This window comes from Micromonospora sp. NPDC048835 (assembly GCF_040649995.1).
Taxonomy (GTDB): Bacteria; Actinomycetota; Actinomycetes; order Mycobacteriales; family Micromonosporaceae; genus Micromonospora.
Map to the genome: position 1 here is coordinate 1 of NZ_JBEZGM010000021.1, position 57,671 is coordinate 57,671.

The window sequence follows — 57,671 nt, forward strand, 5'->3', positions numbered from 1 at the left end:
CCCACCCCCACCCCACCCCCACCCCCCGCGCTCGTGTGTTGACCGAGAGGTTTCGGTCACGGGAAGCCGGATTCTTGACGCAAACCTCTTGATCAACCGGCTTGGGCCGGGCCGGTGGCCCGGGGGAGGGGTTGGGTTGGGGTTGGGGGAGGGGTCAGGGGAGGGGGAGGAGGAGGCAGGTGCTGGTGGCGTGGGCTATCAGGCGGGCGGTGGCGTCGGTGAGGCGGGCCTCGGCCAGGGCCGTCCGGCGGCCACGTTGCAGCACCGTGCCCTCGCAGCGCAGGGTGCCGCTGTCGACGGTGACCGGGCGGAGGAACTTCACGTTGAGGTCCAGCGAGGTGTAGCCCACCCCGGCGGGGAGCGTGGTGTGCACCGCGCAGGCGGCCGCGGTGTCGAGCAGGGTGGAGAGCACGCCACCGTGGACGCTGCCGAGCGGGTTGTAGTGGAACTCCTGCGGGGTCAGCTCGACGACGACCCGGCCCTCGTCGGCTTCCATCCGGGCCATGTCGAGGAGCTGCATGACCGGCGGCGCGGCCAGTTCACCGGCGATCATCGCCCGGAGCATGTCCAGGCCGCTGCGTCGACCGATCTGGGCGGCGTTCACCGATGGGTCGGCCCAGGTGAAGGTACGGCTGCGCACTGGTTCCTGCGTCTGCGTCATGGACGCAGCCTGGCAGCAGGTTGCTGAGTCTGTCAATGAGACCTAGCCTGGTCGGATGCGACCCGCGGCTCTGGACTGGTCAGTGGAGAACTGCACCATCGCCCGTGCGATGGAGGTCCTCGGTGAGCGGTGGACGCTCGTGGTCCTCCGCGAGGTCTTCACCGGCGTACGCCGCTTCGACGACATGCGGGTACGCACCGGCATCCCCCGTCAGGTGCTGACCAACCGGCTCGCCACCCTGGTGGAGCAGGGCGTGCTGAGTCGCGAGCCGTACCGGGAGCCCGGCAGCCGGCTGCGCCACGAGTACCGGCTCACGGAGAAGGGCCTGGATCTGTGGCCGGTGCTTGTCGCCGTCCTCGGTTGGGGCGACAGGTACCTCGCCGACGCGGAAGGCCCACCCCTGCGCGTCACACACCGCGACTGCGGCGCCGAGGTGCACGCCGAACTGCGCTGCGCCGACGGGCACGACGTGGTCGGACCGCGCGACGTGGTGCCCAGTCCGGGCCCCGGCGCCCGTCGCCGCACCCCTTGACGCAAGGCACCCCCCGAAGCGCAAAGCCCGCCGCCGCGCCGCGCCGCGCCGCAACGCCCGCCGCCGCGCCGCGCCGCAAGACATCGATGATCGTACGCGCCAAAACGCTGATCCGCTGTCGTTGGGTGTGACGGTGCCTGTTCACCAGCGTGTCGAGGGTGTTGCGGCCGTGCGGCCGGCCAAGATCGGCAAATTCGGGCGAATCCAAGCCTTGTCAATGATCTTAAGTATGTGAATACTTCTGTCTCATCCGGCCAGTTTCCCCAGATCGGCCGGGTTGCCCTCGGGTCAGCCGCCCCCGGCAAGACCCGCTCCCCCGCCCAGGAGGTTGTTACATGCGACCCACGAGGTCCTCACTCCGTGTTGCGGCTACAGTCGCCGTTTCCGGATCCCTGGTCGTCGGCTCGCTTGTCGGCGCGCCCGCTCAGGCCGCGCCCGCTGCGTCCCCCGACGCCGCCGCCGCGATCTCGGCGGAACTCGGCGACCGCTCCGCCGGCTCGTACATCGACGCCAGCGGCAAGTCCGTCGTCACGGTGACCGACGCGGCCGCCGCGAGCAAGGCGAGCAAGGCCGGCGCCGTCGTCCGGTACGTCACCCGCGGCGCCGCCGAGCTCAACCGGGCCACGGCCGACCTGGAGCGTTCCGCCAAGATCCCGGGCACCGCCTGGTGGAGCGACCCGGTCACCAACCAGGTCGTCGTCTCCGTCGACAGCACCGTCACCGGGGCCAAGCTGGAGCGGGTCAAGGCCGCCGCCGCGCGGGCCAACGGCGCGGTCCGGGTCGAGGCCGAGGCGGGCGTGCTGAGCACCCGGATCTCCGGTGGCCAGGCCATCTACGCCGGCGGGGGTGGGCGCTGCTCGCTCGGCTTCAACGTGCGCAGTGGCAGCACCTACTCGTTCCTGACGGCCGGGCACTGCACCAACATCTCGGCCAGCTGGTACTCGAACTCCGCCCAGACCGCGCTGCTCGGCAGCCGTACCGGCACCAGCTTCCCGGGTAACGACTACGGCATCGTGCGGCACAACAACTCGGCCAACGCGGCCGGCAACGTCTCGCTCTACAACGGCAGCTTCCGCGACATCACCGCCGCCGGCAACGCCTCCGTCGGTCAGGCGGTGCAGCGCTCCGGCAGCACCACCGGCCTGCGCAGCGGCTCGGTGACCGCGACCAACGCCACGGTGAACTACGCCGAGGGTTCGGTCTCCGGTCTGATCCGTACCAACGTCTGCGCCGAGCCGGGCGACAGCGGCGGCTCGCTGTTCGCCAACACCACCGCCCTGGGCCTGACCTCCGGCGGCAGTGGCAACTGCCGCACCGGCGGTACGACCTTCTTCCAGCCGGTCACCGAGGCGCTGAGCCGCTACGGCGTCAGCGTCTTCTGATCCACGCACCGTTCGCGGGCCGCCGGGACAACCCGGCGGCCCGCGTCGCGTACGGCGACTCAGGGCAGCCGGTCGGGGCCGGGCCCGCTCGGTGGTCCGAGTGGATCCGGAGGTACGACGCCGATGGTCGGCAGGTCCGGGCCGACGCGTACGGTGCCGCCGGTGGACCAGGCGAGGTGCGCCCGTCGGGCGGAGACGACGGCCAGCAGCGGCCAGAGCGACACCGCCACCGCCGTCACCCGCTCGGCCAGCCCGGTGCGGGACCCACTCGTCACCTCGAACGCGCACCAGCCGAAGAGCGCCAACAGCACCAGCGTGGCGCTCAGGCCCACCGCCCGGCGGAACGCCCAGGGCGGCTCCGGTCGGCCGGGGTGCTCGGTGGCGTGACCACGCGGCAGCCGCAGTGCCGAGCCGGCCGGCCAGAGCGCCAGCGCCAGGACGGCCACCGTCGCCGCGATGCCGTGGCTGAGTGAGCCGCCGACCGGCGGTCGGGGAAACGCGACGAGCGCGATGGTGGCCACCCCACCGATGGCGAGCAGGAATCGGCTGGGTAGCCCGGCCGCGTGCAGGACGGCGGCGACCGACAGGTAGCAGCAGCCGAGCAGCACCAGGGCCACCACCATGATCCAGGCGTCGGTGGCGTCCTGCCCCGCCAACTCGCTGATGGTGTCCCGGACCGGGTCGTACCCGACGGGCTGTCGGGCCTGGGCGACCGTCCAACCGCCCACCAGCAGCACGGGTGCCGCCGCCGCCGTGGCGACGGCCCAGTTCGGTACGGCGCGCATTTCGTCACGTTAACCGGGGAGACGGCCGGTTGAGTCGGGTTCGCCAGGTGCGGCCGACCCGACGGGTGCCCGGAGGTGGGGCGGCAACCCCTGACAGAATGCGGGTGAGGACTGTTCCACGATGAGGAGTTGCCAGCCGTGATCCGTACCCACAATGCCGGAAGCCTGCGCGCCGCGGACGCCGGCTCGACGGTGACGCTCGCCGGCTGGGTGGCCCGCCGCCGCGACCACGGCGGGGTCATCTTCGTCGACCTGCGCGACGGTTCCGGTGTTGTCCAGGTGGTGTTCCGCGAGGAGGATGCGCACGCGCTGCGCAACGAGTTCTGCGTGAAGGTCGTCGGCGAGGTGACCCGCCGCCCGGCCGGCAACGAGAACCCGGAGCTGCCCACCGGCGAGGTCGAGGTGACCGTCGTCGAGTTGGAGGTGCTCTCCGAGGCGGCCCCGCTGCCGCTGCCGGTGGACGACCAGATCGAGGCCGGCGACGACATTCGACTCCGGTACCGCTACCTGGACCTGCGGCGCAGCGGCCCGGCGAACGCGCTGCGGCTGCGCTCGCGCGCCAGCCACCTCGCCCGGGGCGTGCTGCACGAGCGGGACTTCCTGGAGATCGAGACCCCGACGCTGACCCGCTCGACGCCGGAGGGCGCCCGCGACTTCCTGGTGCCGGTGCGCCTTCAGCCCGGTAGCTGGTACGCGCTGCCGCAGTCGCCGCAGCTGTTCAAGCAGCTGCTGATGGTCGGCGGCATGGAGCGGTACTACCAGATCGCCCGCTGCTACCGCGACGAGGACTTCCGGGCCGACCGGCAGCCGGAGTTCACCCAGCTCGACATCGAGATGTCGTTCGTGACCGAGGACGACGTGATCGACCTCGGCGAGGCGATCGTCTCCTCGCTCTGGAAGGACCTGGCCGGGCACGAGATCACCCGCCCGATCCCGCGGATCACCTGGCACGACGCGATGGCCCGGTACGGCTCGGACAAGCCGGACCTGCGCTACGGCGTCGAGCTGACCGAGCTGACCGAGTACCTGCGCGGCACCGAGTTCCGGGTCTTCGCCGGGGCGATCGACGCGGGCGGCTACGTCGGCGCGGTGGTGATGCCGGGCGGCGCGGCGCAGAGCCGCAAGGAGTTGGACGGCTGGCAGGACTGGGCCAAGGCGCGGGGCGCCCGTGGCCTGGCGTACGTGGTGCTGGACGCCGAGACCGGCGAGGCGCGCGGCCCGGTGGCGAAGAACCTGTCCGCCGAGCACCTGGGTGGGCTCGCCGACGCGGTCGGTGCCAAGCCGGGTGACGCGGTCTTCTTCGCCGCGAGCGCCACCACCCGCGAGGCGCAGGAGCTGCTCGGGGCGGCCCGCGTCGAGATCGCCAAGCGGTCCGGGCTGATCGACGAGAGCGCCTGGGCGTTCTGCTGGGTGGTCGACGCGCCGATGTTCGAGCGCACGGACGAGGGCGGCTGGACCGCCGTGCACCACCCGTTCACCTCGCCGAACGCCGAGTGGGTCGACCGGTTCGAGGAGGCTCCGGACCGGGCCCTGGCGTACGCGTACGACATCGTCTGCAACGGCAACGAGATCGGCGGCGGGTCGATCCGTATCCACCGCGGTGACGTGCAGAAGCGGGTCTTCGACCTGCTCGGCATCACCCCCGAGGAGGCGCAGGACAAGTTCGGCTTCCTGCTGGAGGCGTTCAAGTACGGCGCCCCGCCGCACGGCGGCATCGCCTTCGGCTGGGACCGGGTGTGCATGCTGCTCGCCGGCGCGGACTCGATCCGTGAGGTCATCGCCTTCCCGAAGACCCGGGGTGGGTTCGACCCGCTGACCAGCGCCCCCACCCCGATCACCGCCCAGCAGCGCACCGAGGCCGGCATCGACGCCAAGCCCAAGCCCGCCGCCACGGCCCACACCGGCACGGCCGGCCCCGCAGCCCCGGTAGCAGACCCAGTCTGACTCTTACCACCTCCCGCCCTCCCGACCCTTGCCTGGTTGATCAAGAGGTTTGCGTCATCATCGCCCCACGAGATGACGCAAACCTCTTGATCATCTGTGGGGGAGTGGGTTCTGGTGCGGCTGCTTGTTGTCGGGGGCAGCGGGTTTTTGGGGCGCGAGGTGTGTCGGCGGGGGGTCGACGCCGGATTTTCGGTGGTGGGGACGTTCCACTCCGGTGAGATCGGGGTGCCGGGAGTCGCGGCGCGACGACTGGACGTGACCGATCGGGCCGCCGTGCTCGCGCTCGTCGCCGAGGTGCGGCCGGACGCCGTGGTCGGCACCCCCTATCGGTACGGGGACTGGGCGGTCACCGCAGACGGGGCCGCGTACGTGGCGCTCGCCGCCGCCGGGGCGGGTGCCCGGCTGGTGCACGTGTCCAGCGACGCGCTGCACGCCGGACGGCCGGTGCCGTACGCCGACGACGAACCACCGACGCCGGTGCACGCGTACGGGGCCGCGAAGGCCGCCGCCGAGACCGCCGTGCGGGCTGTCGACCCGGGCGCGGCGGTGGTGCGGACCTCCCTGATCGTGGGGGAGGGCAGCAAGCAGATCCAGCTCTGCCGGGACGCGCTCGCCGGCCGGGCCATCCTGTTCAGCGACGAGCTGCGCTGCCCGGTCGACGTCACCGACCTGGCCGACGCGGTACTGGAGCTGGTCGTGTCGTCGTACGCCGGTCTGCTCAACGTGGCCGGCCCGGACGCGGTCAGCCGTGCCGAGCTGGGCCTGCTCGTCGCCGAGCACGACGGCCTGGACGCGGCGGGGTTGAAGACCAGCACAAGCGCGGCCACCGGTCTGGTCCGCCCTCTCGACGTGCGCCTCGACTCCGCCCGAGCCACCGCCCTTCTGCGCACGCGCCTGCGGGGCGTACATGAGGTTCTCGCCCGCTGATTGCTGCACACTTTCTATGCACAAGAGTTGTGCATAGAAAGTGTGCAGAGATAGTGTGCAGTCATGGCGAACGACGAAGCGACAGTGCGGCCCGCCCCGCGTGAGGTGCGCATCGACAAGCGGCAGGTCCGGGTGCTGGCCCATCCGCTGCGGATGCGGCTGGTCGGCGCCCTGCGGGTGAAGGGGCCCGCCACCGCCACCACCCTCGCCGAACTGCTGGGCACCAACACCGGCGCGACCAGCTACCACCTGCGCCAGCTCGCCGACGTCGGGCTGGTCGTCGAGGATCCCGACCGGGGCAGTGGTCGGCAGCGCTGGTGGCAGGCGGCGCACGACGTCACCAACTGGGAGCCGACCGACTTCGACGACGACCCCGACGCCCGGGCCGCGATCGAGTGGATCCAGGGGGACCAGGTGCGTCTCCTCGCCGAGACCGCCGACCGCTGGTTCGCGACCCAGCACGAGTGGTCGCCGGCCTGGCGGGACGCCTTCGGCATGAGCGACATCTTCATGACCATCCCTGCGGCCCGGCTCGAGGAACTTCAGGCGGAGGTGTGGCAGGTGCTGGAGCGGTACCACCGCGAGGCAGACGCCTCCGGCTCTGTCGACCCGGAGGCCCGCCCGGTGCAGGTCTTCCTGGCCAGTTACCCACTCCGCGAGGGCCTGTCATGAGCGCGCTGACCGTACGCCAGGTTCGGGGTCGATACCTCACGCTGTACGGCCTGCGCTGGCTGCCCACGGGTCTGATGATCCCGGTGATGATCCTGCTGATGCAGGAGCGCGGCCTGTCGCTGCCGCAGATCGGCCTGGTCGGCACGGCGCAGGGGCTGCTGGTGCTGGCGCTGGAGTTGCCCACCGGCGGCCTCGCCGATGCCCTCGGCCGTCGACCCGTGCTGCTCGCCGCCGGTGTGCTCAACCTCGTCTCCCTCGCGCTGTTCGCGGTGGCCGACTCGTTCGTGCTGTTCTTCGTGGTCTGGGCGCTGCAGGGCGTCTACCGGGCGTTGGACAGTGGCCCGTTGGAGTCCTGGTACGTCGACGCCACCCTGGCCGCCGACCCGGAGGCCGAGTACGAGCGCGGTCTCGGGTACGCGGGAACCGTCGTCGGCGGGGCGATCGGCGCCGGCGCGTTGCTCAGCGGCGGCCTCATCGCGCTCGGCCCGATCGGGCCGGTCACCGCGCTGACGGTGCCCGTGCTCGCGGCGATCCTGGCGCAGGTGATCGCCCTGGTGGCGTTGGTCGTGCTGCTTGTCGAGGAGCGGCCGGCCACCGGGTTCGCGGCCCTGCGGACCTCGGTGGTCCAGGCGCCCCGGATGATCGGCGAGGCGGTCGGGCTGCTGCGCCGCTCCCGGGTGTTGCTGGCCCTGGTGGCGGTGGAGCTGTTCTGGGGCTTCGGCATGGTCACCTTCGAGTCGCTGCTGCCGGTCCGGCTGGCCGAGGTGATCGGCAACCCGGAACGCGCCGCCGCGCTGCTCGGGCCGGCGAACTCGGCCGCCTGGCTCGCCTCGGCCGCCGGCGCGGCGCTGACCCCGCTGCTGTTGCGCTGGTTCGGCGCCGCTCCGGGCGCTGCCCTGCTGCGCATCCTGCAGGGCGTGACGGTGGTCGGGATGGGGCTGTTCGCCGGGCCGGTCGGCGTGCTGGTGGCGTACCTGGCCTGCTACGCCGTGCACGGCGCGTCCAACCCGCTGCACAGTGGGTTGTTGCACCGGCAGGTCGACGGCCCGTACCGGACCAGTGTTCTCTCGCTGAACTCGATGATGGGGCAGCCTTCGGCCGCGCTCGGCGGGGTGGTGCTCACCGCGCTCGCCGCCGCCACCAGCATCAGCACCGCGATGGTGGTCGGCGCGGTGGTGCTGGCTGTCGCCGCCCCGCTCTACCTGCCCGCCTGGCTGGCCGGCCGTCGGGCCGCCCCGGCCGTCGAGCCGACAGCGGTCCCGGTACCCGTCGCCGACCGCTGAGGTGGGGGCCCCTTGTGCGCAAGGGGCCCCCACCCGCCGGTCAGGCGAGGCGGATCGAGCTGAGCGGGAGGGTGTTGGTGAAACCGAGCCGACGGTAGAGCCGCGCCGCACCGACATTGTGCGTGTAGACGCCGAGCCCCACCATGCCGTTGCGGCTCAGCAAGGCCCGGGTCATCCCCGCGGTGAGGGCCGCGCCGAGCCCCCGACCTCGGTGGTCGGGGGCGACGGTCAGACCGGCGAGGAAGCCGATGTCACCCTGGCTGCGGTCCGCGCCGCACGCCACCAACCGGTCGCCGTCCCGGACGCCGTACCAGTCGACCACCCGTGGGTCGCCCGGGCGGGAGGTGCTGCTGGGGAACGACTCTTCCACGAGCGCCGCCAGCGCCGGCTGGTCGGCGTCGGTGAGGCGTACCACCGACCGCTCGTCCGGCTGCGTCGGCGGCGACGTGTCGGTCCAGTGGAAATCCCAGTCGCTGTGCTCGGCCACCGCCAGCCGGCCGGCCAGCAGGGCGCGGTCGTGGCGGGGCAGGTGCAGCCGCTGGCCGGGCTGGAGCACCCCGTCGGCGGCGAGCGCGACACAGATCTCCAGCACCGCCTCGGCCGGGCCGATCGCGCAGCCGGCCGGTCCGTGCTCGGGTGCGACCAGCCACAGCACGGCACCGTCCCGTCGGTACCCGCGTACCGGCACGGGCCGCCCGAGCGCGTGCCGGGCGAACGGGTGACGGCCGACAGCGCCCAGGATGGCGTCCCGGTCCGGAAGCAACTGACCTTCGATGATCATGGGCTCAGCCTAGGAGCCGGGGGTGCGACGTCCGCGCGGAGTCGCCCTGATCCACGGTGGAGATTGACGAGTCGACCGTTTGGGTACATCACGCGCCGACCTACTGGGAACCCCCACCGGAGGACCGACATGCTCGCCATTCTCGCGGCCATCGTCTTTGGCTTCGCCCTGCTTCTCGACCTGCTCGACACCAACTTCGGAGCGCCCGACCTGTTCAACTGGAACACCCTCGTACTCATCGGGTTGCTCCTGCTCTCGCTCTACCTGGCCGGCGTGGGCAGCGGCCCGCGCGGTGGTGGCGGTGGCCGCTGGTACCGGGGCCGGCGCCCCGGGCGTGGCTGACCGGAACCGATCACCGGTGGCGGGCCTGCGGCGCGATTCCGGCGTCGTGGGCCCGGCCCGGTACTGTCTTCGTGATGGAGTCCGACGCCCTCTTCTCCCTCGGTGCACCGGCCGGGTCGCGCAGCGCGCCCGACGGTCCCGCCGGTGTCGACGGCTTCACCACGGTGGCCGACGACTCACCCCTGCCCGTCCGGATGCGCCCCGCCACCCTCGATGAGTTGGTCGGGCAGGAGCACCTGCTCGCCCCCGGCGCACCCCTGCGGCAGTTGGTCTCCGGCGGGGCTCCGCTGTCGGTGATCCTCTGGGGCCCGCCGGGCAGCGGCAAGACCACCATCGCGCACCTGGTGGCCGGCGCGACCGACCGCCGCTTCGTCGCCATGTCGGCGCTCTCCGCCGGTGTGAAGGACGTGCGAGCGGTGATCGAGACGGCTCGTCGCCAGCGCCGTTCCGGCGGCCCGCAGACCGTGCTCTTCATCGACGAGGTGCACCGCTTCAGCAAGACCCAACAGGACTCGCTGCTCGCCGCCGTCGAGGACCGTACGGTCACCCTGCTTGCGGCGACCACCGAGAACCCGTACTTCTCGGTCATCTCACCGTTGCTGTCGCGGTGCGTGCTGCTCACCCTGCAACCGCTCGACGACGAGGCGGTGCGGGGCCTGCTGCGCCGCGCGGTCGCCGACAAGCGTGGCCTGGACGGGGCACTGGCCCTGACCACCGAGGCCGAGGACCACCTGGTCCGGTTGGCCGCCGGCGACGTCCGTAAGGCGCTCACCGCGCTGGAGGCGGCGGCGGCCTCCGCCGTGGCCCTCGGTGGTGGACGGATCGACCTCGCGACCGCCGAGCAGGCGGTCGACGTGGCGGCGGTGCGCTACGACCGCGACGGCGACGCCCACTACGACGTGGTCAGCGCGTTCATCAAGAGCATGCGCGGCTCGGACGTGGACGCGGCGGTGCACTGGCTGGCCCGCATGCTCGTCGCCGGCGAGGACGCCCGGTTCATCGCCCGTCGGCTGGTCATCTTCGCGAGCGAGGACGTGGGCATGGCCGACCCCTCGGCGCTCAGCGTCGCGACCGCAGCCGCGCACGCGGTCGAGTACGTCGGGCTGCCCGAAGCGCAGCTCAACCTCGCTCAGGCGGTGATCCACCTCGCCACCGCGCCCAAGTCGAACTCGGCCACCACCGCCATCGGCGCCGCGATGGCCGACGTCCGGGCCGGTCGCGGTGGCCCGGTGCCGCGGGGGTTGCGCGACGCGCACTACGCGGGCGCACGCGGGTTGGGCCACGGCACCGGCTACCGCTACCCGCACGACGACCAGCGCGGCGTGGTCACCCAGCAGTACGTCCCGGACGACCTGGTGGGCACCGACTACTACCAGCCCAGCCCGCACGGCGCGGAGCGGTCGGTGGCCAGCCGGCTGCCACTGCTGCGCCGGATCGTGCGGGGTCTGCCGGCCCCGGCCGCCCGCCCGCAGACGCCGACATCCGAGCCGTCCGTAACGGCGCAGACCGCGCCAGCGCTAATCCCGGGGGTCGCCCGTCCGACGACGGGCACCGGTGCCCCCGGCACGATGCAGCAGGACAGCGGCACCAACGCCGCAGGAGAGGGTCAACAGTGAAGTCGCGTGGTGGGGACCGGCCGGACGAGGGCCCGGACGAGCGGCGCGATCCCCGCGCCAAGACCCGCCGTTGGGGTCGCGGTCGGGCGGCTGAGCCCGAGCCGGAGGAGCCGGTAGCCGGCGAGGAGTTCGGCTGGATCGACGACCTGCGCTCGGCCAAGCAGCAACGCACCGAGCTGGGCCCGGACGGCGCACCTGCGGAGCCGAGCCGGCCCCGCGGGGGCATGCCACCGGCAGACCCGACCGGGCCGCCGCCTCCGGCCGCCCCCCGTACGCCGGCAGAGCCCGCCGGTCCGCGCGGCAGTGGACCGGAGTCCTCGGCGCCGCCGGCCGGCCGCCGCCCCGATGACCGGCCGCCCGCCGCCGGCCCCGGCGTGGTCGGGCAGCCGCCGCGCCGTGGCGTACCGCCGGTGCCCGCTGCCCGCGCCGCCGTACCACCCCAGCCGCCCACCGCCCGCCCGGGTGCCGGTGATCCGGTCGGCCCGCAGGGGCCTCGACCGGCACCGGACGCGCCAGGCGACCCGGCCCGTCCTCGCGGTGCCGCGACCCCTCCCGGCCCACCCGTCGGCCCTCCGATCGCGGGCCCCCCCGTCGGCCGTCGTCCGGACACCGCCGCCTCGGCGGTCCGTCGTCCGGACGGCGCTGTCGCGCCCGGACGTCACCACGACGCCGCACCCGGCGGGCCTGCCGACGCGATGCCGTCGGTGCGCCGTCCGGACGCGGGCCCGCCGGTGCGACGGCCCGGCCCGGAGCAGCCGGGGGAGCCCGGCCGTGCCCGTCCACCCGCCGAGGGCCCGCCGGCCGGTCGACGGGCCGCCGGCCCGACACCCGACCAGGCGCCGGTCGTCGCCGCCCCCGGGCCGACCCGCTTCGACGGCGCGCCGACCGGCGTCGTGCCGCCGCCCGCGGACGGCCTGCGGCCCGACCCCGCCATCGATCGTGACCCGCGTACCGCCCGGCGTCGCCCGGGGCCGGCCGACCCCGGCGCCCCCGAGCCCACCGGGCGGCGTGCCGCGAGTCCGCGTGCGGCAGCGGGCGGGCGTCGCCGCGCCGCGGAGCCCGACGAGCCGGTGGTGCCCCGCTCGGGCAACGCGCCTCCCGTGCCCCGCTCGGGCAACGCACCCCCCGTGCCCCGCTCGGGAGGCGCGTCGTCGGTGCCCGAGGCGACCGGCGCGCACAGCGGTGCCCTGCCCACCGCCGGCCCCGCCGACGGCACCGGTCGCCGCCGGGTCGTCTCCGACGAACAGGAACGTCGATCGGAACCGGAACGTCGGACGCCACCCGGCGGTGAACCCCGCCTGGACCGGCCGGACCGTCCGGAGCGGCCCGCGGACTGGCTCCGCCAAGCCGGCCGCCTGCCGCACACCGACCCTGGCCTGCAGGTGGTCAACCGCCGCGACGGCGGCCCGCCGACCGCAGGTCGCCGTCAGGTGCCGCCCGCCGGGCCGGCGGACCTGACCGACACGGCGTCCGGTCGGCTCGGCGTTCCGGACCCGGCCGCGGAGCGCACCGCCGCCCGCCGGCCCGCCGGTCCGCCGGTCGACCCGGGTGCGGACGCACCGGCAGGTCGTCGTGCGGTCCGGCCGGACGGGTCCGGGTCCACCGGGGAGCAGGCACTGCCCTACCCGCCGCCGGCCGCTGAGCGACCCGCCCGGGGGCGGGGCGCCGCTGCGGTTCCCCCGCCGGACCCCACCGGCCGGCGCGGCCGGGCCGTGGTAGGCCCCGGCCCGGACGCCGCGGCTCGAGGCGCCGCCCGCCCCGCCCCGCCCGGCCGGGCCCGTCCCGTCCCCGGCGACGCGCCGACGCCCGGCGCCGGGCGCGCTGGCGCTGACGGTCCCCTGCGCCCCGGTCCGGGTGTCGAGGCCGCACCCCACGACACGCCCCGCCCGGACGGTCCACCTCGTGCGGCGGTGCCGCCGGGTGTGGATGCTCCGCCGCGGTCACGTCCGGACGGTCCGGCGCGCGCCGCCGTCCGCCCGCCCGGCGCGCCACCACCCACCGACGACCGGACGTCAGGTGAACCAGGGCCGGCCGGTCCGGCCCGTGGTGCGGTGCCGGCTCGTCCTGCGCCGACCGACCGTGCCGCCGGGCGTGCCCTGCCTCCGCACCGGGAGCCCGGTCGGGCCGAGCCGAGCGGTGTCGCTCCGGTGCCACCGCCCGGCCGCGCCGGTGAGCCGGTCGGCGTGGCCCGCGCCGCGGTCGTGGTGCCGTCCGCGTCCGGCCCGGTGGACCGGCCGGCACCGGAGCCCTCCGACGTGCCGGCGCTGCGCTCGGCCGGTCAGGAGGTTCCGGACGACGACACCACGCCGGGTGCCCGTTCCGAGGAGCGCCGGCAGACCCGTGAACGACGCCGTCTACGCGCGGCGGCGTTGGTGCTGGTCAGTGTCGTGCTGCTCGGCGCGGTACCGCTCTTCTTCGGCCTCCGGACGCTGAGTCGTGACCCGGTCTTCGACAACCTGGACCAGCTCAGCGTGCCCGGCTGGGCGGCTGCGAAGACTGTCGACGACGTCAGCGGCAGCCGCTGGTGCCTGCTCGACTGCCGCCTACGTGAGCGCACGGTGACCTCGGAGAAGGCGCCCAAGGAGACGGCGCAGGTCTACGAGGACGCGCTGCGCCAGGACGGGTGGCGGCCGTGGAAGGTGAACCGCTGCCCGGAGCAGGAGACGAAGGGCAGCTACACCTGCTGGCGTCGCGACGAGCTGACCCTCGACCTGTGGGTGCGCGAGCCGACCTGTGTGCCGCCGCCGGTCGACGGTGAGCCGGCGGTGGTGCCGTCCGCCGACCCGTCGGCCGCTGCGACCGAGTGCACCGGCTCGTTGGTGTCGGTGAAGGTACGTAATGCGATCGACGACGAGCGGACCAGGCCACAGCCGACCACCGACCCGTCACTGACCGGTGAGGATCCGTTCCCCACGGTCAGTGCGGATCCGTTGGGTGAGCTGACACCCTCACCGTCGTGAGCCGGTCTCCATCACGGACGGTAGGGTCTGGGGCTGGCGGGCACGCCCGCTACCGGTGACCGCCGACGGTTCGGCGGCCGGTACGGGTGCCATGGTTGTGCGTTCCGGGGACGTCGGGTCCTGCGGAACTCTGCTTGAGGAGGACAGGCGTGGGCGACATTGGAGCGATCGCGGCGCTGATCGCGGCATCCGCGTTCGCGGTGCTGGTGCTCATCCTGACGCTGCCCATCCTGCGGCTGCGGCACACGGTTGACGCCACCACCCGCATGATCAACGACCTCAACGACCGGACCGCGCCGCTGCTCGGCGACGTGAACACCACGGTGAAGAACGTCAACACCGCGCTGGAGCAGGTGCAGGTCTCGCTCGACGGTGTGAACCTCCAGTTGGCGAAGGTCGACACCATGACCAGCCACGCGCAGAACGTCACCGCAAACGTCGCCAACCTGGCCACCGTGGTCTCCGCCGCGGCCGCCAACCCGCTGGTCAAGGTGGCCGCGTTCGGCTACGGCGTGCGGAAGGCCGCCGCCGGTCGCCGGCACGCCGAGACCGAGCGTGAGGTACGCGACACCATCAAGCAGCAGCGACGGGCCGCGCGACGCGGCAACAGCTGACCGGCCGCCGCACCAGGAGGTAGCGAGACATGAGGCGCTTGTTCTGGCTCGGCATCGGGGTGGCCGTCGGTGTGGTCGTGGTCCGCAGGGTGACCCGGACCGCGCAGGCGTACACACCGGCGGGTATCGCCAGCTCGCTGACGGAATCCGCTGGCGGGCTCGTCGAGTCGCTGCGTAGTTTCGTGGAGGACGTCCGGGTCGGGATGGCCGAACGCGAGCAGGAGATCCACCACGCGTTCGCCCACGGTGAGGCGTTCGACGATCAGTTCGCCGACCTGCGGGAGGACCCGCGGATCGGCGATCGAGAAATCTTTCCGGAGGAACACCAGCGATGAAGACGGCGGAGATCAAGCGGCGGTACCTCGCGCACTTCGAGGCGAATGGCCACACCGTGGTGCCGTCCGCTCCGCTGCCCGCCATCAGCGATCCGAACCTGTTGTTCGTCAACGCCGGCATGGTGCAGTTCGTGCCGTACTTCCTGGGTCAGCAGACGCCCGCGTACCAGCGGGCGGTGAGCGTGCAGAAGTGCATTCGCACCCCGGACATCGACGAGGTCGGCAAGACCAGCCGGCATGGCACGTTCTTCCAGATGAACGGCAACTTCTCCTTCGGCGACTACTTCAAGGCGGGCGCGATTCCGCTGGCCTGGGAGTTGTCGACGAAGCCGATCGCCGAGGGTGGTTACGGGCTGGATCCGGAGCGGATCTGGCCGACGATCTACCTCGACGACGACGAGGCGTACGAGATCTGGCGGTCGGTGGGGGTGCCGGCGGAGCGGATCGTGCGTCGGGGCAAGGCGGACAACTTCTGGTCGATGGGCATTCCCGGGCCGTGCGGTCCGTCGTCGGAGCTGTTCTACGACCGGGGTCCGGAGTACGGGCGTGAGGGTGGTCCGGCGGTCGACGAGGACCGCTACATGGAGTACTGGAACCTCGTGTTCATGCAGTTCGAGCGGGGTCCGGGAACGACCAAGGAGGACTACCCGATCCTTGGTGACCTGCCGGCGAAGAACATCGACACCGGCATGGGCCTGGAGCGGATGGCGTCGATCCTGCAGGGTGTGGACAACCTGTACGAGATCGACGAGGTCCGGCCGATCCTGGCCCGGGCGGCCGAGCTGACCGGGAAGCGGTACGGCGCGCACTCGGGTCATGTGGCGAGTGAGTCGCACCCGGACGACGTGCGGTTGCGGGTCATCGCGGACCACGTGCGGACGGCGTTGATGCTGATCGGCGACGGGGTGACCCCGTCGAACGAGGGCCGTGGGTACGTGCTGCGGCGGATCATGCGTCGGGCGATCCGGTCGATCCGGCTGTTGGGCTGGCAGGAGCGGGCGCTGCCCGAGTTGCTGCCGGTGGCGCGGGACTGCATGGCCCCGTCGTACCCGGAGCTGGCGAGCGACTTCGACCGCATCGCGGACTACGCGTACGCGGAGGAGGAGGCGTTCCTGTCGACCCTGCGCGCGGGCACCACGATCCTGGACACGGCGATCGCGGAGACCCGTACGGCGGGCGGCAGTTCGCTGTCGGGGGCGAAGGCGTTCCAGCTGCACGACACGTACGGCTTCCCGATCGACCTGACCCTGGAGATCGCCGCGGAGCAGGGCCTCAGCGTCGACGACGAGGGTTTCCGGCGGTTGATGGCCGACCAGCGGACCCGGGCGAAGGCGGACGCGCAGGCGCGCAAGACCGGCCACGTCGACCTGTCGGCGTACCGGTCGGTGCTCGACGCGGGTGGCCCGGTGACGTTCACCGGGTACAGCGAGGTGTCCCGGGAGTCGACGGTGCGGGCGCTGCTCGGCGCCGACGGCCCGCGCCAGGCGGCGACCGAGGGCGACACCATCGAGCTGGTGCTGGACACCACCCCGTTCTACGCCGAGGGCGGTGGGCAGCAGCCCGACCAGGGCATGATCACGGTTGGCGGCGGGCAGGTCGAGGTGCTCGACGTGCAGCAGCCGGTGCCCGGCCTGATCGTGCACCGCGCCCGGGTGATCCGGGGCGAGGTCCGTGCCGGTGAGGCCGGCTTCGCCGAGATCGACACGACCCGTCGTCGGGCGATCTCCCGGTCGCACACCGCCACGCACCTGGTGCACCAGACCATGCGTAACTTCCTCGGTGAGTCGGCCACGCAGGCCGGGTCGCTGAACGCCCCCGGTCGGCTCCGGTTCGACTTCAACACCCCCACCGGGGTGTCGCCGAGCGTCCTGCACGACGTCGAGCAGCAGGTCAACGAGGTGCTCCTGGCCGACCTGGAGGTGCACGCCTTCATCACCTCGTTGGACGAGGCGCGGAAGATCGGCGCGATGGCGCTCTTCGGCGAGAAGTACGGCGAGGAGGTGCGGGTCGTCGAGGTGGGCGACTACGCCCGGGAGCTGTGCGGCGGCACGCACGTGGCCCGCTCGGCGCAGCTCGGCCTCGTGAAGATCCTCTCCGAGTCGTCGATCGGTTCCGGTGTCCGCCGGGTCGAGGCGCTCGTCGGTATGGACGCCTTCGGCTTCCTGGCCAAGGAGCACCTGTTGGTCTCCCGGTTGGCCGAGCTGTACCGGGTGCCCAACGACCAGGTCGCCGACCGGGTGGAGCAGACCGTCACCCAGCTCCGCGACGCGGAGAAGGAGCTGGAGAAGCTGCGCGCCCAGCTGGTGCTCGGCGGCGCGTCGGCGCTGGCGGCGCAGGCCAAGGACGTGCACGGGGTCGCGTACGTGGGCACCGAGGCGCCGGAGGGCGCGGCCGGCAACGACGTTCGCACGCTGGCCCAGGAGATCCGCGGCAAGATCGACCCGGCGCGGCCGGCGGTCGTCGCGGTGGCGTCCCGGTCGAACGGCAAGGCGTCGCTCGTGGTGGCGGTCAACGGGGCGGCGCGCAGCCGGGGCCTGGCGGCGTCGGATCTGGTGAAGGCGGCGTTCTCGGGGCGCGGCGGTGGCAGCCCCGACCTGGCCCAGGGCGGCGGTCTGCCGGCCGGCGAAGCGCCGAAGCTGCTGCTCACCGTCGAGAAGGCGATCACTGAGGCGTGATGAACCATCACTGTCAGCCAGGGCGGGCCATTTGGTCCGCCCTGGTTCGTACCCGCCCGGCGGTGACCGTCGGTGGCTGAGTTCACGCGCGGTGTGCGGATCGGCGTGGACGTCGGTCAGGTGCGGGTGGGTGTCTCCCGCTCGGATCCGGACGGGATCCTGGCAACGCCGCTGGTCACCCTGGCCCGCGACCTCACGGCGGCGCCGGAAGCGGTGCCGAGCGACCTCGCCGAGCTGGCCGCGTTGGTGGCCGAACATGAGGCCGTCGTGGTCGTCGTCGGCCTTCCGGTCAATCTCGCCGGCAAGCACGGCCCTGCGGCCGTCCATGTGAAGGCGTACGCTGACCGACTGGTCGATGTGATAGCGCCTGTCCCGGTAACGCTCACTGACGAGAGGATGTCGACCGTGGTCGCTTCTCGTAGGCTTGCCGAGCGTGGCGTCCGAGGTAAACGTCAACGTGCGGTTGTCGATCAGGCGGCCGCGGTGGAGATCCTGCAGAGCTGGCTGGACGCGCAGCGGAGGCGGACGTAATGATCGACGATCTGGATCTTGGGTTCGACGAGCCGGAGCGGGGGGAGAAGGGCCGGCACCGGCGCGGTTTCCGCAAGCGCAACGGCAGGTCCGGCGGCGGCCGGGGCAAGACATTCCTGGCTCTGCTGATGGCTCTGCTCCTGTTGGGCGGCATCGGCGGTGGCGCGTTCTACGGCTTCGACCGCATCCAGAACTACTTCGTCACCCCCGACTACGACGGCAGCGGGGCCGGTGAGATCACCGTCGAGATCAAGAGCGGCGCGCTGCTCGCCGACATGGCCGACGCCCTCGTGGCGGCCGACGTGGTGAAGAGCCAGAAGGCCTTCATCGAGGCGGCCGAGGCCAACTCCCGCAGTAAGAACATCCAGCCGGGCACGTACAAGCTGCGCAAGCAGATGAGCGGCGCGAACGCGGTGACCGCGATGCTCGACCTCAAGAACAAGATCGTCAACGGGCTGACCATCCCCGAGGGCCGCACCAGCTTCAACATCTACAAGCTGCTCTCCGAGAAGACCAAGATCCCGGTCAAGAACTTCCAGGCCGCCGCGAAGGACCCGGAGAAGCTCGGCGTCCCGGACTGGTGGTTCAAGCGCGGCGACGGCAAGAAGAGCGTCAAGTCCATTGAGGGTTTCCTCTTCCCGGACACGTACGAGATCCCGCCGAAGTCCACCGCCGAGAGCATCCTGAAGCTGATGGTGAACCGTTTCCTCTCGGTGACTGGGGAGATGAAGTTCGCCGACCGGGTGCAGGAGGAGCGCAAGGTCAGCCCCTACGAGGCGCTTATCGTGGCGTCCCTCGCGCAGGCCGAGGCCGGCAACAAGGACGACCTGGGCAAGGTCGCCCGGGTGGCCTACAACCGGGCGTACGGCGAGTTCCCGTGCAACTGCCTGGAGATGGACGTCACGGTCAACTACTACCTGGAGTCGATCGGCAAGCCGACCAAGTCGTCCAAGCAGATGACGGCGGCCGAGCTGGACGACGAGAAGAACCCGTACAACCGCAAGCTGCGCGGCATGATCCCCACCCCGATCAACAACCCGGGCAAGCAGGCCCTCGAAGGGGCGATGGACACGCCGACCGGCAAGTGGCTCTACTTCGTGGCGATCGACAAGGAGGGCCACTCCGCGTTCGCCGAGGACTACCAGCAGCACCGGCGCAACGAGGACAAGGCTCGGGAGGCCGGCATCATCTGACCGGCCGGGTAACGCGTAAAGGCTCCCTTTCCATTGCGGCGCCAATTGTGGTCGCCATCGGAAAGGGAGCCTTTGCGTTTCGGCTTCGACGCGCAATTACCGCGTCATCGTCAGTGACTCGTGCCGGTCCACGTGCCGGTGCGCGGGTTGAGGAACGTCCACACGCCGTTGCTGTTCTGCTTTCGCAGACCGAACGTGCGGTTGTAGCCGTAGTAGAAGTACCCGGTCTGGGTGCTCGTGTCGAAGCCCGTGTTGCGGTTGACCCCGCCGTACGCCTTGCCCCAGGTCTGCGGCCCGACGGAGCCGTCGATGCCGATGTTCATCACGTCCTGCCAGGTCCTGGTCTTGGCGGCGGTGTTGGAGCCGAACTCACCGTCGATGAAGCTGGTGCCGACGGTGCCGCTCAGGTCGTCGGCCCAGATGATGGCCTGCCAGAGCCGCACGATGTTGCCGGCGCGTACGCAGGAGCTGGAGGTGCACAGCTGGTGGTTGTCCGACCAGCTGCCCGCTGCCGCGTCCGCCTTGGCGGGCGCGCCGATCATCAGTGAAAGGCTGAAGGCCGCGGCAATTGCGATCAGGGTACGCAGAATGCGTTTGTTCAAGGTTCCCCCCATTTTCAGATCGGTCGTACCGTCGCCGGAAATGCTTCCACCCCCATCGATAAGCGTCAAGCTCTTGCCGCCCTCAGGCGTGGCTAGAAGCGGTCGGTCTCTGGTGGCTCGACCTGCCGGCTGGGTAGGGTCGATCCGAGGGGCCGGGAGGGCGGAGAGTGATGCGACACGCGGCAGCAGCGCTGGGTGGTGCGAGGTGACCGAGGCGACCCGTCGGGCCGCGGTGCTGGGCAAGCCGATCGCGCACTCCCTCTCCCCGGTGATTCACACTGCGGGTTACGTGGCCGCCGGGCTGACCGGGTGGTCGTACACCCGGATCGAGTGCGCGGCGGCGGAGCTGCCGGATCTGGTCGCCGGCCTGGGCCCGGAGTGGGCCGGATTGTCGGTGACCATGCCGGGCAAGGAGGCAGCGCTCGCCGTGGCCGACGCCGCGTCGCCGGTCGCCGCCGCCGTCGGCGCGGCCAATACGTTGGTACGCCGTCCGGACGGCTCCTGGTACGCGGACAACACCGATGTCGCCGGCATGGTGCGGGTGCTCACCGACGCCGGCGTGGCCGCTGGCGCCGCCGTGACGGTGCTCGGCGCCGGCGGGACGGCCCGCGCCGCGCTCGCGGCGGCGGCGGAGCTGGCCTGCTCGTCAGTGACGGTGGTGGCCCGTCGACCGGAGGCGGTCGAGGAGCTGCGTCCGGTGGCCGAGGCGCTGGACGTCGAGCTGACGCCCGCGCCATGGGGCGACGCGCCCCGGCGGCTCGCCACCGCGGACGTGGTCTTGTCCACGGTGCCGAAGGGGGTCGCCGACCCACTGGCCGGTGCGGTGGCCTGGCGGCCGGGCGCGGTGTTCTTCGACGCGCTCTACGACCCGTGGCCAACGCCGTTGGCGACCGCCGCCGACGCGGCTGGCTGCCGGATCGTCTCCGGTCGGGATCTGCTGCTGGCCCAGGCGGTCGGGCAGTTCGAGCAGTTCACCGGCGTGCCCGCGCCGAGAGAGGCGATGGCCGCCGCGCTGGCTGCCGCTCGCGCCGCCTGACGGACTGAACAGGCAGCCGCGATGTCCTGGAGGCCGGCAGCTCCCACGGGTCCGTTGACTCCGCGCGTGCTCGATGGGCAAGGTGTGTGGCGGGTTTCGGTCGTGCCTGTGGTCGGAGGCCCTGATCTGCCTAAGGCGGTTTCTTAGCTCACGGTTAAGACGCGCTTACGGAAAACTGTCCTCCTCACGACGTGCCCTGGTCATCGATACGCTGCTCACCGTTACGGACGCAGACACAAGGAGTTTCCTTGACCAGGCACGGACTGCACCGCATCGCCCGGCTCCGTTCCGGACCCCGGCGTAAGGCGATTGCCATCGGGGTGGTGGGCGGCACGGTGGTGGCCGGCATCGTGGCGACCATGATGCCGCTGCTGGCCAGCGACGACCTGTCGATCCGCGCGGCGGCGGACAGCACCGCGACCGCGGTGTCCCAGGACGGTGACAACGCGGCCAAGACGACCCTCGCCACCTGCGCGACCCGGTGCGACGGCAACCCGCGTGGCGCCCGCCAGGCGGTCATCGAGTTCGCGGTGTCCACCGTTCCGGCAGCCGCGGTCAACATCCGGGCGACGCTGCGGGTGCACTCCTGGCAGCAGTTCGCCGCCACGGTGACGGCACACGCCTCGCCGCTGAGCGCCCGTGAGTCGCGGCCCCCGCTGACGTCGGCCGGCGCGGCACTGGACAGCGTGACGAGCGTGTCCAAGGGCCTCAACGAGTGGGACGTCTCCAAGCTGGTCACCGGCAACGGCACCTGGACGGTCTCGCTCGCGCAGAGTGGCCTGGAGAGCCGGATCTACTGGGCGTCGGTCGAGCACCGCAACCCGGACCTGCGGCCCAGCCTGCTGATCAGCTACGACCTCGGGGCGAAGCCGTCGTCGGCGCCGACCACCCGGCCGGCTCCACCGCCGTCACCGAGTGCGCCGCCGACCACCGCGGCGCCGACGCCGTCGCCGACGGTCGCGCCGACCCGGACCCCGACCCCCAGCCCCAGCGGCACCCTTCCGGTCGGCAAGTGCGGGTCCGTCTCGAACAAGCTCGTCCCGTCCTGCGGAGCCTGGTGGGGCATGTACTCGCCCGCCGGGGCAGCCGGCGGCTGGGACCACGGCAAGGCAGTCGCCGACGTGGAGGCGCAGGTCGGGCGCAAGTTCGACATCGTGCACCGCTACCACGACTTCTCCAACGCCGGCAGCAACGGCGCCTTCCCCGACGCGTACGAACAGCAGCAGATGCGCGAGGGTCGGCTGATGTTCTTCGCCTGGGAGTCCCGTGACTTCTCCGCCGGCACCACCCTCAAGTGGTCGGATGTCTACGGTGGCAAGCAGGACGGCACCATCGACGCGGTCGCCGGCCGGATCAAGGCCGCCGGGGTGCCGGTCTTCATCGGTTTCGACCACGAGCCGGAGGACGAGCCGAACAAGGGCAGCGACGCCGACTTCGTCCGGGCCTGGCGCTACGTGCACGCGCGGTTCGCCAACGCGGGGGCGACGAATGCGGTCTGGGTCTGGACGATGATGGGCTGGTCCGGGCACTACTCCCGGTACGCCGGGCTGTACCCGGGTGACCAGTACGTCGACTGGGTCGCCTACGACCCGTACAACTTCCACGTCTGCAACGGCAGCACGGTCTGGAAGAGCCCGAGCACCACCGTCGGTGGCTTCTACAGGTGGCTTGACGACAACGGCATCGGCGCCGGCAAGCCCCGGATGCTCGCCGAGTTCGGCACCAACTTCGACGCCGCCGACCCGAGCGCCAAGCAGCGCTGGTTCCAGGAGTTCCCGGCGGCGCTGAAGGCACACCCGAAGATCAAGGCGGCCATCTACTTCAACTCGGCCGGTATGACCAGCCGCACGTCGACCTGTGACATGACGATGAACCACGACGCGTCGGCGGTGGCCGGCTTCGCGAAGGCGGGGCAGGACCCCTACCTGCGGCAGCCCACCGGAGGTAGCCGCTGACGACCTAGTTGGGCTGACGGAACGGCGTTCGCCGGGGGTCGGACAACCGATCCTCCGGCGTTCTGTCGGCTTGCGGATTCATGCACCGCCCAATCGGCGGATTTTGTTTACCAGGCTGGACGAGGCACGCTACCTCGGGTTCTCATCCAATCTGGAGGCGCAGCGTGCCCAAACTCTCGCACTTGTGGCGTTCCGCAGGACGTCGTCGTACTCGGGCGGGGATGGTCGCGTTGGCGATCATCGCCGCAGCTCTGGGCGTGCCCACGACCGCGTCGGCCGCGGTGGTACCGGTTCCGGCGACGGCGACCCTGGTGTCGGCGAATCCCGCCGACACGACCCCGCACGCGCGAGACGGTGAGACGCGTGCCTTCGCGCAGGTGGGCAACACGGTCTTCGTCGGCGGCAGCTTCACCCAGCTCCGGCAGACCGCCAGCTCCGCGTGGGTCACCCAGCGCTACCTCTTCGCGTACGACCGGACCAGCGGCACGATGTCGACCACGTTCCTGCCGGTGCTCGACGGCGCGGTCAACACCCTGATCGCCGGTCCCGGCGGCACGCTGATCGTCGGCGGCGCCTTCAAGAACGTCAACGGCGTCTCCCGGAAGAACCTGGTGGCGCTCAACCCGTCCACCGGCGCGATCGTCGACAGCTGGGTCGGGCGCTCGGACGGCGGCACCGTCCGTGACCTGGCGCTGGACGGCAACTGGCTGTACGTGGCCGGCGCGTTCAACTGGCTCAACGGCACCGCGCACTCCGGCCTCGGCCGGCTCAACGCGACGACCGGCGCGATCGACCCGACCTTCAGCATCGACGCCACCGTGGGGCGGCACAGCACCACGTCGTACGTCTGGACCATCGACGTCGCACCGGACGGCGACACCCTCGTCGTCGGCGGCAACTTCACGCTCGTGAACGACCTGCCGCGCAACCAGATGGCGTTGGTGGACGTCTCCGGGACCCCCACGGTGCTCGACTGGAGCACCGACAAGTTCGTCCCGCCGTGCGCGTCGCCGACGACGTTCGTGCACTACGTGCAGGACGTGAAGTTCGGCGGCGACGGTAGCTGGTTCGTGGTCGGCACCAACGGTGGCGCCGGCTGGCCGGCCGCGTACTGCGACGCCCTGGTCCGTTTCGAGACCGCCGCGCGCGGCAGTGGCCTGCTCGCCACCTGGGTCGACTACACCGGCAACGACACCATCACCTCGGTCGAGGTGGCCGACAACGTCATCTACCTGGGTGGGCACTTCCGCTGGGTCAACAACCCGAACGCCAGCGACAACGCGGGCCCGGGCGCGGTCGACCGACTCGGCATCGCCGCCGTCTCGCCGGCGACCGGCATGCCGGTGAACTGGAACCCGCGCCGCAGTGGCAGCGCCTCGATGCCGTCGGGCACCAGCACCTGGGGTTCCTCGGTGCCGGTGCTGTGGCGCGGCTCGGACGGCCTCTACTTCGGGCACAACTCCGACGGCATGGGCGAGGAGTACCACGGCCGGCTCGGCATGTTCCCGCTCGCCGGCGGGCGTACCTTCACCGCGAAGAACCCGCCGTCGGCGACCACCGGCAACCTCTACCTGGGCACGGCCTCGGGCACCGTGGCGAAGGTGCCGTTCAACGGCACCGAGCTGGGCACCGCGACAAGCGTCAGCCAGCCCACGTACACGGCGGCCGGCGCGACCTGGCGGGTGGACGACCGGATCTACTGGTCACACACGGTGGCCGGCACGCCCACCGGCAGCCGGATCGACGTCTCGCTCTTCAACGGCGGCGCGATCGGCTCGCCGTGGGAGGCGTCCGGCTACAACGACTGGTACAACCCGGCGTTGCTGACCGGCGCGTTCTTCCTCGACGGTCGGCTCTACTACACCCGGACCGGGGCCAACAACCTGTACTACCGCTACTTCGAGATCGACGGCAACTACCTCGGCGCCACCGAGTTCACCCTGCCGACCAGTGGGGTGACCTGGTCCGCCGTTCGAGGTATGGCCTGGGTGGGTGGCCGGATCGTCTACGGCTCCACCGACGGCGCGCTGCGTAGCGTGCCGTTCGACCCGACCGCCGCCCCGACGGCGGTGGTCAACGGCACCACGGCGACAGTCATCAGCAGCGCGACGCCCGAGTTGTCCTGGTCTACCCCATCGACATTCTTCTCCGTACAGTAAGGGTCAACCGTTCGTAACGGAGCATCGGTAGATTGTTCACGTTGGGCCGGTGGCGGGTACCACCGCCGCCGGCCCGCGACGGTGGGGGAGGGTCGTTGCTCGGCGCCGCTGGCATCCGAACGAGACGCGTGGTGCGTCTGGTCTTCGCGGTCAAACGTGGCTGGTATCAGCTCCGTTACCGGCGGCTGACACTCGGTCGGGACGTCGAGATCCGCGGCCGGATCCGGTTACGGCGAGGTGTGCGGGTGACCATCGGTGACCGCACCCGGTTGAACAAGCTCGTCCGCTTCGCGGGCCCCGGCGAGGTTCGCGTCGGCGCGGACTGTCTGCTCAACGCCACCTGGATCGGCACCTGGACGTCGGTGACGGTCGGAGACAGGTGCCTGCTGTCGGACTGCGAGCTGCTCGACAACGACTTCCACAACCTGCCGCCCGAGCAGCGGCACGCGCCGCCCAGCCCGCTCACCCGTGCCCCGATCGTCCTCGAGGACAACGTCTGGGTCGGTGCGCACGCCCTGGTCCTGAAGGGCGTGCGGGTCGGCCGGGACAGCGTCGTCGGCGCCGCGACGGTGGTCCGCACGGACGTGCCCCCCGGCGTCGTGGTCGTTGGCAATCCTCAACAGACGGTGAAGAAGTTCCATGACTGATGCAGCGCCCGGCTCCTGGCCCACGGACGGCCCGTCCGCCGGCACCTCGCGCGCCGTGACACTTACCGACCTGCTTCAGGTGCCGATGCACCGGTTGCGGTTGGTGGCGGCGGTCGCCATGGTCGGTCTGCTCGCCGCGCTGGGTTACGTGCTGCTGGTGCCCGCGGCGCAGACCGCGAGTGCCGTGGTCGCGGTCCGGCCGGTGGTGACCGACGCGTTCACCCCCAGCGGCGCGGGCGCCGACCGCGCGGTCAACATGAACGTGGAGAGCGGCATCGCCACCGGCACCGAGGTGGTGCAGCAGCTCGCCGAGTCGGCAGGCGGCGACCCACGGGACATCCGTGACGCGCTCGAGGTCGAGGTGCCCACCGGCGGGCAGATCCTGCGCTTCACCTACCAGGCGCGCGAGGCGCACCAGGCCGTGCAGAGCGCCAACCGGGCCGCCGAGGCCTATCTGAGCGTGCGGCGGACCATGTACGAGCAGCAGCGCGCCGAGATGCTGCGCTCCTACGACGCCAGCATCACCAAGGTCGCCGCGCAGCAGACCGCGTTGCAGAAGCGGGCGAACACCGCCAAGGACACCGCCGCCGGTGACGCGTTGGTGGCCGAGCTGGCCGGCATCAACAACCAGCTCACCCAGCTCAACGCCGCCCGTACCGAGATCGCGGCGGTCGACGTCAACCCCGGCTGGGTCACCCAGACCGCCGAGAAGGCGCTTGTCACCTCCGCCGGTCACCGGCCGCTCTACCTGGTCGCCGGCCTGCTCGGTGGTGCGCTCGTCGGCGTCGTGCTGGCGTACCTCTGGGAGTCGGCCGACCGGCGGGTCCGCTCGGTCGCCGACGGCCGCGACGCCTCCGGCCTCCCGCTGCTCGGTACGGTGCGCCGACCCGCGTTCCGGGGCAGTCCCCGGGCGGTCGACGCCGACGTCCGGTACGTGGCGATGGCGGTCGCCGAGCGGGTCCGGCAGCCCGCCCGGGTCGCGCTCGTCACCGCCCGGGAGGACGCTACGGCGCTCACCGCCGGGCTCGCCGTGGCGCTCGCCGTGGACGGTCGGGAGGTCTTCGTCGCCGACGACAGTGGCCGGATCGAGCGGCTGCGGGCCACCGTGCTCGCCGACCGGGGGCGGTTGCCCATCGACCCGTCCCGACCGTTGGTGCCCAAGCCCCGGCCGGCCGGCAGCACACCCGCCGCCGGTGCCGGCACGGACGGCACACCCGCCCGCCGACCCTCCCCGCACCCGCCCGGCGCCCGCCCGTCCACCGACCCGGACGCCACGCTGACGTTGCCGCGGGTGTCGTCGGCCCGCCCGGACAACGGCCGCGTCGTCGCTCCCGACGAGGTTGCCGTGGGTGTGGGCAGTGTCCGGTTCGGCACCTGGCGGCAGGGCGCGGACCACGGCCTGGTCCTGTTCAACGCCCCGCCGGCCGAGTCCGATGAGCGTGGCGTGGCCGTGGCCCGGCAGGGCAGCGCGGTGGTGGTCGTCGAGCGGGACCGCACCCGGCAGAGCGACCTGCGCCGCCTGGTGGAGCGACTCCGCGCCGCCGGCGTCACCCCGTTGGGCTTCGTGCTCACCAGGAACGGCCGGGCCTGAGCGTGTCGGTCACCCGCGCCCCGGCGACCGAACCACCGCCCGGAGGCGCCCCGGAGGAGGCCGGGCCGGTCGCCCCGCCCGCGCCGCCGTACCTGCCGCTCTGGCCGCTGTCGATGATGTTCGGCCTGGTGCCGCTCTGGTGGCTGCTCGGCGCGTTCTACCTCGGCTGGCCACTGCTGGGTGCGCTGCTGCTCGCGTTGCTGCTCACCCGGGGGCGCGTGCCACTGCCCCCGGCGGTTGGCATCTGGCTGCTCTTCCTGGCCATCGTGGTGGTCAGCGCGACCCAGCTGTCGTCGCCCGCGTCGCTGCTCACGTTCGCCCTGCGACTGGCCTTCTACCTGACCGCACTCGTGGTCGGCGTGTACGTCTACGCCGCCGCCCGGGAACGTGCCAGTCTGGTGGCGGTGCTCACCCCACTCTGCGCGTTCTGGTTCGGGTTGGTGGCGCTGGGCTGGCTCGGGGTGCTGCTGCCCCGGCTGGCCATGACGACCCCAATGGAGGTGCTGCTGCCCGGCGGGGTGGCCGGCACCCCGTTCATCCAGGACATGGTGCACCTCACCACCGCCGAGTACAGCGCCCGCTCGCTGAACCCGATCTACCGGCCGGCCGCGCCGTTCGCGTACACCAACAACTACGGCAGCGCGTACGCGATGACCCTGCCCTGCGTGGTGGCCTTCACCATGCTGCGCCGGCAGGGCGTGCTGCGCTGGGCGCTGCTGGCGTCGCTGCCGCTGTCGCTGGCCCCGGCGTTCCTCACCCTCAACCGGGCGATGTTCCTCAGCCTCGGCGCCGGGCTGGCGGTGCTCGGGGTGCGGGCCAGCCTGCGCGGCAACGTCCGGGTGGCCGCGTCCATCGTCGGGGTGGTGGTGATCGGCGGGTTGGCCACGCTGTTCATCCCGATCACCGAGCTGATCAACAAGCGGGTCGACTCCAGCGACACCAACACCGACCGCCTCTCGCTCTACACCGAGGTGATCCGCCGGGTGCAGGAGTCGCCGTGGCTGGGCTACGGCGCTCCGGTGAACGTCGACACCGTGTCGGCGGCCGCGCCGATCGGCACCCAGGGGCAGCTGTGGATGGTGCTGTTCAGTCACGGCGTACCCGCGTTGCTCTGCTTCCTGGCGTGGTTCGTCGCCGCCGCGGTGATCTGCGCGCGGGCGACGTCGGCGGCCGGGCAGTGGCTGGCGGTGGTGCCGGTGGTCTGCCTGGTGCAGATCCCGTTCTACGGCATGGCCAACCAGAACCTGGCGGTCGCGTTCTTCGCGGTCGCCTTCGCGATGGCGCTCACCGAACGTGAACGGTTGACCCGGTTGGTCGGGCCGCCACCGCCGGTCGTCCGGAACGCGGCGGTGCCCGCGTGACCGCCGCGACCCGACCGCCGGCCGGCGCCGACGAGGGCCGGCCGAGGCCCGGTCCCGCCGAGGGCTCGGCCACCTCCTCACCCGCCGGGGGCTCGGCCGAGACCCGCCGCAGCGCCCGTAGCGGAGTCGCGGGGCTGCTCGGCGCCGCCACCAGCGGGTTGTTCGGGTTCGTCCTGGCCGTCGTGATCACCAGGGGGTACGGCACGACCGGCGCGGGCGCGTTCTTCGCCGCGATCGGGGTCGTCACCGTGGCGACCGCGATCTGCACCCTCGGCGCGGAGACCGGCCTGATGTGGGCGCTGCCCCGGCGCAGCGCGGGGGTGCGCGGCGACGCGGCCCGGGTGCTCCCGGTGGCGCTGATCCCGCCGCTGCTGACCGCGCTCGTGGTCGCCGGCGCGGGCGTGCTGGCCGCCGACGCGCTCGCGCCCCGACTGCTCGGCGACTCCCTCGCCAACGGCGACGCGCTGCTCACCGCCACGTTCGCCGCGGTGCCGGTGGTCGTTGCGATGACCCTGCTGCTCGCCGCGCTGCGCTGCGTGCGGCCCATCCGGGCGTACGTCGGGGTGCAGTTCCTGCTGCTGCCGGTCGCCCGCCCGGTGCTTGTCGGCGCCGCCGCGCTGGCCGGCGGTGGCCTGCTCGCCGGCATGACCGGCTGGTTGGTGCCGGCGGCGTTGGCGCTGCTGGTCTGCCTCACCCTGGTCGCCGGCCCGCTCGGGCTGGGCCGCGGTGCGGCGCTGCGACCGCACCGCGCCGACTGGTCCACGTTCTGGCGCTTCGCGCTGCCCCGGGCCGCCTCGGCGGCGATCGACGCGGGCAACATGTGGGTGGGTGTGCTGCTCACCTCGGTGCTCGCCGGGCCGGCCGACGCCGGCGTGTTCGGCGCGGTCGGCCGGTACGTCCTTGCCGGCCAGTTGGCCATGCAGGGGCTGCGGGTGGCGGTGTCTCCCCAGTTGTCCCGGCTGCTCGGGCGGGGTGAGCGGGCCGCGGCGGCGGCCGTGCACCGGCAGTTGACCACCTGGGGCCTGGTGCTGTCCTGGCCGGTGTACCTGCTGCTGGCGGTCTTCGCGTTGGCCTTCCTGCAACTGTTCGGGCCGGAGTTCACCGCCGGTGTGCCGGCGATGACGGTGCTCGCGTTGGCGATGCTCGTCAACACCGGGGTGGGCAACGTGCAGAGTCTGCTGCTGATGGGCGGGCGCAGCGGGCTGCACCTGGTCGCCACCGTGGCCGGGCTGACGGTGACCGTCGCGCTGGGTCTCCTGCTGATCCCCCGCCACGGCGCGACGGGGGCGGCGGTGGCCTGGGCGGCGGGCATCGCCACCGAGAACCTCACCGCCGCCGGGTTCGCCCGGTCGGTGGTACGGGAGCCGCTGTTCGACGCGGGGATGGTTCGTGCCGCGGCGGCCACCGTCGTCGGCGTGGGCCTGGCCGCCGGTGCCGGCGTGCTGGTGGGCGGTCGTGGCCTGCCCGGCCTCGCGGTGGCGCTCGCGGTGCTGCTGGCCGGCTGCGTCGGCATGTTGACGTTGCCCCGGGTGCGCGCCGGCATCCGGGAGACCATGAGGCAGATCCGTGGAGGGGGCGACGCGGCCGCGGCCGGCGAGCCCACCCCGGCATCGACGAGAGGCAGGTGAGGTCCGTCGTGGTGTCCATCCGTGACCGGGTCAAGCAGTTGGTTCCGACCCAGGTGACCACCCGGGTGAAGGAGTCGCTTGTCGACTACGGCGTGCGCACCAGCGATCGCCGGCCACTGCCGGACTTTCTGATCATCGGGACCAAACGGGGTGGCACCACGTCCCTGTGGAACTACCTCATCCAGCACCCGCTGGTGCCCCGGCTCTTCCCCGCCTGGAACACCAAGTCGGCGCACTACTTCGAGGAGCACTGGGGGCGCGGCGAGTCCTGGTACCGCTCGCACTTCCCGACCGAACGGCAGCGCGAGGCCCTGGCCAAGCGGCACGGCGGGCCGGTCCGGGTGGGCGAGGCGGCCCCGCTGTACATGTTCCACCCGCTCGCCGCGCAGCGGGTTTCCGCGCTGATGCCGACGGTGAAGCTGATCGTGCTGCTGCGCGACCCGGTGGAGCGGGCGTACTCGCACTGGAAGGAACGCCGCACCCACGGCATCGAGCCACTGGACTTCGCCGCCGCCCTCGCCGCCGAGCCGGAGCGCACGGCGGGGGAGCGGGAACGGTTGATCGCCGAACCGGAGTCGTTCAGTGAGCCGTACGACTGGTACACGTACCGGGCCCGGGGGCGCTACCTGGAGCACCTGGAGCCGTGGCTGGAGCGCTTCGACTCCGAGCAGATCCTCTTCCTGCCCAGCGAGGACCTGTACCGCGACTCGCGTGCGACCTACCGGCGCACCCTGGACTTCCTCGGTCTGCCGGCGTACGAGCTGCCCAACTTCAAGGTCTACAACGATCGGCGCTCGGCACCGCTGGAGCCGACCGTGCGCGCCGAACTGACCGACTACTACCGGCCGTACAACGACGCGTTGCGGCAGCGGCTCGGGCTGGACCTCGACTGGGCGGACCGGTCGGCGTGACGACGCGGGAGGGCCCGGCCACCGACCCCCGCTCCCGGGAGGACGGACTGGGCTGGGTGAGCCGTGCCGTCTTCCCGGACGACCGGGTCGGCCTGACCGTGGCTGGCGCACCGCCGGCCGGTCACCGGACGGTGGCCCGGTACGCGGTGGTGCCGTCGATCGCCCGGGCCCGGTTCCTGGTGCCGCTTGGCGCACCCCGGGCCGGGGCGGCGTCCCTGCTGGCGTACAACGCGCTGCGGCCACCGAAGGTGCGCGCGCTGCGGGCGGTGCTCGGCGGGCTGGCCCGGTTCGGTCGGATGGGGCTCGCGCCCTTTCCGACGTTGACCGTCTCGGTGCCGGCCGGGGTGCCGGCTGCGGAGCTGCTGCTCAGCGAGCGGCTCACCAGCGAGCTGGGTGACACGTCGCTGCTGGCCGCGTTCGGGGTCCGCCCACCCGACCCGAACGGCAAGCCCACCCTGCAACTCTTCAGCGCCGACGGGCGTCCGCGGGGCTACGCGAAGATCGGCTGGAACGACGCGACCCGCGCGCTGGTCAGCGCGGAGGCGGCGGCGCTGCGGGCGTTGCGCGCGGTGGTCGGTGTCGCCGACCACCCGACCCCGCCGAGGCTGCTCACCGAGACATCGTGGGCGGGCCAGGTGGTGGCGGTGATCGAGCCGTTGCCACCGGCGGTACGCGGTGTGCCGGTGGACGACCCGCCACGGATCGCCGCGCTGCTCGCGGTAGCCCGCCGGGGCGGCCCGGCGGGCACACCTCGACCACTTGGCGACTCGAGCTTCCTGCGCCGGCTGGCTGATCTGGCCGGCCAGGCCGCCGCGACCGAGCCGGCCGGCGCGCGGGCGGTCGCCGCGGTCTCCGCGCTGGCCCGCCGGCATGGCGACACCAGTGTCGAGTTCGGTCACTGGCATGGTGACTGGGTGCCGTGGAACCTGGGCTGGCACGCCGGCCGGTTGGTCGCCTGGGACTGGGAGCACAGCGGGCCGGACGTGCCGGTCGGCTTCGACCTGGCGCACGACGCGTTCCAGCGGGCGCTCGTGCTGCGGGGGGAGCCGGCCGACGTCGCCGCGTCGGCCGTCGACGGGTACCTGGGCCGGCACGGCGAGCGGCTCGGCCTCGACGCGGCGCAGCGCCGGCTCGTCGCCGACGCGTACCTGGTGGAGATGTGGTTGCGGGCCTGGCGGCTCGCGAACGCCGGCGCGGGCTGGAACGGCGCACTGCATCCCGCGCTCTTGGACGTCATCGAGAAAAGACATAGCGGCTGATCTGGAGGAATCGCGGCCGTGGCGGCACGCCGCAGAGTGACGACAAAATCGCAGGTGGTGATGGCGATCGATGGAGTCTCGGCCGTTCGGTGCGCTGGACCGCCCGCTGCGGAGATCGTCGTCTCGGCCGGTCGCGCTATTCAACGACCGGGAATCGTGTGATCTGCTTCTGCGTGGCGTGAACTGAAATTCCAAGCGAACTTGTGGGGAGTCGCGTGGACACCAACAATGACGACAACGGTGCGCCGGTGCTGCTGCTGGTTGGCTCCAGCGGCGGCCATCTGGCCCAACTACTGGCCCTGCGGCCCTGGTACGAACAGTGGCGGCGCTGCTGGGTCACCTTCGACACTCCGGAGGCGGTCTCGCTGCTGACCGGCGAGGACCTGGTGCCGGCACACCACCCGACCACCCGCAACGTACCGAACCTGCTGCGCAACGCGCTGCTGGCCTGGCGGGTGCTGCGGGCGCGGCGGGTGGCCGCCGTGGTCACCACCGGCGCCGGGGTGGCGGTGCCGTTCGTGGTGCTGGCCCGGCTGCGGCGCATCCCGACCGTCTACATCGAGGTGTACGACCGGATCGACACCCCGACGTTGACCGCTCGGCTCTGCCGACCGTTCCTGTCCGCGATGCTCGTGCAGTGGGACGAGCAACGCCGCCAGTACCCCGAGGCGACAGTCGTCGGGACGCTGCTGTGACCGGGGAAGCGGGCACCGCCCGGCGTCCACAACCCCGACCCGGCACCGAGGCGGCCCGCCTGCCACGCCAGCGCGACAGCTCGGCGGTCGCCCAGCTCCACCTGCTGGTCGCGGTGGGGACCGACAAGCACCCCTTCGACCGGTTGGTGGACTGGTTGGCGCAGTGGCACGCGCAGACCGCCGGCCCGATCGGGCTGACCGTGCAGCACGGCCACACCACAGCGCCTCAACTGCCCGGCGCGGTGCCGTTCCTCGGCCACGACGCGTTGCAACAGGCGATGGCCGACGCGGACCTGGTGGTCTGCCACGGTGGTCCGGCGACCATCCTGGAGGCCCGCCGGCACGGCCACCTGCCCATCGTGGTGCCCCGCGACCCGGCTCGCGGCGAGCACGTCGACAACCACCAGATGCTCTTCGCCCGCCGGCTCGGCGCCGCCGGGCTGGTGGCGCTCTGCGAGACCCGGGAGGCGTTGCACGAGGCGCTTGCCGCCGGGGTGGCCGACCCATTGCGGTACGCGGTGGCCGCCGATCCGGAGGCACACGAGGCACAACGGGCGGCGGTGGCCCGGGTCGGGCAGATCGTCGACGACCTGGTGGCCCGCTCGACCCCGCGCCCAACCCGGTGGCGGAACTGGTCCCGGCCACGCCCGGGTACGAAGGAGATCCGATGACCCAGCAGTCGAGCGTCAGCGTCGTGGTGCCCACCCGGGACCGCCCCGAACTGCTGCGGGCCGCGGTGCGCGCGATCCTGGCCCAGGACCACGCCGGCCCGATCGAGGTCGTGGTGGTGTTCGACCAGTCCACGCCGGACGAGTCGCTGGCCGAGCTGGGCAGCGGCCCGACCCGCACGGTTCGGGTGATCAGCAACTCCCGTACCCCCGGGTTGGCGGGTGCGCGCAACAGCGGCACCGTCGCGGCCGAGGGTGAGCTCGTCGCGTTCTGCGACGACGACGACGAGTGGCTGCCCGGCAAGCTGGCCGCCCAGGTCGACGCGCTGGCCGGCGACCCGGGCGCCGAATTCGTCTGCTGCGGCATCCGCGTCACCTACGACGGGCACACCGTCGACCGGGTTCTCGACAAGGACCGGATCACCCTGGACGACCTGCTGCGCGACCGGATGACGGAGCTGCACCCGTCGACCTTCCTGATCCGCGCGGCCGCGCTGCGCGACGGGTTCGGGCTCGTCGACGAGGAGATCCCGGGCAGCTACGCGGAGGACTACGAGTTCCTGCTCCGGGCCGCGCGCAGCGCGCCGCTGATCAACCTGCGGACGCCGTCGGTGCTGGTCCGCTGGCACAAGCGTTCATACTTCGCGCAGCGCTGGGACACCATCTCCGAGGCGTTGCAGTGGCTGCTGGAGCGTTATCCGGAGTTCGCAGGTCAACCGGCCGGCGAGGCCCGGGTGGCCGGGCAGATCGCGTTCGCCCAGGCCGCCTCCGGTGACCGCCGAGGCGCGCTGCGCTGGGCCCGGCGCACCCTGCGGAGCAACCCCCGCGAGCCGCGCGCGTACCTGGCCCTCGCCGTCGCCGGTCGGGTGGTCCGCGCCGACGCGGTGCTGCGCACCCTGCACAAGCGCGGTCGGGGAATCTGAGCCCGCGCCCACCCGGCGCCGCGCGGTCGTCGCGCCGCCGGCGGGTGCGGGACGGTGTCGCCTCGGCGGGTGCAGAGCAAAGGTCGCGTCGGTGGGTGCGGGACGGTGTCGCCTCGGCGGGTGCAGAGCAAAGGTCGCGTCGGTGGGTGCGGAGCGGTGTCGCCTCGGCGGGTGCAGAGCAAAGGGAAACGACCGGGTGGGCCGGCGGTGGCGTCCGCAGGGCGGGACGCCGTGGGGAGCGTGCCGCGACGGTGGCGGGCCGTGACAGACTGACCGCTGTGTTGCGCTGGCTGACTGCAGGTGAATCGCACGGTCCCGCCCTCGTCGCCATGGTGGAGGGGGTGCCGGCCGGCATCGAGGTGACCACCACCGTGATCGCCGACGAGCTGGCCCGTCGGCGGCTGGGCTACGGCCGGGGCGCCCGGATGTCGTTCGAGCGCGACGAGGTCGAGGTGCTCGGCGGCCTGCGGCACGGGGTGACCCTGGGCAGCCCGGTGGCGATCCGGGTCGGCAACTCCGAGTGGCCGAAGTGGCAGACCGTGATGGCCGCCGACCCGGTCGACCCCGACGAGTTGGCCCGGCAGGCCCGCAACGCCCCGCTGACCCGCCCCCGGCCGGGCCACGCCGACCTGGCCGGCATGCAGAAGTACGGCCACACCGACGCCCGGCCGATCCTGGAGCGCGCCAGCGCACGGGAGACCGCCGCCCGGGTGGCCGTCGGCACCGTCGCCAAGGCGCTCATCCGGCAGGCGCTCGGCATCGAGATCGTCTCGCACGTCGTCGAGCTGGGCCCGGTGGCCGCGAAGCCCGGGCTGCGGCCCACCCCGTCCGACGCCGCGCGGATCGACGCCGACCCGCTGCGCTGCCTCGACCCGGAGGCCAGCGCCCTGATGGTCGCCGAGGTCGATGCCGCGAAGAAGGCCGCCGACACCCTCGGCGGCGTGGTCGAGGTGCTGGCGTACGGGGTGCCGCCGGGCCTGGGCAGCCACGTGCAGTGGGACCGCAAGCTCGACGCCCGGCTGGCCACCGCGCTGATGTCCATTCAGGCGATCAAGGGTGTGGAGATCGGCGACGGCTGGCAGCAGGCGCGCTCCCGTGGCTCGGAGGCGCACGACGAGATCATCCCGTCGGCCACCGGCGTCCGCCGCGTCACCGACCGGGCCGGTGGGCTGGAGGGTGGCATCACCACCGGTGAGCCGCTGCGGGTCCGCGCCGCGATGAAGCCGATCTCCTCGCTGAACCGGGCCCTGGCCACCGTGGACGTCACCACCGGCGAGCCGGCCACCGCGATCAACCAGCGCTCCGACGTCTGCGCGGTGCCGGCCGCGGCGGTCGTCGCCGAGGCGATGGTCGCGCTTGTGCTCGCCGAGGCGGCCACCGAGAAGTTCGGCGGAGACTCGGTCACCGAGATGCGCCGCAACCTGGCCGGCTACCTCGACGCGCTGGTCATCCGCTGATGGCACCTGTCGTCGTGCTCGTCGGCGCGCCCGGCTGCGGCAAGACCACCGTCGGGCGGGCCCTCGCCGGCGCCCTCGGCGTGGAGTTTCGCGACACCGACACCGACATCGAGCAGATGGCCGGCAAGCCCATCCCGGAGATCTTCATCGACGAGGGTGAGGCGCACTTCCGTACCCTGGAGCGGGCCGCCGTGGCCGCGGCGCTTGCCGGCGGCACGGGCGTGCTCGCCCTCGGCGGCGGCGCGGTGCTTGCCGAGGAGACCCGGGCGGCCCTGATCGGGCACCGGGTGGTGCACCTCTCGGTCGAGCTTCCCGACGCGGTCAAGCGGGTCGGGCTCGGCGCCGGCCGGCCGCTGCTCGCGCTCAACCCACGGGCCACCCTCAAGCACCTGCTCGACCAGCGCCGGCCGCTCTACGCCGAGGTGGCCACGGAAACGGTGGTCACCGACGGCCGCACCCCGGCCGAGGTCGTCGCCGACCTCGCCGCCCTGCTCCCGCGCTGACGCCCGCGCGGAGGGCGCCCCCGCCCCAACCCCGTCGATCATGGAGTTGTGGTGGGGGACGAAATGCCCGTGGACCCGCAAACCTGGCACCACAAGTCCATGATCGACGGGGGGCAGGCTCGGCAGCCGGACCCGCAGGGGCGGGGCGGGGGTGCTCAGGTGCGGGTGATCAGGTCCAGGACGTCGGCTAGGGCCTTTGGCTCGCTGAGCATCGGCCAGTGTCCGGTGGGCAGCTCATGGAGTTGGCCGTCGGCCAGACCGGTGAAGAACGGGTGCTCCTCCCTGATCATCTGCCGCACCAGGGTGAGCGGGAAGGTGCTGGCGACAAGCGCGGTCGGCACCGGGCGCCCACCGGTACGGCGGACCGGGTCGGTGGCGGCCCTCAGCGGCTGCGGGGTGGCCCGGGCCCGCAGCAACGCGAGCGTCGGCTCGTCCAGGCCGGCCAGGTTCGTCGGGTCGGCGGCCGGGTCCCAGGCCGGCGGCGGCAGCAGGTGCCCGGTGCCGATCGCGGCGCGCAACCGCTGCTGCTCCTCCGGCGGCACCGTGTCGAACTGCGCCGTGCCGTCCGGCAACGGCCCACTCTCCACGTAGACGACCCGGGCGATCCGGTCCGGGATCCGGTCCGCAGCCTGAGCGACAGGCATGCCGCCGCCGGAGTGCCCGACCAGCAGCACGTCGCGTAGGTCCTCGACCTCGAGCAGTCGGACGATGTCGGTGGTGTGCGTGTCCAGGCCGATCTCCGGGCCGGCGAGGTGGTCCCGCTCGGCCAACCCGGTCAGCGTCATCGGGTACACCTCGTGGCCCTGCGCGCGCAGGGTGGCGGTCACGTCCCGCCACGCCCAGGCGCCCAACCAGAACCCCGGCACCAGCACGAATGTCGCCATCTGTCGCTCCTTCTCTCGGGTACCGACAGACCGTACGATCGAAACCGGACAGAATCCGCCCGGTTTGAAGGAGTGGCCGGTGTCACATCCCGCGGGTCGGGTGCTGGCCCTTCTCGAACTGCTGCAGACCCGGCACCTGTCGACGGCCGCCGAGCTGGCCGGCCAGCTCGGGGTGGACGAGCGGACCGTGCGCCGGTATGCGAGCACGCTTGTCGAGCTGGGCATCCCGGTGACCGCCGACCGGGGCCGCCACGGCGGCTACCGGCTGCACTCCGGATACAAGCTGCCACCGCTGATGCTCACCGACGACGAGGCGGTGGCCGTGCTGCTCGGTCTCGTCGTCGCCGAACGGGTCGGGCTCGCCACCGAGCAGCCCGCCACCGCCACCGCGCTGGCGAAGATCCGCCGGGTGCTGCCGGCGGCGCTCGCCGACCGGCTCGCCGCCGTCCAGGAGCACCTCGGCTTCACCCTGCGTCGCCCGGAGCAGGAGCGCGGCCCGGCGTCGGCGACCCTGCTCGCGTTGGCCTCGGCCGCCCGGCACCGGCAGCGGGTGGCACTGGACTACCGCTCCTGGCGGGGCGAACAGTCGCACCGCGAGCTGGACCCGTACGGGCTGGTCTTCCACGCCGGCCGTTGGTACGTCACCGGCCACGACCACCGGCGCGGGGAGATCCGCACCTTCCGGCTGGACCGGATCGGCGCGGTGACGCCCGGCCGGGGGACGTTCACGGTGCCGGACGGCTTCGAGGCGGTGGCCTGGGTGACCCGGTCGCTGGCCGGGGTGCCGTACGCACACGAGGTGGAGGTCGTGCTGGAGACCGATCTGGTCGCCGCCCGCCGCCGCATTCCGCCGAGCGTGGCCGAGTTGAGCGCCACCACCGACGGGGTGCTGCTGCGGGCCCGAGCGGAGAGCCTGCCCGGGATGGCGGCGCTGCTCGCCGGGCTGGGCTGCCCCTTCACCGTGCGGCACCCGGACGCGCTGCGCGCCGAGGTGGCCGCGCACACCCGCCGGTTGGCGGACTGGGCCACCCGGCCAGCAGGTGGACAGCTGCCGTCGCCGCGCCGCCCGCTGGACTAGGCTGCCGGCGATGGACGAGGTGACCCGGATTCCGGTCGGCGGCGAGCGGCCGTACGACGTCTTGGTGGGACGTGATCTGCTGGGTGCGCTGCCTGGCCTGCTGCCCGGCGCGACGCGGGCGGCGGTGCTGCACGCGCCTCCGCTCAAGGCCCTCGCGGACGCGCTCGGCGAGCGGCTGCGCGCCGCCGGCGTCGAGCCACTGCCGATCGAGGTGCCCGACGCCGAGTCGGGCAAGCACATCGATGTCGCCTCCGCCTGCTGGGACCGGCTCGGCGCGGCGGGCTTCACCCGTACCGACGCGGTGGTCGGGGTGGGCGGCGGCGCGGTGACCGACCTGGCCGGCTTCGTCGCGGCCTGCTGGTTGCGGGGTGTGCGCTGGGTGCCGGTGGCGACCTCGCTGTTGGGCATGGTCGACGCCGCGGTGGGCGGCAAGACCGGTATCAACACGGCCGCCGGCAAGAACCTGGTCGGCGCGTTCCACCCACCGGTCGGGGTGTTGGCCGACCTGGCGACGCTCGACAGCCTCCCCGCGGTCGACCTGGCTGCCGGGTTGGCCGAGGTCGTCAAGTGCGGTTTCATCGCCGACCCGACGATCCTGGATCTGGTCGAGAACGACCCGGTGGCCGCCACCGATCCCGGTGGGCCGGTGAGCCGGGAGCTGATCGAGCGGGCGATCCGGGTCAAGGCCGACGTGGTCTCCGGCGACCTGCGCGAGTCGGGCCTGCGGGAGGTGCTCAACTACGGCCACACCCTGGCGCACGCCATCGAGCAGAACGAGGGCTACCGCTGGCGGCACGGCCACGCCGTTTCCGTCGGTCTGGTGTACGCGGCCACGCTGGCCCGCCTCGCCGGGCGGCTGGACGCGCCGACCGCCGACCGGCACCGGGTCACGTTGGGCGCGCTGGGCCTGCCGGTGAGCTACCCGGCCGACGCCTGGCCGCAGTTGCTGGCCGCGATGCGGGTGGACAAGAAGGCCCGGGGCGCTCGGCTGCGCTTCGTGGTGCTGGACGGGCTGGCCCGCCCGGCGATGCTCGAGGGTCCGGACGACGCGTTGCTGGAGGCCGCCTACCGCGAGGTGGCAACCTCGTGAGCGCGAGGAGTGAGCAGGGTTTGCGAGCCCCGCAGTCGCGAACGGAAGAGAGCGCCGTGAAGGTCTACGTCCTGAACGGGCCGAACCTCAGTCGGTTGGGCACCCGCGAGCCCGACGTGTACGGCGCGAGCACCTACCGGGACCTGGTGGCGCTCTGCGAGGCCACCGGCCGGGAGTTGGGGCTGGAGGTGACGGTCCGGCAGACCGACGCCGAGCACGAGCTGCTCGGCTGGCTGCACACGGCGGCCGACGAGGGCGCCGCCGTGGTGCTCAACCCGGCTGCCTGGTCGCACTATTCGATCGCGGTACGGGACGCGTGCGCCATGTTGCGGGGGCCGCTGGTGGAGGTGCACATCTCCAACATCCACACCCGTGAGGAGTTCCGGCACCATTCGGTGGTGTCGGCGGTGGCGACCGGAGTGATCTGCGGTCTGGGCATTGACGGCTATCGTCTCGCCCTGCACCATCTGGCCACCCGCTGAGGGCCCGCCCCGAGCGGGGGGCCGGGCGATTCGACGCAGCTAGTAGACTCTCAGGGTCTGTCCGCCAATTGATGATCAAGGCAGGAAATGGCCTCCACCAACGACCTCAAAAACGGCCTGGTACTCAACCTGGATGGCGAGCTCTGGGCCGTCGTCGAGTTCCAGCACGTCAAGCCCGGTAAGGGTGGTGCATTCGTGCGCACCACGCTGAAGAACGTGCTGTCCGGGAAGGTGGTCGACAAGACCTTCAACGCGGGCACCAAGGTCGAGACCGCGACCGTTGACAAGCGCACGATGCAGTACCTGTACGCCGACGGTGAGGACTTCGTCTTCATGGATCTGGAGACCTTCGACCAGATCACCGTGCCCGGCGGCACCGTCGGTGAGGCAGCCAACTACCTGCTGCCCGAGGCGGAGGCGACCGTCGCCCAGCACGAGGGTGTGCCGCTCTACATCGAGCTGCCCACGAGCGTCGTGCTGGAGGTCACCTACACCGAGCCGGGCCTGCAGGGCGACCGTTCGACCGGCGGCACCAAGCCGGCGACGGTGGAGACCGGGGCGACCGTTCCGGTCCCGCTGTTCATCACCACCGGCGAGAAGATCAAGGTCGACACCCGCGACGGCCGTTACCTCGGCCGCGCCTGATGGCTGAGGGTTCCAAGCAGCAGATGCCGGCGCGCCGCAAGGCGCGCAAGCGGGCGCTGGATGTCCTCTACGAGGCCGACCTGCGAGACAGGCCCCCGGTGGAGGTGCTCGCCGGCTACGTGCAGCGGATCGAGCAGCCCCGACCAGAGCACCTGGGCTACGCGGTGGGCCTGGTCGAGGGTGTTGCCGAGCACCTCAACCGGATCGACGAGCTGATCGCCAGCTACGCCGAGGGGTGGACGCTGGAGCGGATGCCGGTCGTCGACCGTAATCTGGCCCGGATCGCCGTCTACGAGTTGCTCTACGTCGACGAGATCGACGACGCGGTGGCGATCAGCGAGGCGGTGGAGTTGGCCCGGCAGATGTCGACCGACGACTCGCCGCGCTTCCTCAACGGGGTGCTCGGCCGGATCGCCGAATACACCACCCGCTGAGCGTCCGCGATCGACCCGCACAGCGCGAAGGGCCCGTGCCGAATGGCACGGGCCCTTCGCGTGCTGCGACTGCTCAGGAGGCGAAGAACGCCCGGGGGTCGGCCACCAGCACACCGTGCTCGGTGAGCCGCTCGATCAGACCCGACGGTGAGGCGTCGTAGACGATCGCGAGCGCCCGCAGGTCGTCGGCGCGGATGGAGAGAACCCGGCCGTTGTAGTCGCCGCGCTGCTGCTGGATGGCGCGGGCGTAGCGGGCGACGTAGGCCAGGTCCTCGGAGGCCTCGTCGTAGAGCCGCTCCAGGTCCAGAACAATCTTGCTGGTGGGTTCGTGCCGGACGCCACTGCCGTCAGGCAGCAGCTCCGAGACGGGTACGCGGTAGAACTCGGCCAACTCGGCCAGCCGGGACACCGTCACGGCCCGGTCGCCACGCTCGTACGAGCCGACCACCACGGCCTTCCACCGCCCGTTCGACTTCTCCTCCACCCCCTGCAGGGAGAGACCCTGCTGTTGGCGGATGGAGCGCAGGCGGGCGCCCAGAGACTTGGCGTATTCAGAGGGCATTCGGACACTCCCAGTGCTGCTCGGGGTTCTCCCGTCGATCGCTACGGAGCGTGACGGTACGGGGAATGCGACACGTGGTCAAGTGGTCGTGACCCTACCGTTGAGGAGCGTCCGCGAAGTTATCCCCTATTCGGGTGCCTGACCCGGTGGTCAGCGGCCGCCGTCCCGCACGCCGGTGACCACTGGTAACGTGGCGGAAGCCCCGGCCCAGGTCTGCTGAGCGGTCCGGCCGGAGGTGCCCGACATCCTTTAACGACCCGTCCCGTGAGGCGGGGAAGGAGGTCTGCCGTGGCGTACCCACCGGCTGCCCGCTCGTCACCACCGCGACAACCCTCGGTGAAGGTGATCCTCGACAGCGCCGACGTGCAGCGCGTGGTCGACCGCATCGCCCACCAGATCCTGGAGAAGACCCAGGGTGCCGCCAACACGGTTTTTCTTGGGATTCCCACTCGGGGGACCCCGCTCGCCCGGCGGCTCGCCGACCGGATCAGCGCCTTCGAGGACGTCGCCGTTCCGGTCGGTGTGCTCGACATCACGCTCTACCGTGACGACCTCCGTCGGCACGCCACCCGCGCGGTCGGCCCGACCGAGCTGCCCCCGGGTGGCATCGACGGCAAGCGGGTCATCCTCGTCGACGACGTGCTCTTCTCCGGCCGCACCGTCCGGGCCGCGCTCGACGCGCTCAACGACGTGGGCCGCCCGGCCTCGGTGCAGCTCGCCGTCCTGGTCGACCGGGGCCACCGGGAGCTGCCGATCCGCGCCGACTACGTCGGCAAGAACATCCCGACCTCGCTGGCCGAGAGCGTGAAGGTGACGCTCGCCGAGATCGACGGGACGGACGAGGTCAAGCTCTACGGGGGAGCCAGCTCATGATCAAACATCTGCTCTCCGGTGGCGACCTCGACGCCGACACCGCCACCGAGATCCTGGACACCGCCGCCGAGATGGCCACCGTCGCCGGCCGGGAGATCAAGAAGCTTCCCGCGCTGCGCGGCCGGACCGTGGTGAACCTCTTCTACGAGGACTCCACGCGTACCCGGATCTCCTTCGAGGCGGCGGCGAAACGGCTCAGCGCCGACGTGATCAACTTTTCCGCGAAGGGGTCGAGCGTCACCAAGGGCGAGAGCCTGAAGGACACCGCGTTGACCCTGCAGGCCATGGGCGCGGACGCCGTGGTCGTCCGCCACCCCGCCTCGGGCGCGCCGCACCGCCTGGCCAACTGGGTGGACGGGTCGGTGGTGAACGCCGGCGACGGCACCCACGAGCACCCCACCCAGGCGCTGCTCGACGCGTACACCATGCGTTCCCGGCTGGGTCGGCTCGCCGGCCTGTCGGTCGCGGTGGTCGGGGACGTGCTGCACTCCCGGGTCGCCCGCTCCAACGTGCTGCTGCTCTCCACCCTCGGCGCCAAGGTCACCCTGGTCGGCCCGCCGACCCTGATCCCGGTCGACATCGCGGGCGCCCTCGCCCCGGGCACCGACGTCTCCTACGACCTCGACTGCGTCCTGCCCAACGTGGACGTGGTGATGATGCTGCGGGTGCAGCGGGAACGGATGAACGACTCCTACTTCCCCTCCGCGCGCGAGTACGCCCGCCGCTACGGGCTGGACGGGCCCCGGATGCGCCGGCTGCCCGAGCACGCGATCGTCATGCACCCCGGCCCGATGAACCGGGGGATGGAGATCACCCCCGAGGTCGCCGACTCACCCCGCTCCACAATCGTCGAACAGGTCACCAACGGGGTCTCCGTGCGGATGGCTGTCCTGTACCTGCTGCTCGGAGGGAACAACCGGTGACCGCGTACCTGATCACCAGCGTGAGCGTCGTCGGCGCCGCGCCGACCGACCTGCTGATCCGCGACGGCGTGGTCGCCGAGGTCGGGCCCGGCCTGTCCGCGCCGGACGCCACGGTCGTCGACGGCACCGGCCTGGTCGCCCTGCCCGGCCTCGTCGACCTGCACACCCACCTGCGCGAGCCCGGCCGGGAGGACGCCGAGACCGTCGAGTCCGGCTCCCGCGCGGCGGCGTTGGGCGGTTACACGGCGGTCTGCGCGATGGCAAACACCTCACCGGTGGCGGACACCGCCGGGGTGGTCGAGCAGGTGTGGCGGCTCGGCCGGGAGGCCGGCCTGGTCGACGTGCAGCCGATCGGCGCGGTCACCGTCGGGCTGGCCGGCGAGCGGCTTGCCGAGCTGGGCGCGATGGCCGACTCGGCGGCCCGGGTGCGGATCTTCTCCGACGACGGGCACTGCGTCGCCGACCCGAAGCTGATGCGCCGGGCCCTGGAGTACGTCAAGGCGTTCGACGGGATCGTCGCCCAACACGCCGAGGAGCCCCGGCTCACCGAGGGCGCCCAGATGCACGAGGGCGAGGTCTCCACCCGGCTCGGCCTGATCGGTTGGCCGGCGGTCGCCGAGGAGGCGATCATCGCCCGGGACGTGCTGCTCGCCGAGCACGTCGGCAGCCGACTACACGTCTGCCACGTCTCCACCGCCGGCAGCGTCGAGGTGCTGCGCCAGGCAAAGGCCCGCGGGGTACGCGTCACCGCCGAGGTGACCCCGCACCACCTGCTGCTCACCGACGAGGTCGTGAGCGGGAGGAGTGAGCTTGCGAGCCCCGCACTCGCGAACAACTGGAGCCCAGCCGGAGCGTACGACCCGGTCTTCAAGGTGAACCCGCCGCTGCGTACCGCCGCGGACGTCACCGCGCTGCGCGCCGCCCTCACCGACGGGGTGATCGACGTGATCGCCACCGACCACGCCCCGCACGCCGTGGAGGACAAGGAGTGCGAGTGGGCGTACGCCCGGCCGGGGATGCTCGGCCTGGAGACGGCGCTCTCCATCGCGCTCGACGTGCTCGGCCCCCAGTGGGACCTGATCGCCGAGCGGATGTCCCGCACCCCGGCACGGGTCGCCGGCCTCACCGGGCACGGTGTCGACCCCGCGCCGGGTGTGCCGGCGAACCTCACCCTGATCGACCCGGCCGCCCGCCGCACCATCGAGCCGACGGAGCTGGCCAGTCGCAGTCGCAACACCCCGTACGCCCGCATGACGCTGCCAGGTCGCATCGTGGCGACCTTCCTGCGCGGCGAGCCGACGGTCCTGGACGGAAAGGCAGTCAAGTGACCCGTAGACGTTCCGCGATCCTCGTCCTCGAGGACGGACGCACGTTCCCCGGTGAGGCGTACGGCAGCGTCGGAGAGGCCTTCGGCGAGGCGGTCTTCAACACCGGCATGACCGGTTACCAGGAGACCCTGACCGACCCCTCCTACCACCGTCAGGTGGTGGTGCAGACCGCACCGCACATCGGCAACACCGGCGTCAACGGCGAGGACGACGAGTCCGGCCGGATCTGGGTGGCCGGCTACGTCGTGCGTGACCCGGCCCGGGTCGGCTCGAACTGGCGGGCCACCGGTGGTCTCGAGGACCGCCTCGCCACCGAGGGTGTGGTGGGCATCAGCGGGGTGGACACCCGGGCGCTGACCCGGCACCTGCGGGAGCGGGGCGCCATGCGCGTGGGCATCTCCAGCGTCGACAACGATCCGCAGAGCCTGCTGGCCCGGGTCCGCCAGGCGCCGCAGATGGTCGGCGCGGACCTGTCCGCCGAGGTGAGCACCGTCGAGCCGTACGTCGTCGAGGCCGTGGGGGAGCACCGGTTCACGGTGGCCGCCCTGGACCTGGGCATCAAGCGCAACGTGCCGCGCCGGCTGGCCACCCGCGGGGTGACCACCCACGTGCTGCCGGCGTCGTCGAGCATCGACCAGATGCTCGCCACCGGCGCCGACGCGATCTTCCTGTCGCCCGGTCCGGGCGACCCGGCCACCGCCGACGCCCCGGTGGCGCTGGCCCGGGAGGCGCTGCGCCGGGAGGTGCCGCTGTTCGGCATCTGCTTCGGCAGCCAGATTCTCGGTAGGGCGCTCGGCTTCGGCACCTACAAGCTGGGCTACGGCCACCGGGGGATCAACCAGCCGGTGCTCGACCGGGCCACCGGCAAGGTCGAGGTGACCAGCCACAACCACGGCTTCGCCGTCCAGGTGCCCGGCGCCGGCGTCGGCGCCGTCGTCCCCGACCAGGTGATCGACACCGACTTCGGCGGCGTTCAGGTGTCCCATGTCTGCCTCAATGACAACGTGGTCGAGGGGCTGCGGGCGATCGACGTGCCCGCGTTCACCGTCCAGTACCACCCGGAGGCGGCGGCAGGCCCGCACGACGCCGACTACCTCTTCGACCGTTTCGCCGAGCTGATCGGTAGCCGGACCCACAGCAAGGGGCGCAGCAATGCCTAAGCGGACCGATCTCAAGCACATCCTCGTGATCGGCTCCGGGCCGATCGTCATCGGTCAGGCCTGCGAGTTCGACTACTCCGGCACCCAGGCCTGCCGGGTGCTGCGCAGCGAGGGGATCCGGGTCAGCCTGGTCAACTCCAACCCGGCGACGATCATGACCGACCCGGAGTTCGCCGACGCGACCTACGTCGAGCCGATCACCCCGGAGTTCGTGGAGCTGGTCATCGCCAAGGAGCGCCCGGACGCGATCCTGGCGACCCTCGGTGGGCAGACCGCGTTGAACACTGCCGTCGCCCTGCACGAGGGCGGCGTCCTGGAGAAGTACGGCGTGGAGTTGATCGGCGCGAACATCGACGCCATCAACCGCGGCGAGGACCGGCAACTGTTCAAGGAGATCGTGGCGAAGGCCGGCGTACGCCTCGGCGTCGACGACCCGACCGGGCTGGTACCCCGCTCCCGGGTCTGCCACTCGATGGACGAGGTCGAGGCGACGGTCGCCGAGCTGGGCCTGCCGGTGGTGATCCGGCCGTCGTTCACCATGGGTGGCCTGGGCTCCGGCATGGCGCACACCCCGGAGGACCTGGCCCGCATCGCCGGTGACGGCCTGTCCGCCAGCCCGGTGCACGAGGTCCTCATCGAGGAGAGCGTGCTCGGCTGGAAGGAGTACGAGCTCGAGCTGATGCGCGACCGGCACGACAACGTCGTGGTGGTCTGCTCGATCGAGAACATCGACCCGATGGGTGTGCACACCGGTGACAGCGTCACCGTGGCCCCGGCCATGACGCTCACCGACCGGGAGTACCAGCGCCTGCGTGACCTGGGCATCGCCGTGCTGCGTGAGGTCGGGGTGGACACCGGCGGCTGCAACATCCAGTTCGCGGTCAACCCGGTCGACGGCCGGATCGTCGTGATCGAGATGAACCCCCGGGTGTCGCGGTCCTCGGCGCTGGCCTCCAAGGCGACCGGCTTCCCGATCGCGAAGATCGCCGCGAAGCTGGCCATCGGGTACACCCTCGACGAGATCCCCAACGACATCACCCTGAAGACGCCGGCGGCGTTCGAGCCGTCCCTCGACTACGTGGTGGTGAAGATCCCCCGGTTCGCGTTCGAGAAGTTCCCCGGCGCGGACCCGGAGCTGACCACCACGATGAAGTCGGTGGGCGAGGCGATGAGCCTCGGGCGCAACTTCACCGAGGCGCTGAACAAGGCGATGCGCTCGATGGAGACCCGATCATCTGGTTTCTGGACCACTCCAGATCCGCAGGGCGCCACCCGCTCGGACACCCTCGCCGCGTTGCGGATCCCGCACGACGGCCGGTTGTACACGGTGGAGCGGGCGCTGCGCCTCGGCGCGTCCATCGCCGAGGTCGCCGAGGCGTCCGGCGGGATCGACCCGTGGTTCCTGGACCAGATCGCCGGCCTGATCGAGCTGCGCGCGGAGATCGTGGACGCGCCGGTGCTCGACGCCGACCTGCTGCGCCGCGCCAAGCGGGCCGGTCTGTCCGACCGGCAACTCGCCGCGCTGCGCCCGGAGCTGGCCGCCGAGGACGGCGTCCGCACCCTGCGGCACCGTCTCGACGTGCGTCCGGTCTACAAGACCGTGGACACCTGCGCCGCCGAGTTCGAGGCGACCACGCCGTACCACTACTCGACGTACGACCTGGAGACCGAGGTCGTGCCGTCGGACCGGCCGAAGGTGCTGATCCTGGGCTCCGGCCCGAACCGGATCGGGCAGGGCATCGAGTTCGACTACTCGTGCGTGCACGCCGTTCAAGCGTTGCGGTCGACCGGTTACGAGACCGTGATGGTCAACTGCAACCCGGAGACGGTCTCCACCGACTACGACACCGCCGACCGGCTCTACTTCGAGCCGTTGACCTTCGAGGACGTCCTGGAGGTCTGGCACGCCGAGGACTCGTCCGGCCGGGCGGCCGGCGGGCCGGGCGTGGTCGGTGTGGTCGTGCAGCTCGGCGGGCAGACCCCGTTGGGGTTGGCGCAGCGGCTCAAGAACGCCGGTGTGCCGATCGTCGGCACCTCGCCGGAGTCGATCCACCTGGCCGAGGAGCGCGGCGCGTTCGGCGCGGTGCTGGCCCGCGCCGGCTTGCGCGCGCCGGCGCACGGTATGGCCACGTCGTACGACGAGGCCAAGACGATCGCCGACGAGATCGGCTACCCGGTGCTGGTCCGGCCGTCGTACGTGCTGGGCGGGCGGGGCATGGAGATCGTCTACGACGACCCGACGCTGCGCGACTACATCGGCCGGGCCACCGACATCTCCCCGGACCACCCGGTGCTGGTGGACCGGTTCCTCGACGACGCCATCGAGATCGACGTGGACGCGCTGTGCGACGCCGACGGTGAGGTCTACATCGGCGGTGTGATGGAGCACATCGAGGAGGCGGGCATCCACTCCGGCGACTCGTCCTGCGCGCTCCCGCCGATCACCCTCGCGGGCTCGCACCTGGCCGAGGTCCGCCGGTACACCGAGGCCATCGCCCGTGGCGTCGGCGTCCGTGGGCTGCTGAACGTGCAGTACGCCCTCAAGGACGACGTGCTCTACGTCCTGGAGGCCAACCCTCGGGCGTCGCGGACCGTGCCGTTCGTCTCCAAGGCCACGGCGGTGCCGCTGGCGAAGGCGGCGGCCCGGATCGCGCTCGGGGCGACCATCGCCGGGCTGCGTGCCGAGGGCCTGCTGCCGGCGACGGGGGACGGGGGCATGATGCCCGCCGACGCGCCGGTCGCGGTCAAGGAGGCGGTGCTGCCGTTCAAGCGCTTCCGGACGCGCGCGGGCAAGGGGATCGACTCCCTGCTCGGGCCGGAGATGAAGTCGACGGGCGAGGTGATGGGCATCGACACCAACTTCGGGCACGCCTTCGCGAAGAGCCAGTCGGCCGCGTACGGATCGCTGCCGACCACCGGGAAGATCTTCGTCTCGGTCGCCAACCGGGACAAGCGCGGCATGATCTTCCCGATCAAGCGGCTGGCCGACCTGGGCTTCGAGATCGTCGCCACCGCCGGCACGGCCGAGGTGCTGCGTCGGCACGGCATCGCCTGCGAGCAGGTCCGCAAGCACTACCAGGCCGGTGCGGGCGACGACGCGGTGTCGCTGATCGGCGGCGGCCACGTGGCGCTGGTGATCAACACGCCGCAGGGTTCGGGGGCCAGCGCCCGCTCCGACGGGTACGAGATCCGCAGCGCGGCCGTCACGGCGGACATCCCCTGCATCACCACGGTTCCCGGCGCGGCGGCGGCGGTGATGGGCATCGAGGCGCGGATTCGCGGCGACATGCAGGTGCGCCCGCTGCAGGACCTGCACGCCATCCTGCGGGCGGCCCAGTGACGCTGTTCGAGCAGACGGTGCGGCCGTGGTTGTTCCGGCTCGGTGGCGGGGACGCCGAGGCGGCGCACGAGTGGACGCTGCGGCGGTTGGCTGCCGTGTCGCGGCGGCCGGCCGTGCTCGCCGCGCTGCGCGCCCGGTACGCGGCCGACGCGCCCCGCACGGTGTTCGGGGTGCGGTTCCCCAACCCGGTCGGGTTGGCTGCCGGCATGGACAAGGACGGCGCGGCGTTGCCGGCCTGGCCGGCGCTCGGCTTCGGCTTCGTGGAGGTCGGCACGGTCACCGCGCACGCCCAGCCCGGCAACCCCCGGCCACGGCTGTTCCGGCTGCCGGCCAGCGAGGCGGTGGTCAACCGGATGGGCTTCAACAACGCCGGGGCCGCCGCGCTGGCCGCCCGGTTGGCGGCGCTGCCGCGCCCGCTCGGGGTGCCGTTGGGTATCTCGCTGGGCAAGTCCAAGGTGACCCCGTTGGACGAGGCGGTCGAGGACTACCGCGCCTCGTACCGGGCGTTGCGCGGGCACGGCGACTACTTCGCGGTGAACGTGTCCTCGCCGAACACCCCGGGTCTGCGGTCCTTGCAGGACCGCGCCCACCTGGACGCGCTGCTCGGCGCACTGGTGGGGGAGAAACCGGTACTGGTCAAGATCGCACCAGACCTGACCGAGGCGGCGATAGCCGAGCTGCTGGAGGTCTGCCTGGCCCGGGGCGCCGCCGGGGTGATCGCCACCAACACCACCCTGTCGCGGGAAGGGCTCGCCGGCGTCGACGTCGAGCGGGGCGCGCAGGCCGGTGGCCTCTCCGGTCGGCCGCTCACCGGGCGCGCCCGGGACGTGGTCGCGTTCGTGCACCGGGAGACCGGCGGCCGGCTGCCCATCATCGGCGTGGGCGGGGTGCTGGAGCCGGACGACGCGGCACGGATGTTCGATGCCGGCGCCGCCCTGGTACAGCTCTACACCGGATTCATCTACCGGGGTCCGGCCCTGGTGCGGGCCGCCGTCCGCGCGACCGCCGGATCCGCGCCCCCGTCGGCGGCACCGGACCCTGTCGCAGGCCGGTGACCGTTGCCAGCCTGGTGCTGGCCCGGCGCAACCAGGTGCCGGGCCTGCTCGGCGCCAGGGGCTCTGCTCGGCGCTCCGCCGCAGGGGCCTGCTCCGGGCCGGGGGCCTGCTCCGGGCCAGGGGCCCCTCGCCCGTTGTTGTCCCTTTGCTCTGCACCCGTGGATGCACCACCGGGAGCGCGGCACCCCACCAGCGGGTGTCGCCTCCGCGGGTGCAGAGCAAAGGCAGGCTGCGTGCAAGTGCGGCGTACCGGACGACGCGGCGTACCGGACGACGCGGCGTACCGGACGACGCGGCGGGCCAGACAGCCGTGGCGGACCAGACGAAGGCGGTAGGCCAACGGACCGCAACAGGCCGGACCGCAACAGGCCGGACCGCAACAGGCCGGACCGCAACAGGCCGGACCGCGGGGGCCCGGACGGCGGCGGCGGGGTGGTTCGGACCGGCCGCAGGACGTCCGCCGTCCGGACCGTTCGAGGCACAGAGGAGTACGCGTGACACCTGAGGAGATCCTGGCCGCCGACCGGGCCCACGTCTGGCACCCGTATGCCGCGCTGCCGCCGGCGACCTCGCCGTACCTCGTGCGTAGCGCCGAGGGGGTACGGCTGACCCTGGCCGACGGCCGGGAGCTGGTGGACGGGATGTCGTCCTGGTGGGCGGCGATCCACGGGTACCGGCACCCGGTGCTGGACGCGGCGGTGACCGACCAGCTCGGCCGGATGAGCCACGTGATGTTCGGCGGGCTCACCCACGAGCCGGCCGTGCGGCTCGCCCGGACGCTGGTCGAGCTGACCCCGGACGGGCTGGAGCACGTGTTCCTGGCCGACTCCGGCTCGGTGAGCGTCGAGGTGGCGGTGAAGATGTGCCTGCAGTACCAGCGGGCCGTCGGACGCCCGCAGCGTCGGCGGTTGGCGACCTGGCGGGGTGGCTACCACGGGGACACGTTCCACCCGATGAGCGTCTGCGACCCGGAGGGCGGGATGCACCACCTGTGGGGCGACGTGCTGCCCCGGCAGGTGTTCGCCCCGGTGCCGCCGGGCGGCTTCACCGACCCGCCCGACGACGCGTACGTGGCGGCGCTCGTGGAGACGGTCGAACGGCACGCCGACGAGTTGGCCGCCGTGATCGTCGAGCCTGTCGTCCAGGGGGCCGGCGGGATGCGCTTCCACCACCCGGGCTACCTGCGGGTGCTGCGCGAGGTGACCCGTGCGCACGGGATCCTGCTGATCTTCGACGAGATCGCCACCGGGTTCGGCCGCACCGGCGAGATGTTCGCCGCCGAGCACGCCCAGGTGACGCCGGACGTGCTCTGCGTGGGCAAGGCGCTGACCGGTGGGTACCTGACGCTCGCGGCGACCCTGTGCACCGCGGAGGTCGCCCGGGGCATCTCGGCGACCGGCGTGTTGGCGCACGGGCCCACGTTCATGGGTAATCCCCTGGCCTGCGCGGTGGCGAACGCCTCCATCGGTCTGCTCCGGGCCGGTGACTGGGCCGCTCAGGTCGCCAGGGTCGGCGTCGGCCTGCGCGCCGGCCTCGAGCCCCTGCGTGGCACGCCCGGCGTGGCCGACGTCCGGGTGCTCGGCGCGATCGGAGTGGTCCAGCTCGACCACGAGGTCGACCTCGGCGCGGCGACCGCGGCCGCCGTCGACCAGGGGGTGTGGCTGCGCCCGTTCCGCGACCTGATCTACACGATGCCGCCGTACGTCACCGACGACGCCGACCTGGCCCGGATCGCGGCCGGGGTGGCGGCGGCGGTGGCGGCCGGCTGAGTCGGCCCGGTCACCGGGTCGACGGGTTACCGGGCGGGGCAGCCGCCCGGACGAGAAGAGGGGAACACTCCGATGGAGAGCTTCGGTACCCGGCTGCACCGGGCCATCACCGAACGGGGCCCGCTCTGTGTGGGCATCGACCCGCATCCCGGTCTGCTGGCCCAGTGGGGCCTCCCGGACGACGTTCAGGGGCTCGAGCGGTTCAGCCGAACCGTGGTGGAAGCCCTCGGTGACCGGGTTGCGGTAGTCAAGCCTCAGTCGGCCTTTTTCGAGCGTTTCGGATCCCGAGGCGTGGCGATTCTTGAGTCAACTATCCGACAGTTACGGGATGCTGGCTCGCTCGTTCTGCTCGACGTCAAGCGCGGCGACATCGGTTCGACGGTGAGCGCGTACGCCGCCGCGTACCTTGATCCATCCAGCCCCGTGTATGTCGACGCGATCACCGCGAGCCCCTACCTCGGGGTCGGTTCGCTGGCGCCGATGTTCGAGCTGGCCGCCGAGCACGGCGGCGGGGTTTTCGTGCTGGCCCTCACCTCCAACCCCGAGGGCGCAGCCGTGCAGCGGGCCGTCACGGCCGACGGCCGCACCGTGGCGCAGACCGTGATCGACGAGATTTCCCAGCTCAACAGGGGTGCGTCCCCACTCGGCAGTTTCGGTCTGGTGGTCGGCGCGACCATCGGTGACACCGGTCACGACCTCTCCGGTGTGGGTGGGGCGCTGCTCGCTCCGGGGCTCGGCGCGCAGGGTGCCGGGGCAGCCGATCTGCGGACGGTCTTCGGTTCGAGCCTCGCCTCGGTGCTCCCCTCGTACTCCCGGGAAGTGCTCTCGGCCGGCCCCGATGTGGCCGCGCTGCGGGCCGCCGCAGACCGCGTGCTCGTCGACTGCCGGGCCGTTCTGCCTGCCCGGTGACTGACTGACGGGTCGGTCACTCTACGGTGATCATGCGGCCCCCACGTTGCCGAAAGCTTCGTTGGCCGCTAGTTTTCCCCGCGCTGGGAACCATGGACACCTTGGTTCACAGCGACACCACGTTTCACAGATGCGGCGGTGCGCCCCGCCCGCCGCGATAGGGACCTGAGGAGAACTGGTGCCGCTCCCGTCACTGACCCCCGAACAACGCGCTGCCGCGCTCGAGAAGGCCGCGGAGATCCGCAAGGCCCGTGCTCAGCTGAAGGAGCAGCTCAAGCAGGGCAAGACCACCCTCGGTGCTGTCCTCGAGCGGGCCGAGAGCGACGATGTCGTCGGCAAGCTCAAGGTGTCGGCCGTCCTGCAGGCCATGCCGGGTATCGGCAAGATCCGGGCTACCCAGATCATGGAGAAGCTCAAGATCGCCGACAGCCGTCGCCTGCGTGGCCTCGGCGAGCAGCAGCGCAAGGCACTGCTTGGAGAGTTCGCCGCCAACTGAACCTGGCAGCGTGTAGAAACAAGCAGTGAGCACGGATGACGAGGCGCGCCCGGCGGCTCGGCTCACTGTCCTGGCTGGACCTTCGGGTTCCGGCAGGGAGAGTGTCGTCGAGCTTGTCCGGGCGCGTTCTCCGTCCGTGTGGGTCCCGGTCGCGGCAACCACCAGGCCGCGCCGGGAGTCGGAGATCGACGGGGTGGACCGCGTCTTCCTCGCCCCCGCCGAGTTCGATCGCCGGATCGTCGACGGCGAGCTGCTGGAGTGGTCCCGGATCGGTTCGCACCGCCGGGGCACCCCGTACCCGCCGCTGCGCGCCCGGCTCGACGCCGGGCAGCCGGTCCTGCTCCCGCTCGACCTGCGCGGCGCCGCACTGGTCCGGGTGCGCCGGCCCGATGTCCGGCTGGTGCTGCTGAGCCCACCCGGGTACGCGCCCGACGCCGCGGTGGCTGCCATCGCCGAACACGCGCTGACCCACGACCACACCGAACGGGTGGTCGACGAGCTGGTAGGCTTACTCGGTTCTTCTTATCCGGATCCGGCCTGGTCACGTGTGCGTGGCTGACGGTCGGGCACCGTTGAGACTCAGCACCGCGTTCGCGCGGCTCGAAAGACGCAGAGGTTAATTCGTGGGATCCATCGCCAACCCCGAAGGCATCACCAACCCGCCGATCGACGAGCTCCTCGAGAAGACGACGTCGAAGTACGCGCTTGTCATCTTCGCGGCCAAGCGCGCACGCCAGGTCAACGCCTACTACAGCCAGCTCGGTGAGGGCCTGCTGGAGTACGTCGGCCCGCTCGTCGAGACCACCCCGCAGGAGAAGCCCCTCTCGATCGCCATGCGCGAGATCAACTCGGGCCTGCTCACCGCCGAGCCGACCGACCAGCCGTAAGCCCCCGCTGGCCGATGTCCGCCTCGATCGTCCTCGGGGTCGGTGGCGGCATCGCCGCCTACAAGGCGTGCGAGCTGCTGCGACTCTTCACCGAATCGGGTCACCGGGTTCGGGTCGTGCCAACCGCGTCGGCGCTCCGCTTCGTTGGAGCGCCGACCTGGGCCGCGCTCTCCGGTCAACCCGTCGCCGACGACGTCTGGACCGACGTCCACGAGGTGCCGCACGTCCGGCTCGGTAAGCAGGCCGACCTCGTGGTGGTCGCACCGACCACCACCGACCTGCTGGCCAAGGCCGCGCACGGCCTCGCCGACGACCTGCTGACCAACACCCTGCTGACCGCCCGCTGCCCGGTCCTGCTGGCCCCGGCCATGCACACCGAGATGTGGGAGCACCCTGCCACCGTGGCGAACGTCGCCACGCTGCGCTCCCGCGGGGTGCGGGTCATCGAGCCCGCCGTCGGCCGGCTCACCGGCGCCGACACCGGCAAGGGGCGGCTGCCCGACCCGGCGGAGATCTTCGCCGTCGCCGCTCGGCTGCTGACCCGCGGCGCCGCCGCCCCCGCCGACCTGACCGGCCGCCGGGTGGTGGTCACCGCCGGTGGCACCCGCGAACCCCTCGACCCGGTCCGCTTCCTGGGCAACCGCTCGTCGGGCAAGCAGGGGTACGCGTTCGCCCGCGCGGCGGTCGCCCGCGGCGCCCGGGTCACCCTGATCGCGGCGAACGTCGGCCTCGCCGACCCGGCCGGCGTCGACCTCGTCCGGGTGGGCACCACCGCCGAGCTGCGGGAGGCGACAGTCAAGGCCGCCGTCGAGGCGGACGCGGTGGTGATGGCGGCGGCTCCGGCCGATTTCCGGCCCGCCACGTACGCGCCTGGCAAAATCAAGAAGTCGGACGACGGCGTCGCGCCCACCATCGAGCTCGTGACCAACCCGGACATCGCGGCGGAGCTCGGCCAGCGCAAACGACCAGATCAGGTGCTGGTGGTGTTCGCCGCCGAAACTGGCGATGCCGAGGCCAACGGCCGGGCGAAACTCGCCCGGAAGCGGGCCGACCTGATCGTGGTCAACGAAGTCGGTCCGGATCTGGTCTTCGGTGCCGACACCAACACGGTGACGGTGATCGGCGCGGACGGTTCGGTCAGCCGGCTGCCCGAGCAGGCGAAGGACGCGGTGGCCGACGCCGTCTGGGATCTCGTCGTGGCACGGCTGCCAGGTCACTCCTGACGGGTGGAACAGGGCGTGACCGATCCCGACACCGACCGCAGTGGTGATTAGACTGCCGCGGAACGACCTCACACGCTTAGGAGTGCCGTGACACGCCGTCTCTTCACGTCCGAATCGGTCACGGAAGGCCACCCGGACAAGATCGCTGACCAGATCAGCGATGGCATCCTCGACGCGCTGCTGACCGAGGACCCCCACAGCCGCGTGGCGGTGGAGACCATGATCACCACCGGTCAGGTGCACATCGCCGGTGAGGTGACCACCAAGGCGTACGCCGACATCCCGACGATCGTCCGCCGGACCATCCTCGACATCGGCTACGACTCGTCGAAGAAGGGCTTCGACGGCGCCTCCTGCGGGGTCAGCGTCTCCATCGGCGCCCAGTCCGAGGACATCGCGCAGGGTGTGGACAACGCCTTCGAGCTGCGGACCGGGGCGTCGGAGAGCGCGCTCGACGCGCAGGGCGCCGGCGACCAGGGCATGATGTTCGGCTTCGCCTGCTCGGAGACGCCCGAGCTGATGCCGCTGCCGATCGCGTTGGCGCACCGGTTGGCCCGCCGCCTCTCCGCGGTGCGTAAGGACGGCACTATCCCGTACCTGCGGCCGGATGGCAAGACCCAGGTCACCATCGAGTACGAGGGGTTGCGCCCGGTCCGGTTGAACACCGTGGTGGTGTCCAGCCAGCACGCCGCCGACATCTCACTGGATTCGCTGCTCACCCCGGACGTGCGCGACCACGTGATCGCCCCGGAGTTGGAGAGCCTCGGCCTGGACACCGACGGCTACCGGCTGCTGGTCAACCCGACCGGCCGGTTCGAGATCGGCGGCCCGATGGGTGACGCCGGGCTGACCGGCCGCAAGATCATCGTCGACACCTACGGTGGGTACGCCCGCCACGGTGGCGGCGCGTTCTCCGGCAAGGACCCGTCCAAGGTGGACCGCTCGGCCGCGTACGCCATGCGCTGGGTGGCCAAGAACGTGGTCGCCGCCGGCCTCGCCGAGCGGTGCGAGGCGCAGGTCGCCTACGCCATCGGCAAGGCCCACCCGGTGAGCCTGTTCATCGAGACGTTCGGCACCGAGACGGTGCCGGTCGCCTCGATCGAGAAGGCCGTCGCCGAGGTGTTCGACCTGCGCCCGGCCGCGATCATCCGGGACCTCAACCTGCTCCGCCCGATCTACCAGCAGACCGCCGCGTACGGCCACTTCGGCCGGGAGCTGCCGGACCTGACCTGGGAGAGCACCGACCGGGCCGCCGACCTCAAGTCGGCCGCGGGAGCCTGACCGCCACCAAGCGCAGCGACCGGCGACCCGCGGATGGGTCGCCGGTCGCACGCGTCTGCGTGGATGTTCCGCTGGCGCACCTGGACCGGCCGTTCGACTATCTGGTCCCGGCCGAACTGGACGAGGTGGCGGTGCCCGGCACCCGGGTGAAGGTGCGCTTCGCCGGGCAACTCGTGGACGGGTGGCTGCTCTCGCGCGCCGACGACTCCGGGCACACCGGCCGCCTCGCGTACCTGGAGAAGGTGGTGTCGCCGGAGCCGGTGCTGGCCCCCGAGGTCGCCCGGCTGGCCCGGGCTGTCGCCGACCGGTACGCGGGCAGCCTCGCCGACGTGCTCCGGCTCGCGGTGCCACCACGGCACGCGCGGGTGGAGAAGGAGCCCCACGACGACCAGCCCGTCCCGGCGGCCCCCACCGAGGCGGTCGACCCGCGCGGTTGGCGCGACTACCCGACCGGCCCGGCCCTGCTGCGGGCGCTCACCGACGGCCGGGCACCCCGTGCGGTCTGGTCGGCGCTGCCCGGTGAGGACTGGGCGGCCCGCTACGCCGACGCGGTGGCGGCCACCGTCGCCGGTGGGCGCGGCGCGGTGGTCGTGGTGCCCGACGCGCGTGACCTGGACCGCCTCG

At 72.2% G+C, this 57,671-nt stretch carries 53 protein-coding genes (1 of these 53 running past the window's edge); 47 read left to right on the forward strand and 6 right to left on the reverse strand.

Annotated elements, in window-relative coordinates; genetic code table 11:
* Positions 1-154: 154 nt before the first annotated feature.
* Positions 155-661, reverse strand: coding sequence for a PaaI family thioesterase (locus tag AB0C15_RS23340; RefSeq protein WP_357355126.1), 507 nt, complete (start codon positions 659-661; stop codon positions 155-157).
* A 55-nt stretch (positions 662-716) separates the two neighbouring features.
* On the opposite strand from AB0C15_RS23340, the gene AB0C15_RS23345 reads away from it, so the two are divergent.
* Both AB0C15_RS23345 and AB0C15_RS23350 read left to right on the forward strand, forming a co-directional pair.
* Positions 717-1,193: a helix-turn-helix domain-containing protein gene (locus AB0C15_RS23345; RefSeq protein WP_357355128.1), complete on the forward strand. Its 477-nt coding sequence runs from the start codon at positions 717-719 to the stop codon at positions 1,191-1,193.
* Between the two features lie 335 nt (positions 1,194-1,528).
* Positions 1,529-2,575: a S1 family peptidase gene (locus AB0C15_RS23350; protein WP_357355130.1), complete on the forward strand. Its 1,047-nt coding sequence runs from the start codon at positions 1,529-1,531 to the stop codon at positions 2,573-2,575.
* 59 nt (positions 2,576-2,634) lie between these two features.
* Here AB0C15_RS23350 and AB0C15_RS23355 read toward each other — a convergent pair whose 3' ends face one another.
* Positions 2,635-3,360 (reverse strand): DUF998 domain-containing protein, encoded by a 726-nt coding sequence (locus AB0C15_RS23355; RefSeq protein ID WP_357355132.1) that lies wholly within the window; start codon positions 3,358-3,360, stop codon positions 2,635-2,637.
* Between the two features lie 138 nt (positions 3,361-3,498).
* On the opposite strand from AB0C15_RS23355, the gene aspS reads away from it, so the two are divergent.
* From aspS to AB0C15_RS23375, 4 genes are all read left to right on the forward strand, one after another.
* Positions 3,499-5,304 (forward strand): aspartate--tRNA ligase, encoded by a 1,806-nt coding sequence (gene aspS / locus AB0C15_RS23360; protein ID WP_357355134.1) that lies wholly within the window; start codon positions 3,499-3,501, stop codon positions 5,302-5,304.
* A gap of 114 nt (positions 5,305-5,418) precedes the next feature.
* Positions 5,419-6,231 carry a sugar nucleotide-binding protein gene (locus AB0C15_RS23365; protein ID WP_357355136.1) on the forward strand — a complete coding sequence of 271 codons (813 nt, stop codon included), beginning with the start codon at positions 5,419-5,421 and terminating at the stop codon, positions 6,229-6,231.
* Between the two features lie 63 nt (positions 6,232-6,294).
* Positions 6,295-6,903: a helix-turn-helix domain-containing protein gene (locus AB0C15_RS23370; protein WP_357355138.1), complete on the forward strand. Its 609-nt coding sequence runs from the start codon at positions 6,295-6,297 to the stop codon at positions 6,901-6,903.
* Complete coding sequence (locus AB0C15_RS23375; RefSeq protein WP_357355140.1) at positions 6,900-8,186, forward strand: MFS transporter; 1,287 nt, start codon at positions 6,900-6,902, stop codon at positions 8,184-8,186. The genes AB0C15_RS23370 and AB0C15_RS23375 overlap by 4 nt, the downstream gene beginning before the upstream one ends.
* Before the next feature lie 40 nt (positions 8,187-8,226).
* Here AB0C15_RS23375 and AB0C15_RS23380 read toward each other — a convergent pair whose 3' ends face one another.
* On the reverse strand, positions 8,227-8,967 hold the full coding sequence (locus AB0C15_RS23380) for a GNAT family N-acetyltransferase (protein ID WP_357355142.1): 741 nt from the start codon (positions 8,965-8,967) through the stop codon (positions 8,227-8,229).
* A gap of 129 nt (positions 8,968-9,096) precedes the next feature.
* Between AB0C15_RS23380 and AB0C15_RS23385 the strand changes: the two genes are divergently transcribed.
* The 8 genes from AB0C15_RS23385 to mltG all read left to right on the forward strand — a co-directional run bounded on the left by AB0C15_RS23385 (position 9,097) and on the right by mltG (position 19,233).
* Positions 9,097-9,309: a hypothetical protein gene (locus AB0C15_RS23385; protein ID WP_334506565.1), complete on the forward strand. Its 213-nt coding sequence runs from the start codon at positions 9,097-9,099 to the stop codon at positions 9,307-9,309.
* A 74-nt stretch (positions 9,310-9,383) separates the two neighbouring features.
* Entirely contained in the window at positions 9,384-10,925 is a 1,542-nt protein-coding gene (locus tag AB0C15_RS23390; RefSeq protein ID WP_357355145.1) for a replication-associated recombination protein A, read from the forward strand.
* A gap of 2,264 nt (positions 10,926-13,189) precedes the next feature.
* Entirely contained in the window at positions 13,190-13,885 is a 696-nt protein-coding gene (locus AB0C15_RS23395) for a hypothetical protein (RefSeq protein WP_357355312.1), read from the forward strand.
* 149 nt (positions 13,886-14,034) lie between these two features.
* On the forward strand, positions 14,035-14,499 hold the full coding sequence (locus AB0C15_RS23400) for a DUF948 domain-containing protein (protein ID WP_357355147.1): 465 nt from the start codon (positions 14,035-14,037) through the stop codon (positions 14,497-14,499).
* A gap of 29 nt (positions 14,500-14,528) precedes the next feature.
* A complete protein-coding gene (locus AB0C15_RS23405; RefSeq protein ID WP_357355149.1) occupies positions 14,529-14,834 on the forward strand; it encodes a hypothetical protein in 306 nt (101 codons plus the stop codon).
* Positions 14,831-17,509, forward strand: a complete 2,679-nt coding sequence (alaS, locus tag AB0C15_RS23410) for an alanine--tRNA ligase (RefSeq protein WP_357355151.1) — start codon at positions 14,831-14,833, stop codon at positions 17,507-17,509. The genes AB0C15_RS23405 and alaS overlap by 4 nt, the downstream gene beginning before the upstream one ends.
* Positions 17,510-17,581: 72 nt before the next feature.
* Positions 17,582-18,040 (forward strand): Holliday junction resolvase RuvX, encoded by a 459-nt coding sequence (gene ruvX / locus AB0C15_RS23415; RefSeq protein ID WP_357355153.1) that lies wholly within the window; start codon positions 17,582-17,584, stop codon positions 18,038-18,040.
* Entirely contained in the window at positions 18,040-19,233 is a 1,194-nt protein-coding gene (mltG, locus tag AB0C15_RS23420) for an endolytic transglycosylase MltG (protein ID WP_357355155.1), read from the forward strand. Before ruvX ends, mltG begins: the two co-directional genes overlap by 1 nt.
* Positions 19,234-19,343: 110 nt before the next feature.
* Here mltG and AB0C15_RS23425 read toward each other — a convergent pair whose 3' ends face one another.
* Positions 19,344-19,775, reverse strand: a complete 432-nt coding sequence (locus AB0C15_RS23425; RefSeq protein ID WP_357355157.1) for a peptidoglycan-binding protein — start codon at positions 19,773-19,775, stop codon at positions 19,344-19,346.
* Between the two features lie 265 nt (positions 19,776-20,040).
* Here AB0C15_RS23425 and AB0C15_RS23430 point away from each other — a divergent pair, with 265 nt between their 5' ends.
* The 14 genes from AB0C15_RS23430 (at position 20,041) to AB0C15_RS23495 (ending at position 36,628) form a co-directional block, all read left to right on the forward strand.
* On the forward strand, positions 20,041-20,871 hold the full coding sequence (locus AB0C15_RS23430) for a shikimate dehydrogenase (RefSeq protein WP_357355159.1): 831 nt from the start codon (positions 20,041-20,043) through the stop codon (positions 20,869-20,871).
* A gap of 248 nt (positions 20,872-21,119) precedes the next feature.
* The gene (locus AB0C15_RS23435; protein WP_357355161.1) at positions 21,120-22,826 is read left to right on the forward strand and encodes a glycoside hydrolase; all 1,707 of its coding nucleotides are present in this window, start codon (positions 21,120-21,122) and stop codon (positions 22,824-22,826) included.
* 221 nt (positions 22,827-23,047) lie between these two features.
* A complete protein-coding gene (locus AB0C15_RS23440) occupies positions 23,048-24,985 on the forward strand; it encodes a hypothetical protein (RefSeq protein ID WP_357355163.1) in 1,938 nt (645 codons plus the stop codon).
* Positions 24,986-25,113: 128 nt separating this feature from the next.
* Positions 25,114-25,632 (forward strand): DapH/DapD/GlmU-related protein, encoded by a 519-nt coding sequence (locus tag AB0C15_RS23445; protein ID WP_357355165.1) that lies wholly within the window; start codon positions 25,114-25,116, stop codon positions 25,630-25,632.
* Entirely contained in the window at positions 25,625-27,223 is a 1,599-nt protein-coding gene (locus AB0C15_RS23450) for a lipopolysaccharide biosynthesis protein (protein WP_357355167.1), read from the forward strand. Before AB0C15_RS23445 ends, AB0C15_RS23450 begins: the two co-directional genes overlap by 8 nt.
* Before the next feature lie 113 nt (positions 27,224-27,336).
* On the forward strand, positions 27,337-28,584 hold the full coding sequence (locus AB0C15_RS23455; protein WP_357355314.1) for an O-antigen ligase family protein: 1,248 nt from the start codon (positions 27,337-27,339) through the stop codon (positions 28,582-28,584).
* A complete protein-coding gene (locus AB0C15_RS23460; protein ID WP_357355169.1) occupies positions 28,581-30,212 on the forward strand; it encodes a lipopolysaccharide biosynthesis protein in 1,632 nt (543 codons plus the stop codon). Before AB0C15_RS23455 ends, AB0C15_RS23460 begins: the two co-directional genes overlap by 4 nt.
* A gap of 8 nt (positions 30,213-30,220) precedes the next feature.
* A complete protein-coding gene (locus tag AB0C15_RS23465; protein ID WP_357355316.1) occupies positions 30,221-31,123 on the forward strand; it encodes a sulfotransferase domain-containing protein in 903 nt (300 codons plus the stop codon).
* Positions 31,120-32,382: a hypothetical protein gene (locus tag AB0C15_RS23470; protein WP_357355171.1), complete on the forward strand. Its 1,263-nt coding sequence runs from the start codon at positions 31,120-31,122 to the stop codon at positions 32,380-32,382. The genes AB0C15_RS23465 and AB0C15_RS23470 overlap by 4 nt, the downstream gene beginning before the upstream one ends.
* 215 nt (positions 32,383-32,597) lie before the next feature.
* Positions 32,598-33,077 (forward strand): UDP-N-acetylglucosamine--LPS N-acetylglucosamine transferase, encoded by a 480-nt coding sequence (locus tag AB0C15_RS23475; RefSeq protein WP_357355173.1) that lies wholly within the window; start codon positions 32,598-32,600, stop codon positions 33,075-33,077.
* Entirely contained in the window at positions 33,074-33,748 is a 675-nt protein-coding gene (locus tag AB0C15_RS23480) for a glycosyltransferase (RefSeq protein WP_357355175.1), read from the forward strand. The genes AB0C15_RS23475 and AB0C15_RS23480 overlap by 4 nt, the downstream gene beginning before the upstream one ends.
* Positions 33,745-34,668, forward strand: a complete 924-nt coding sequence (locus AB0C15_RS23485) for a glycosyltransferase (RefSeq protein WP_357355177.1) — start codon at positions 33,745-33,747, stop codon at positions 34,666-34,668. Before AB0C15_RS23480 ends, AB0C15_RS23485 begins: the two co-directional genes overlap by 4 nt.
* A gap of 278 nt (positions 34,669-34,946) precedes the next feature.
* Positions 34,947-36,125, forward strand: coding sequence for a chorismate synthase (gene aroC, locus AB0C15_RS23490; RefSeq protein WP_357355179.1), 1,179 nt, complete (start codon positions 34,947-34,949; stop codon positions 36,123-36,125).
* Positions 36,125-36,628, forward strand: a complete 504-nt coding sequence (locus AB0C15_RS23495) for a shikimate kinase (RefSeq protein ID WP_357355181.1) — start codon at positions 36,125-36,127, stop codon at positions 36,626-36,628. The genes aroC and AB0C15_RS23495 overlap by 1 nt, the downstream gene beginning before the upstream one ends.
* Before the next feature lie 155 nt (positions 36,629-36,783).
* On the opposite strand, the gene AB0C15_RS23500 is transcribed toward AB0C15_RS23495, so the two are convergent.
* Positions 36,784-37,512 (reverse strand): alpha/beta hydrolase, encoded by a 729-nt coding sequence (locus AB0C15_RS23500; protein ID WP_357355183.1) that lies wholly within the window; start codon positions 37,510-37,512, stop codon positions 36,784-36,786.
* 79 nt (positions 37,513-37,591) lie between these two features.
* On the opposite strand from AB0C15_RS23500, the gene AB0C15_RS23505 reads away from it, so the two are divergent.
* The 5 genes from AB0C15_RS23505 (at position 37,592) to nusB (ending at position 41,241) form a co-directional block, all read left to right on the forward strand.
* Complete coding sequence (locus AB0C15_RS23505; RefSeq protein WP_357355185.1) at positions 37,592-38,590, forward strand: YafY family protein; 999 nt, start codon at positions 37,592-37,594, stop codon at positions 38,588-38,590.
* Between the two features lie 10 nt (positions 38,591-38,600).
* Positions 38,601-39,680 carry a 3-dehydroquinate synthase gene (gene aroB, locus AB0C15_RS23510; RefSeq protein WP_357355187.1) on the forward strand — a complete coding sequence of 360 codons (1,080 nt, stop codon included), beginning with the start codon at positions 38,601-38,603 and terminating at the stop codon, positions 39,678-39,680.
* Between the two features lie 56 nt (positions 39,681-39,736).
* On the forward strand, positions 39,737-40,162 hold the full coding sequence (gene aroQ / locus AB0C15_RS23515) for a type II 3-dehydroquinate dehydratase (protein WP_357355189.1): 426 nt from the start codon (positions 39,737-39,739) through the stop codon (positions 40,160-40,162).
* A gap of 87 nt (positions 40,163-40,249) precedes the next feature.
* A complete protein-coding gene (gene efp, locus AB0C15_RS23520; RefSeq protein ID WP_007458344.1) occupies positions 40,250-40,807 on the forward strand; it encodes an elongation factor P in 558 nt (185 codons plus the stop codon).
* A gap of 23 nt (positions 40,808-40,830) precedes the next feature.
* Positions 40,831-41,241: a transcription antitermination factor NusB gene (nusB, locus tag AB0C15_RS23525; protein ID WP_357355318.1), complete on the forward strand. Its 411-nt coding sequence runs from the start codon at positions 40,831-40,833 to the stop codon at positions 41,239-41,241.
* 73 nt (positions 41,242-41,314) lie between these two features.
* Here nusB and AB0C15_RS23530 read toward each other — a convergent pair whose 3' ends face one another.
* Entirely contained in the window at positions 41,315-41,803 is a 489-nt protein-coding gene (locus tag AB0C15_RS23530; protein ID WP_007458348.1) for a transcriptional regulator, read from the reverse strand.
* Positions 41,804-42,091: 288 nt separating this feature from the next.
* Here AB0C15_RS23530 and pyrR point away from each other — a divergent pair, with 288 nt between their 5' ends.
* From pyrR to AB0C15_RS23600, 14 genes are all read left to right on the forward strand, one after another.
* Positions 42,092-42,676, forward strand: a complete 585-nt coding sequence (gene pyrR, locus AB0C15_RS23535) for a bifunctional pyr operon transcriptional regulator/uracil phosphoribosyltransferase PyrR (protein ID WP_357355191.1) — start codon at positions 42,092-42,094, stop codon at positions 42,674-42,676.
* Complete coding sequence (locus tag AB0C15_RS23540; RefSeq protein ID WP_357355193.1) at positions 42,673-43,599, forward strand: aspartate carbamoyltransferase catalytic subunit; 927 nt, start codon at positions 42,673-42,675, stop codon at positions 43,597-43,599. The genes pyrR and AB0C15_RS23540 overlap by 4 nt, the downstream gene beginning before the upstream one ends.
* Positions 43,596-44,927: a dihydroorotase gene (locus AB0C15_RS23545; protein ID WP_357355195.1), complete on the forward strand. Its 1,332-nt coding sequence runs from the start codon at positions 43,596-43,598 to the stop codon at positions 44,925-44,927. Before AB0C15_RS23540 ends, AB0C15_RS23545 begins: the two co-directional genes overlap by 4 nt.
* Positions 44,924-46,087 carry a glutamine-hydrolyzing carbamoyl-phosphate synthase small subunit gene (gene carA / locus AB0C15_RS23550; protein WP_357355197.1) on the forward strand — a complete coding sequence of 388 codons (1,164 nt, stop codon included), beginning with the start codon at positions 44,924-44,926 and terminating at the stop codon, positions 46,085-46,087. The genes AB0C15_RS23545 and carA overlap by 4 nt, the downstream gene beginning before the upstream one ends.
* Positions 46,080-49,427 (forward strand): carbamoyl-phosphate synthase large subunit, encoded by a 3,348-nt coding sequence (gene carB / locus AB0C15_RS23555; protein WP_357355199.1) that lies wholly within the window; start codon positions 46,080-46,082, stop codon positions 49,425-49,427. Before carA ends, carB begins: the two co-directional genes overlap by 8 nt.
* A complete protein-coding gene (locus AB0C15_RS23560; RefSeq protein WP_357355201.1) occupies positions 49,424-50,482 on the forward strand; it encodes a quinone-dependent dihydroorotate dehydrogenase in 1,059 nt (352 codons plus the stop codon). The genes carB and AB0C15_RS23560 overlap by 4 nt, the downstream gene beginning before the upstream one ends.
* A 494-nt stretch (positions 50,483-50,976) precedes the next feature.
* A complete protein-coding gene (locus AB0C15_RS23565; RefSeq protein ID WP_357355203.1) occupies positions 50,977-52,251 on the forward strand; it encodes an adenosylmethionine--8-amino-7-oxononanoate transaminase in 1,275 nt (424 codons plus the stop codon).
* Positions 52,252-52,323: 72 nt separating this feature from the next.
* Complete coding sequence (pyrF, locus tag AB0C15_RS23570) at positions 52,324-53,160, forward strand: orotidine-5'-phosphate decarboxylase (protein WP_357355205.1); 837 nt, start codon at positions 52,324-52,326, stop codon at positions 53,158-53,160.
* A gap of 178 nt (positions 53,161-53,338) precedes the next feature.
* A complete protein-coding gene (gene mihF / locus AB0C15_RS23575; protein WP_030335662.1) occupies positions 53,339-53,656 on the forward strand; it encodes an integration host factor, actinobacterial type in 318 nt (105 codons plus the stop codon).
* Positions 53,657-53,681: 25 nt separating this feature from the next.
* A complete protein-coding gene (locus tag AB0C15_RS23580) occupies positions 53,682-54,215 on the forward strand; it encodes a guanylate kinase (RefSeq protein WP_357355207.1) in 534 nt (177 codons plus the stop codon).
* 64 nt (positions 54,216-54,279) lie between these two features.
* Positions 54,280-54,543 carry a DNA-directed RNA polymerase subunit omega gene (gene rpoZ / locus AB0C15_RS23585; RefSeq protein WP_030335666.1) on the forward strand — a complete coding sequence of 88 codons (264 nt, stop codon included), beginning with the start codon at positions 54,280-54,282 and terminating at the stop codon, positions 54,541-54,543.
* Positions 54,544-54,557: 14 nt separating this feature from the next.
* Positions 54,558-55,766, forward strand: coding sequence for a bifunctional phosphopantothenoylcysteine decarboxylase/phosphopantothenate--cysteine ligase CoaBC (coaBC, locus tag AB0C15_RS23590; protein ID WP_357355209.1), 1,209 nt, complete (start codon positions 54,558-54,560; stop codon positions 55,764-55,766).
* Between the two features lie 87 nt (positions 55,767-55,853).
* Positions 55,854-57,047 carry a methionine adenosyltransferase gene (gene metK / locus AB0C15_RS23595; RefSeq protein ID WP_357355211.1) on the forward strand — a complete coding sequence of 398 codons (1,194 nt, stop codon included), beginning with the start codon at positions 55,854-55,856 and terminating at the stop codon, positions 57,045-57,047.
* Between the two features lie 59 nt (positions 57,048-57,106).
* Positions 57,107-57,671, forward strand: the beginning of a protein-coding gene (locus AB0C15_RS23600; RefSeq protein ID WP_357355213.1) for a primosomal protein N'. It continues 1,346 nt past the right edge of the window; the window shows 565 of its 1,911 coding nt (coding positions 1-565); it begins with the start codon at positions 57,107-57,109; the stop codon falls past the right edge of the window.

What these genes read in the sequence shown, in the direction of transcription:
- AB0C15_RS23340 (WP_357355126.1), bottom strand. Translation starts at nt 661, where the DNA reads ATGACGCAGACGCAGGAACCAGTGCGCAGCCGTACCTTCACCTGGGCC.
- AB0C15_RS23345 (WP_357355128.1), top strand. Translation starts at nt 717, where the DNA reads ATGCGACCCGCGGCTCTGGACTGGTCAGTGGAGAACTGCACCATCGCC.
- AB0C15_RS23350 (WP_357355130.1), top strand. Translation starts at nt 1,529, where the DNA reads ATGCGACCCACGAGGTCCTCACTCCGTGTTGCGGCTACAGTCGCCGTT.
- AB0C15_RS23355 (WP_357355132.1), bottom strand. Translation starts at nt 3,360, where the DNA reads ATGCGCGCCGTACCGAACTGGGCCGTCGCCACGGCGGCGGCGGCACCC.
- AB0C15_RS23370 (WP_357355138.1), top strand. Translation starts at nt 6,295, where the DNA reads ATGGCGAACGACGAAGCGACAGTGCGGCCCGCCCCGCGTGAGGTGCGC.
- AB0C15_RS23375 (WP_357355140.1), top strand. Translation starts at nt 6,900, where the DNA reads ATGAGCGCGCTGACCGTACGCCAGGTTCGGGGTCGATACCTCACGCTG.
- AB0C15_RS23380 (WP_357355142.1), bottom strand. Translation starts at nt 8,967, where the DNA reads ATGATCATCGAAGGTCAGTTGCTTCCGGACCGGGACGCCATCCTGGGC.
- AB0C15_RS23385 (WP_334506565.1), top strand. Translation starts at nt 9,097, where the DNA reads ATGCTCGCCATTCTCGCGGCCATCGTCTTTGGCTTCGCCCTGCTTCTC.
- AB0C15_RS23390 (WP_357355145.1), top strand. Translation starts at nt 9,384, where the DNA reads ATGGAGTCCGACGCCCTCTTCTCCCTCGGTGCACCGGCCGGGTCGCGC.
- AB0C15_RS23405 (WP_357355149.1), top strand. Translation starts at nt 14,529, where the DNA reads ATGAGGCGCTTGTTCTGGCTCGGCATCGGGGTGGCCGTCGGTGTGGTC.
- alaS (WP_357355151.1), top strand. Translation starts at nt 14,831, where the DNA reads ATGAAGACGGCGGAGATCAAGCGGCGGTACCTCGCGCACTTCGAGGCG.
- mltG (WP_357355155.1), top strand. Translation starts at nt 18,040, where the DNA reads ATGATCGACGATCTGGATCTTGGGTTCGACGAGCCGGAGCGGGGGGAG.
- AB0C15_RS23425 (WP_357355157.1), bottom strand. Translation starts at nt 19,775, where the DNA reads ATGATCGGCGCGCCCGCCAAGGCGGACGCGGCAGCGGGCAGCTGGTCG.
- AB0C15_RS23440 (WP_357355163.1), top strand. Translation starts at nt 23,048, where the DNA reads ATGGTCGCGTTGGCGATCATCGCCGCAGCTCTGGGCGTGCCCACGACC.
- AB0C15_RS23450 (WP_357355167.1), top strand. Translation starts at nt 25,625, where the DNA reads ATGACTGATGCAGCGCCCGGCTCCTGGCCCACGGACGGCCCGTCCGCC.
- AB0C15_RS23455 (WP_357355314.1), top strand. Translation starts at nt 27,337, where the DNA reads ATGATGTTCGGCCTGGTGCCGCTCTGGTGGCTGCTCGGCGCGTTCTAC.
- AB0C15_RS23485 (WP_357355177.1), top strand. Translation starts at nt 33,745, where the DNA reads ATGACCCAGCAGTCGAGCGTCAGCGTCGTGGTGCCCACCCGGGACCGC.
- AB0C15_RS23495 (WP_357355181.1), top strand. Translation starts at nt 36,125, where the DNA reads ATGGCACCTGTCGTCGTGCTCGTCGGCGCGCCCGGCTGCGGCAAGACC.
- AB0C15_RS23500 (WP_357355183.1), bottom strand. Translation starts at nt 37,512, where the DNA reads ATGGCGACATTCGTGCTGGTGCCGGGGTTCTGGTTGGGCGCCTGGGCG.
- aroB (WP_357355187.1), top strand. Translation starts at nt 38,601, where the DNA reads ATGGACGAGGTGACCCGGATTCCGGTCGGCGGCGAGCGGCCGTACGAC.
- efp (WP_007458344.1), top strand. Translation starts at nt 40,250, where the DNA reads ATGGCCTCCACCAACGACCTCAAAAACGGCCTGGTACTCAACCTGGAT.
- nusB (WP_357355318.1), top strand. Translation starts at nt 40,831, where the DNA reads ATGCCGGCGCGCCGCAAGGCGCGCAAGCGGGCGCTGGATGTCCTCTAC.
- AB0C15_RS23530 (WP_007458348.1), bottom strand. Translation starts at nt 41,803, where the DNA reads ATGCCCTCTGAATACGCCAAGTCTCTGGGCGCCCGCCTGCGCTCCATC.
- AB0C15_RS23540 (WP_357355193.1), top strand. Translation starts at nt 42,673, where the DNA reads ATGATCAAACATCTGCTCTCCGGTGGCGACCTCGACGCCGACACCGCC.
- carB (WP_357355199.1), top strand. Translation starts at nt 46,080, where the DNA reads ATGCCTAAGCGGACCGATCTCAAGCACATCCTCGTGATCGGCTCCGGG.
- pyrF (WP_357355205.1), top strand. Translation starts at nt 52,324, where the DNA reads ATGGAGAGCTTCGGTACCCGGCTGCACCGGGCCATCACCGAACGGGGC.
- coaBC (WP_357355209.1), top strand. Translation starts at nt 54,558, where the DNA reads ATGTCCGCCTCGATCGTCCTCGGGGTCGGTGGCGGCATCGCCGCCTAC.